Consider the following 46288-nt stretch of genomic DNA (forward strand, 5'->3'; position numbering starts at 1 on the left):
CGCGCGAACTCCTCGTCGGTCAGGTCGGGAATCCAGCGCCGCACGGCAGACTTGGCGGCGGTTTCGTCGAGGGAAAAGTCCAGGCGGATGCGCCGCATGCGTTCTTCCTGGAACGCGATGTCATCGAAACTGACGCCCGGTTCCGCCGCGTCGGCCGCCGACCAGGTATTCAGCTCGCTATGAGCTTCGGAGAACCGTCCCGCGTCGATCATCTGCACGACCCGCGCGAACTGGATGGCCGAGGGTGGCGGCTCCGCGCCCGCCGACCACGCCCACAGCAGCAGCGCGGCCCCCAGGCCGGCAGCAGCAGTCAGACGCGGTTTGCGAACGGCAGGATCCACAGCGACACTTCCCCAGCGCGGGTGGTAACGGCTGTGTAACACGGGCCGGGATGCCGGTCAATAATTTATTCTTGCTTTCGACGCCGAAAGGAATAAATATTCCAACAGGCATTCGAGGAGGGTGTGCAGCGCATGATCCTGGCTTCCCGCGAACGGCACCGGCATTGGCCGCGCCGCTTGACCCTGGGGCTGTGCCTGCTGGCGGCGCCGGCCTTTGCGCAGACCGCCCCAGCTCCCGATCCCGGCGCACCGCTGCCCTATGTGATCGGCCTGCACGAGGCCTTCCTGACCCCGCAGTACTGGGCCGCGCGCCTGGACAACGCCGATGCGCCGATCCTCGACCGCGCGCAGATCGACGCGCAGAACGCACGGATGCGGGCGCAGGACAGCCACATCCAGGACATCGCTGTACTGCCTGCGCGGCTGGATGCGGTGGCGGTACGCGGCAGCATCGGCGCACTCTCGAGCTGGCCCACGCGCGCGCTCTACAACGACAAGGGTCAGCCCATCACACCGGCACTGCGCCGCGCGATCGAAGCCAACCTCGGGCTGGAGTCGATTCCCGCGCAGGTAGCGCCGCAGTATGGGCTGGTGGTGAAGCGTGCAGCGCTGCGCACCTTCCCCACCCGCGAGCGCGTTTTCAGTAGCGTCGGTGACACCGACATCGACCGCTTCCAGGAATCGGCGCTGTTCCCCGGCGACAAGGTCGCCGTGGTGCATCGCAGTGCCGATGGCCGCTGGCTGTTCGTTCACAGCGAGCGCTACAGCGCGTGGATCGAGGCCGACGTGATTGCCAGTGGTGACAAGGCCACGGTACTCGGCTACGGCGCACAGGGGCCCTACCGCATCATCACCGGCGCCACCGCGCAGACCGCCTACACCCCGGAAGAACCGCGCGTGTCGCGCCTGCAGCTGGACATGGGCGTGCGCCTGCCGGTGCTGGCCGACTGGCCCGCTGCTACGCCGGTAAACGGGCAACAAGCGCATGCCTCGTGGGTGGTGCAGCTGCCGGTACGCGAAGCCGATGGTCGATTGAAGCTGGTACCGGCGCTGCTGCCGCGCTCGCAGGACACCGCCGCCGACTACCTGCCGCTGACCCCGCGCCTGCTGCTGCAGCAGTCCTTCAAGTTCCTCGGCGAACGCTACGGCTGGGGCCACGACTACGACACCCGCGACTGCAGTGGGTTCGTCTCGGAGATCTACCGCAGCTTCGGTGTGCTGCTGCCGCGCAATACCAGCGCGCAGGCGGTCAGCCCGGCGCTGGATCGCCTGCCGTTCACCAACAAGGACGGCAAGGCGATGCGCGACCGCGCCGTCACCGGGCTGCAGGTAGGCGACCTGGTCTATATCCCCGGCCACGTGATGATGGCCATCGGCCACGTCGACGGCCGCACCTGGGTCATCCACGATACGGCAGGCGGCAGCTGGTTCGGTGCCGACGGCAAACGTGTGCAGGCCCATCTCAATGGTGTTTCGGTGACGCCGCTGGAGCCGATGATGGCCAGCGACAGCGTCCGCTACATCGACCGCATCACCAACATCCAGCGCCTGCGAGCCAAGACTCCCTGAATGAAGATCACCGCCATCGAACTGGGCATGCTGCGCGTGCCGCTGAAGACGCCGTTCAAGACCGCCCTGCGCACGGTGGAGACCGTGGAGGACGTGGTGGTGCTGATCCGCACCGACACCGGCCACACCGGTTATGGCGAAGCGCCGGCCACGGCAGTGATCACCGGCGATACCCATGGCTCGATCATCGAAGCGATCCGCCACTTCATCGCACCGCGCCTGATCGGCCAGGAGGTTGTCAACCTCAACCGTCTGTGCGGGCTGGTGCAGAGCGCGATGGAGCGCAACACCAGCGCCAAGGCCGCGGTGGAGATTGCGCTGTACGATCTCTGGGCGCAGCTGCACGGTGCGCCGCTGTACCAGATGCTCGGTGGCGGTGATCCGGTGATCACCACCGACATCACCATCAGCGTGGACTACATCGACAAGATGGTGGCCGACTCGCTGTCGGCGATCGAACGCGGCTTCGAGTCGCTGAAGATCAAGGTCGGCAAGGACATCGGCTTGGACATCGAACGGGTCAAAGCGATCCATGCTGCGGTGGAGGGGCGCGCCCTGTTGCGGCTGGATGCCAACCAGGGCTGGACCGCCAAACAAGCCGTACATGCGATGCGTACACTGGAGGAAGCCGGCGTGGTACTGGAACTGCTGGAACAACCGGTGAAGGCCGCTGACATCAGCGGCCTGAAGTACGTCACCGACCGCGTCAACACGCCGGTGATGGCCGACGAAAGTGTGTTCAGCCCGAGCCAGGTGATGGACCTGATCCAGCAGCGCGCAGCGGACATCATCAACATCAAGCTGATGAAGACCGGCGGCCTGTCCAACGCGATCCGCATTGCCGACATCGCCGGCATCTACGGTGTGCCGTGCATGATCGGCTGCATGATCGAGTCGAGCATCAGCGTGGCCGCCGCGGTGCACCTGGCGGTGGCCAAGAGCGATGTGATCACCAAGGTCGACCTGGATGGCCCATCGCTGGGCCAGTTCGACCCGGTCAGTGGCGGCGTGCATTTCAACGAATCGGAGATCAGCATCAGCGACGTACCGGGGTTGGGCATCACCGAAGTGCGGGGGCTGGAGATGCTGGGTTGAACCGTAGATCCACGCCATGCGTGGATGCGCTTGCTTTTGCCCCACCCCGTATCCCCTTCGCGGCTGGCACGCTCGCGATCTGTCTGGGCTCGGGCGGGTGGGGTTCGCAGGGGTGTCCGCGCCATGGATGGCGCGGCCAAGCCTCCATGGACGGATTCACGGCGTCCCCTGCGAACCCCACCCGCCCGAGCCATCCCATGGCCTGCTCTACGCTGCCAACCGCAACGCGTTCCCCTATGCTCCAACGCACGACCATCGGACACCCTGCATGCCGCCCCTGCTGAAGATCCGTTCCGAGCGCGGGCAGATGTCGGCCATCGAACGCCGCATCGCCGACTTCATCCTCGACAACGCCCACCTGCTGCGCGATTACTCGTCCCAGCAGCTGGCCAGCGCACTGGGCATCAGCCAGTCCAGCGTGGTGAAGTTCAGCCAGAAACTCGGCTTCAAGGGCTACCCGGACCTGAAATACTCCATCGGCCAGGACGTCGCGCGCGCCGGGACCGACCCGCAGCAGGCACCGAGCGAGCCGGACAGCGGCGACGACTACCTGCGCCTGGGCGAGGCCCTGCGCCGCAGCAAGGCGCTGGCCGAAGAGGAAACCCGCCAGGCCAACCCGCGCGCGGAGATCGAACGCATCGTGCAGCTGATCGACGACGCCCCGAAGCTGTTCGTATACGGTCTTGGCGATGACGGCCTGTACGCCCGCGAGTTCGCCATGCGGCTGTCGCTGCTCGGGCTGCTGGTGGTGCCGCATACCGACCCGGTCCTGATGCTGGCCAACCTGTCGGCGGCGCGCCCCGGCGATGTGCTGCTGGTGTTCTCCGAATTCGGCAGCCTGCCCCAGCTTTCGCAGCTGTCGCGGCAGTTCCAGGACATGGGTGGCAAGGTGATTTCCATCACCCGCCACACCGCCAATCCGCTGCGCGCGCATGCGGATGCGGCACTGGCGGTCTGCGCGCACGACCGCACGCCGCAGGTGGCGCAGCTGCTGTACCGTAGCGCCATGCACGCCCTGCTGGATTTCCTGTTCGTGCTGCTCTGCCACGCCAATCCGGACCGCCAGCAGCAGCTGGCGGTGAACCTGGAGCGGATCGACCACCTGCTGGATTCCTGACCGGAGCGCATGTTGATGAAATCGCTGGCCCGCCTCGCCGCCTCTGCGCTGCTGCTTGCCACAGCGTGGGCCGTCCACGCCGCGCCGCTGGACGGCGCGCGCCAGTTGATCGTGGTTACCAGCGAAGGCTGGGACAGCACCCAGGGCCAACTGCAGGCCTATGTACGTGACGGCAAGGGTTGGCACCCGCACGGGCAGCCATTCCCGGTAGCACTGGGCCGCACCGGCAGCGCATGGGGGCTGGGCCTGCATCCGGCACAGGCCGACGGCCCGCAGAAACAGGAAGGCGACGGCCGCAGCCCGGCCGGCGTGTTCGCGCTCGGCAGCGCGTTCGGCTATGCGGTCACCCGCCCCGGCACCGCGATGCCGTACCAGCCGATGCTCGACAGCAGCTACTGCATGGACGTGCCGGCCTCGCCGTTCTACAACCGCATCGTCGATGCGAACAAGGTCGGCAGCGCAGCGGTCAAGGGCTCCACCGAGCCGATGCGGCTGGACCTGCACAACAAGGGCGACGTGCGCTACCAGCAGGGCTTTGTGATTGCCCACAACCCGGACAACCAACCCGGCAAGGGCAGCTGCATCTTCGCCCACCTGTGGCGCCAGCCCGGCGAAGCCACGGCCGGCTGCACCGCCATGCCGCTGGCGCGCATGCAGGCGCTGCTGGACTGGCTGCGGCCGCAGGACACGCCGCGCTTCGTGCTGCTGCCGCGCGCCGAGTACCAGCGCCTGCAGGCACAGTGGCAGCTGCCCGCACCGAGCGGAGACGTCCGTTGAGCGCGCAGGACGAACCGCAGCTGCAGCGCGCGGTCAGCCGCTGGCAGATCGTCGGCCTGTCGATCAACGATGTGATCGGCAGCGGCATCTACCTGCTGCCGGCCGCCACCGTCGCCCTGCTCGGGCCCTTCAGCCTGTGGGGCGTGGTCGCCGCCGGCATCGTCGTCGCGCTGCTGGTGCTGTGCTACGCGCAGGCCGCCAGCTACTTCGATGAACCCGGTGGTAGCTACCTGTATGCACGCGAAGCGTTTGGCCGCTTCGCCGGGTTCGAGATCGGCTGGATGATCTGGCTGACCCGCATCAGCTCGGCCGCCGCGCTCAGCAATGCACTGGCCGATGCGGTCGCACGCTTCTGGCCGTGGGCGGGCGCCGGCCTGGGTCGCATCGCGGTGATCGTGGTATCGCTGGGCTTCCTCACCGGGGTCAACATCATCGGCGTGCGCTCGGCCGCACGCACCGGCGTGGTGCTGGTGATCGGCAAGATGCTGCCGCTGCTGCTGTTCGTGGCCATCGGCGCGTTCTACATCGATCCGCAGCTGGCGTTCTCCGGCCAGCGCCCGGACCCGCACGATCTGCAGCGCATGGGCGAGGCCGCATTGCTGCTGCTGTACGCCTACGCCGGCTTCGAGAACATCCCGGCCGCGGCCGGCGAGTACCGCAATCCGCGGCGCGATATTCCGTTCGCGCTGATCACCATGATCATCACCGTCACCGTCATCTACGGTGCGGTGCAGGTGGTGGCGCAGGGCACGCTGGCCGGGCTGTCCAGCTCGGCTACGCCGCTGGCCGACGCCGCCGCCGGATTCGGTGGCGAGGCGCTGGCGCTGATCCTGACCATCGGTGCCACCATCTCCATCCTCGGCACCAACAGCAACACGATGATGATGGGCCCGCGCTTCCTGTTCGCGCTGGCACGCGATGGCTATGGGCCGAAGATCCTGGCGCAGGTGCATCCGCGCTTCCATACCCCGGCCGCGTCGATCCTGTGCCAGGGCCTGATCGCGCTCGGCCTGGCGTTGTCCGGTTCGTTCGTGCAACTGGCGCTGCTGTCGATGACCACGCGCCTGTTCGCCTACATCGGTACCGCCGCTGCGGTACTGGTACTGGCCAAGCGCTACGCCGACCGCCCGGGCGCGTTGAAACTGCCCGGCGGCCCGCTGATTCCGGTGCTGGCGCTGCTGCTGTGCCTGACGCTGTTCGCCAGTGCCAGCTGGCAGAACATCGCCGCCGCGCTGGTGGCATTCGCCATCGGCGCGGTGATCTACAAACTGCCGCGCAAGGATGCCGACGCCGGGTGAACGGTGGCGCGCCCTGACCGGCGGATTGATCTGGCGATCACGCTGCCGGCCCCGGCCGTTAACCCGCTCCCTGGCACGATCAGGCTTCGTCCACAACGGAGCCCCTCCATGACCAAGTACCAGATTCCCGGCCGCGTACCGGACGACAGCACACCGCGCGACGCGGTCAGCAACTTCTGGCGCGAGCGCTACACCGCCGAGCCGTACTACGACGACCAGCTGTTCTTCGAGGACTATGAACCGGCCTACCGCATCGGCCACGCCGCGCGTGCGCAGGACATCATCCGCGCCTACGAGGAAGTGGAAGGCGAGCTGGAATCACGCTGGGCCAGCGAGCGCGGCCGCAGCCGCCTGGAATGGGCGCAGGCGCGCAGCGCGGTGCGCCGGGGTTGGGAGGAGGCGCAGCTGGCGGATCCACGGTTGAAGCGATAGCGCCGGACTTATGTAGAGCCGAGCATGGGCTCGGCTCTGCAGAATCATTACTGTTCCGGAAGCGGCGGCACGACCGCACTGCGCCTGCTCTCGCCACCACCGGCGGCGATCAGGTCGCGGGTATTCTTCTGCACCGCCACCGCCCCGAACAGCGACAGCGCGTACGCCATGCCGTAGAAGCCCTTCTCACTCGATGCCAGGGTGGCATTCCACAGCCCGACCAGCAGCAGCATCAGTGCCGACAGCAGCGCGAACCAGCACAGCGCGTAATACAGGCCACTGACCGGAATGCCCTCGACCCGATCACGCACGCTCTTCTGCAGCGAGACCGCCGCGAACAGGCCGAACAACAGCAGGGTCAGGTAGTAGCCCTTTTCGTTGAGCGCCATCGAGGTGGCGTTGAACAGGCCGATCAGGTAGGCCGCGGCCCCCAGCAGCAGCGCCACCCATGAGGCGGCAATGAAGGCGGTGGACGGCTTGTGGGGCATGGCAGTGTTCATTGCAGGTCCTTGGCAGTCAGACGGGCACGCTTTGCCCGGGCGTGCCCACCCTAGACGATCCCACAGCCGCCGCACAGGGGTCGCAGGACCTTCGGGCCACGACGGTCACGGCTGCGATGGTATACAAGGGACAGCCCGGCCATCCGCATCCCCGCCCTGGAGATACCCATGACCCGCACGCCCCTGCTGCTCGCCCTCGGCCTTGTGCCGATCCTCGCCACCTCCGCCTGCAATGCTGCCGGTCCGGATACGACACCGGCTGCCACCAACGCCAGTCCGGCCACCGCCGCCGACCAACGTCCCTTCACCGCCACCGAAGTCAGCCGTTTCGACCAACCGTGGGCGATGACCTTCCTGCCCGACGGCAGCCTGCTGGTCACCGAGAAGCGCGGAAAGCTGCAGCATCTGGATCTGGCCAGCGGCCAGAAGCATGAGATCACCGGCGTGCCGAAGGTCGCCTATGGCGGCCAGGGCGGTTTCGGCGATGTGATCCTGCATCCGCAGTTCACCCAAAACCACGTGATCTACCTCAGCTACGCCGAGGAAGGCACGCTGGATACCCGCGGTGCCGCCGTCGCCCGCGCCACGCTGGCGCTGGACGCCAACGGCGCTGGCCAGCTGAAGGACCTGAAGGTGATCTGGCGGCAGACCCCCAAGGTCAGCGGTGAGGGCCACTATGGCCACCGCCTCGCCTTCGGCCCGGACGGCAAGCTGTGGATCAGCTCCAGCGAGCGGCAGAAATTCGACCCGGCGCAGGACATGAGCGGCAACCTGGGCAAGATCATCCGCCTCAACGACGATGGTAGCCTGCCCGCCGACAATCCGTTCGCCTCGCAGGGGGGCATCGCCGCACAGGTATGGTCGCTGGGCCACCGCAACATCCTCGGCATGGCCTTCGATGCCAACGGCAAACTGTGGGCGCATGAGATGGGCCCGGCCGGCGGTGACGAACTGAACCTGATCGTGCGCGGCGCCAACTACGGCTACCCGATCGTCTCCAATGGCAACCACTACGATGGCCGCCCGATTCCCGACCACGACACCCGTCCGGAATTCGCCGCGCCGAAGGTGACCTGGACGCCGGTGATCTCCCCGGCCGGCTTCGTGATCTACAGCGGCACCCTGTTCCCGCAGTGGAAGGGCAGCGGCTTCATCGGCGGCCTGTCCTCCACCTCGCTGGTGCGCGTGGCCTTCGACGGCGACAGCGCGCGCGAAACCGAACGCTTCAACATGGGCGAGCGCATCCGCGAAGTGGAACAGGGCCCCGATGGCGCGCTGTGGCTGCTGGAAGACGGCAGCAAGGCACGCCTGCTGAAGCTCACCCCGAAGACCTGACGCCCGGCAGGCCGGCCGCTGGCCGGCATCGCCCCTACCCAACGGCCCCTTATACGGGGCCGTTCGCATTCACTGGATGGTGCCGACCTTCACCTCGGTACGCGCACAGGCCTTGTCCAGGCACTCGCCGGTCAGCCAGACCTGCCCATCACCGATCATCACGCCCTGCTGGTTGACGAACACCTTGCCGAAGTCCTGCCCGGACATCGCCTTGACCACCGCCGGCGTGATGATCTTCTCGTAGTTGCGCTGGAACTCGCCCGGCCCGGTGATCTTCTTGCCACCAGCGATGTTCAACGGGAAGCGTACTTCCTCCACCACGGCCGCGCGGTCACCACCGACCACGGCGATCTTGAACGCGTTGAAAACTTTCTCGTACTGCGCCGCATCGCCCAGCACGTTTTCGATGCGCGCGCGCGCATCGCCTTCTTCGGCGGCGGCGGGGGCGGAGTTTTCGCTGGCGTGTTCTGCCGCTGCCTGCGGTGCAGCGGCCGGGTCCGGCGTGGTGCTGGCCGCCGCTTCGGCCGGGGTGGAACCGGTCATCGGCGGCGGCGCATCGGCAGCAGGCTCGGCCGGCGGTGCCGGCTGCGAACAGGCGGCCAGCAGCAGGGCCGGAATCAGGAAAGCCATCTTGCGCATGCGCGAACTCCATCGGATCAAGGCCCCGATGGTAGCGCCAGGCCACGCCCGGCGTGTTCGTGCAATGTGAGCGCAGCAACGCCGGTTATGGCCCGGCGCTACCGCTTGCAGTAGATCCACGCCATGCGTGGATGTCGGCGCTATCAGCCCTTCAGCAGCTCGAACTGCACCGCTTCGCCAGCGGCCGACGAGGCGCACACCCACACGTCGAACTGGCCCGGCTCGGCACGCAGCACGCCGTCGCGGCCGGTGAAGGCCAGCTGCTCGCGGGTCAGGGTGAACACGACCTCGGCCGACTCGCCCGGCTGCAATGCCACCTTGCGGAAGTCCTTCAGTTCACGCACCGGGCGCACGCGGCTGGCCACGCGGTCGTGGATGTACAACTGCACCACTTCCTCGCCTGCCACTTCACCGCTGTTGGTCAGCGTGGTGGTGAGGGTCAGGGTCTCGTCCCAGCCCAGCTGGGCCGCACTCAGCTGCGGCACGCCGTAGTCGAACGAGGTGTAGCCGATGCCGTGGCCGAACGGGTACAGCGGCTCGTTCGGAATCTCGCGCCAGCGCGCCTTGAACTCCGACATGGTCGGCAGTTCCGGGCGGCCGGTGCGCGGGTGGTTGTAGAAGTACGGCTGCTGGCCGGACACCTGCGGGAAGCTGACCGGCAGGCGGGCGGACGGGCTGTAATCGCCGAACAGCACATCGGCCACGGCATGGCCGGTCTGCGTGCCCAGGTACCAGGTCACCGCGACCGCCTGTGCATTGCGCACCGCGCCCTGCAGCGCCAGCGCGCGACCATTGCGCAGCAGCACCACCAGCGGCTTGCCGGTCATCGCCACGGCCTCGGCCAGCGCCTGCTGTGCCGGCGGCAGGGTGATCTCCACGCGCGACTGCGCTTCACCGCTGTAACGCTGCGGCTCGCCGAGCGCCAGCACCACCACGTCGGCGCGCAGCGCGGCGGCCACGGCCGCTTCGGTGCCACCCGCAATCGCGGTTTCCAGCTCGCAGCCCGGCACGATCTCCAGCAGCGCTTCGTCGCCGATGGCGGCGCGCACGCCGGTTTCCAGGTCCACGTAGCGCTGCTTGTCGCCGAACAGCGTCCAGCAGCCTTCGATGTTCTCGCGGTCCTGCACGAACGGGCCGATCAGCGCGATCTTCTGCCCGTTCTTCTGCAGCGGCAGCACGTTGTCGCGGTTGTTCAGCAGCACGATCGAACGGCGTGCGGCATCGCGCGACAGTTCGTCATGCGCGGCGATGTGCGAGGTATCGGCTTCGCGCGCCGGGTCCAGCGAACGGTACGGATCGTCGAACAGGCCGATGGCTTCCTTCAGCCACAGGATGCGGCGCACGCCTTCATCCAGCACCGCCATCGGCACGTCGCCGCTCTCGACCAGGCCCGGCAGGTGCTCGGCGTAGAAACCGCTCTGCATGCTCAGGTCCAGGCCGGCGGTGAACGCCTTGGCGGTCGCATCGCGATCGTCGGCGGCATAGCCGTGCGCGACCAGCTCCATGTCGGCGGTGTAATCGGAAATCACCACGCCCGGGAACTTCCACTCACCGCGCAGGATGTCGGTCAGCAGTTCGGCGTTGGCGCTGGCCGGCACGCCGTTGATGTCGTTGAACGAGGACATCACGGTGATCGCGCCGGCATCGAAGGCGGCCTTGAACGGCGGCAGGTGCACGTCGCGCAGGGTCTGCGGCGAGATGTCCACCATGTTGTATTCCATGCCGGCCATCACCGCGCCATAGGCGGCGAAATGCTTCGGCGTAGCCAACAGCGAATCGTCGGCGCGCAGGTCGCTGCCCTGGAAGCCACGCACGCGGGCGGCGGCGAAGGCACAGCCCAGCACCACGTCCTCGCCGGCACCTTCGGCGCCGCGGCCCCAGCGCTGGTCGCGAGCGATGTCCACGGCCGGCGCATAGGTCCAGTGCAGGCCGGCGGCGGTCGCCTCGATGGCGGTGGCGCGGGCGGTGCGCTCGGCCAGCTCCGGTTCGAAGCTGGCAGCCTCGCCCAGCGGGATCGGGAACACGGTGCGCATGCCGTGGATGACGTCGGCGGCCAGGATCACCGGGATGCCCAGGCGGCTCTCCTCGGTGGCGACCTGCTGGATGCGGCGGCCCAGCTCGGCGCCGACACCATTGAACAGCGAGCCGACCTTGCCCTCGCGCACCTGCTGCAGCACCTGGTCGGCATTGCGCACGTTGGCTTCCGGGTTCACGTCCGGGGCGAACGGGCGGACCATGTCCGCGAAGACACCCAGCTGGCCGACCTTTTCCTCGACGGTCATCTGGGCAATGAGGGATTCGATGCGATCGGAGGCCACCAGCAGTCCTTGATGAAAACGTTTACAAGCCCGGCATTCTAGCGATCCCGAGCCATTTGGCGAGAGGTTTCGTCATTCAGTTTCAGGCTCCAGCCGGATCCGTACGGTCCGGCCGGAGGCCTCGCAGCTTACTCCGAGCCAGCCAACTGGCGCTGCCCGGCCATCAACATGGCATCGCTGGAGGCCTGGAACACCCGCAGACCGAACGCCGGCAGGATCGCCAGCAGGTGGTCGAAAATGTCCGACTGCACCGCCTCGTACTCGCCCCAGGCGGTGCTGCGGGTGAAGCAGTACAGCTCCAGCGGCAGGCCCTCGGTGGTCGGCTGCAGCTGCCGTACCAGCAGGGTCATGTCGGTATGGATGCCCGGATGGCTGCGCAGGTAGCGCTCCACGTAGGCACGGAACGTACCCAGGTTGGTCACCCGGCGGCTGTTGACCTCGGCCACGCCCTGCTCGCGCAGGCGCCCGTTCCACTGCCCCAGCTCCTGCGCCTTCTCGTGCAGGTAGTCGCGCAGCAGCGCGAATTCGCCGAGGAAGGCCAGGTCGCCCTCGTCCAGGAAGCCGACGCTATGCTGGTCCAGGTACAGCGCGCGCTTGATGCGGCGGCCACCGGCCTCCTGCATGCCGCGCCAGTTCTTGAACGACTCGGTCACCAGCTTCTTGGTCGGGATGGTGGTGATGGTCTTGTCGAAGTTCTGCACGGTCACGGTGTGCAGCGCGATGTCGATGACGTCACCGTCGGCGTTCTGGCTGGGCATCTCGATCCAGTCGCCGATGCGCACGCGGCCATCGCCGCTGATCTGCACGCTGGCCACCAGCGACAGGATGGTGTCCTGGAAGATCAGCATCAGCACCGCGGTGGCCGCGCCGAGACCGGTCACCAGATAGCGCAGGTCAACGCCGGCCAGAGTGGCGACGATCGACAGACCGGCGATCACGAAGATGACGATCTTGGCGACCTGCAGATACCCCTTGATCGGCTTGTTGCGTGCCTCGGGGCGGCGCTCGTAAAGATCGTTGGCCGCATCCAGCGCATGCGAGATCGCCAGTACCACGGTCAGGATCGCCCACGCCTGGCAGGCGCCGATGATGAAGCCGACCAGGCCGGGCGGCAGATCGGGCACGATGCGGATGCCCGAGGCGATCACCTGGCTGGGCACCACGTTCGACAGCCGCGAGATCACCCGCATCAGATGGCTGCCACGGCCGGTGTCAGCACCCGGCAGGCGGCTGAGCAGTCGCCGCAGCCCGCGCACCAGGATGCGCTTGGTCACCCAGTTGGCCAGACCGGCGGCGATCAGCAGCGCCGAGATCATCAACGCCAGGTAGGCGCCGGGATAGGGTTCCAGTGTGTTCTGCAGCTTTTCCAGCCACTGTACCGCCACCACCGCGTCCACCATCGGTTGTCTCCTTCCTTCTTTGCTGTTGAGGTTGCCGGCCAGCGGCCGGCACTACCGGGTTGCCAGCCAGCGGCCAGCGCTACCGGGTCAGTCCCGGGTGCGTTCGATGATCACGCCCACCGCGCGCGCGCCGCGCACCGCGCCCGGCTTGCTCAGCTTCAGGCGCAGCCACTTCACGTCGAACTCGTCCAGCACGATCTGCGCGCAGCGCTCGGCCAGGGTCTCGACCAGGCCGAACTCCGACTCACGCACGAACTGCTCCAGGCGCTTGCTCACCGCCTTGTAGTTCAGGGTGTGGGCAATGTCGTCGGTGGCTGCGGGGCGACGGTTGTCGAAGCCCATTTCCAGGTCGAACACCAGGTCCTGGCGGATCCGTCGTTCCCAATCGTAGATGCCGATCAGGGCGTCGATCGTCAGCCCCTCGATGAAAACCTTGTCCATTGCGCTTACCAGCCCGAATACAGGGGGCCATGGTAACGGCACGGCGGTGAGCCTGCCCGGAACGGGCGGTGGGCGGCCGGCAGGGACGCGGCTCCAGAAAAAGCAAAGGGCCCTGCTAGCGGGGCCCTTTGGTACCACCTTTGTCCCCGGGGGGAGCTTTCTCAAGCCGCGAGTCCCGGTGGCGCAGGTGCCCAGACTAGTAAGTCATCAATCGGTGGGTCAAGGCCAATCCCGACAACGCAGACCCTCGTGTTCGCCCCGGCCGAAACGCGGGAAACAGGCCACGCCCGCAAGGAGGTTTCCTGATGGTGGCCGACTCGATCCCTCGACAAGCTGCGTCTTCCCTTCACCACCGCACATCACGATGGCTGCATACGATGCATTGAGGCGCGCGTTGTCAGCGGAGCGGTTGTCGACCTACGAGAGAATCGCATCAACCTGCGGCCCTGACGTTACTGCCGAATCCCTGTACGTGTGGAACATGCGGATGTGCGGCGCGTTGATGATGCCGGTCCACCTGTGCGAAGTGGTCACGCGCAACGCAGCGGCATCGGCATTGGCCCGACAGCACGGCCAGCAGTGGCCTTGGAACGACGCCTTCCGACGCAGGCTACCTGCCTCTTCATCCACCTCAGCCAGAGCCGCGCTGGAACAGGCCGCCAGCCGCGCAACAGATACACCCGGGATCGTCGCCGACCTGCCGATGGTGTTCTGGCAGCAGCTCTTCACCTGTCGCTTCGACGCCACGCTGTGGATACCGGCGCTCGGGACGGTTCTGCGCCATGCGCCTGCAGCTCATCCAAGCGTGATCAGGAAAGCCATGCATACAGACATTGGGCGCATCCGCCACCTGCACAACCGGATCGCCCATCACGAACCCATCCTGGAACGCGACCTCGGCGCCGACCTGGCGGCGATCGGGCGGCTGATCCATGCGCGCTGCCCGCACACCCTGAGCTGGCTGCAGCGCCATGAGCGGGCCACGACCGTATTGGCAGCGTCGCCGTTGGGCGCGCGTGCGTAGCCTGGATCACGCGCAGTCGAGCATGGCTCGACGCTACAGAGAGCGGCGGTTGGGGTTCACACCGCCGGCAGGGTCGCCATGTCCCAGCGCGGGGTAACGTCCACCTTCGGCGGGCTGTGCTGGCCGGCCTGCAGGCGCAGTGCGCCGGCGAAGGCGATCATCGCGCCGTTGTCGGTGCACAGCGCCGGGCGCGGGAAGCAGGCGCGGCCGCCGAGGCGCTCGGCCATCTGCTTCAGGCGTGCGCGCAGGCGCGTATTGGCGCCGACGCCACCGGCCACCACGATCACGTTGGTCCCGGCCGCTTCCAGCGCGCGCTCGCACTTGATCGACAGGGTCTCGACCACGGCATCTTCAAAGCCACGGGCGATGTCGGCGCGGGTCTGTTCGCTCTGGTCGCTGTCGCGCCAGGCCATCAGGACCTGGGTCTTCAGGCCGGAGAAGCTGAAATCCAGCCCCGGGCGGTCGGTCATCGGCCGTGCGAAGCGGTACGCGCCCGGTGTTCCCTGCTCGGCCAGCTTGGCCAGCTGCGGGCCGCCCGGGTACGGCAGGCCCATCAGCTTGGCGGTCTTGTCGAAGGCCTCGCCGGCCGCATCGTCCAGGGTCTCGCCCAGCAGGCGGTACTGGCCGATCGCGTCCACCGCCACCAGCTGGGTATGGCCACCGGACACCAGCAGGGCCACGAACGGCGCCTGCGGCGGGTCGTCTTCCATCAACGGCGCCAGCAGGTGGCCTTCCATATGGTGGACGCCCACTGCGGGCACCTGCAGCGCCCAGGCCAGCGAGCGCGCCACGCCCGCGCCCACCAGCAAGGCGCCGACCAGGCCAGGCCCGGCGGTGTAGGCCACGCCATCGATATCGTCCACGCCCAGGCCGGCCTCGGCCAGGGTCTGGCGTACCAGTGGCAGCAGCTTGCGGACGTGGTCGCGGCTGGCCAGCTCGGGCACCACACCGCCATATTCGGCGTGCAGGGCGATCTGGCTGTAGACCGCATGGGCGCGCAGGGCCGCGCTGCCGGCCAGGTCGGTGTCATACACCGCCACGCCGGTCTCATCACAGGAAGATTCAATGCCAAGGACTCGCATGCCTGCTATTATGACGCCCCTGCCGCCCCCTCGGGGGATGTGCAGATCTCACTGCTTTCGAACTTCCGGCCCGTATTCAGGGTTGGCCGCTTGCAGTTTGTCTATTCGCCGCTATAATGTGCGGCTCGCCGGGCGTGACCCGGTTCTACTGTGTCCCGGAGATTCCATGCCCAGCGTCAAAGTCCGCGAGAACGAGCCCTTCGAGTTTGCTCTTCGCCGCTTCAAGCGCACTTGCGAAAAGGCCGGTGTGCTGGCCGAAACCCGCAAGCGCGAGTTCTACGAAAAGCCGACCCAGGAGCGCAAGCGCAAGGCCGCCGCTGCTGTGAAGCGTCAGCTGCGCCGCTCGTCGCGCGACGTCACCAAGCGTCAGCGCCTGTACTGATCGGACGCATCTTCATTGCGGCGGGCTTGCCTGTCGCGATGGAGCCGAAGCCGGCACGCGCGAGCGTCGCCGGCTTTTTGCGTTTCCGGGTTCGGGCATCCGCCCCGCCCCACCTATCACCACGAGGTTCCTCATGAGCATGAAGCAGCAGCTCACCGAAGACATGAAGGCCGCCATGAAGGCGGGCGAGAAGCACAAGCTGGGCGTGATCCGCCTGATCAACGCCGCCATCAAGCAGCGCGAAGTGGACGAGCGCATCGAGCTGGATGACACCGCCGTGATCGCCGTGCTCGACAAGATGGTCAAGCAGCGCAAGGACTCGGTCAGCCAGTACGAAGCGGCCAAGCGCGAAGACCTGGCCGAGATCGAGCGCGCCGAGATCGTGGTCATCGAAGCCTACCTGCCGGCCAAGATGGGCGAAGCCGAGATCGTGGCCGCCATCCAGGCCGCCATCGCTGAGACCGGTGCCTCCGGCCCGGCCGACATCGGCAAGCTGATGGGCGCGCTGAAGCCCAAGCTGGCCGGCCAGGCCGACATGGGCCTGGTGTCCAAGCTGGTCAAGCTGGCCCTGGCCGGCTGATCACCGCACCACCCGCTGCACACGACAAGGCCCGCGCTATGCGGGCCTTGTCATTGCTGCAGGCAGGGACGCTGTCGCTTACGCCTGGCGGCAGTTGCGCAGGGTCATCGAACTGCCTTCGATCGAACTGACCTCACCTTCCAGCTTGGCCCAGTCACGCTCACGCAGCACGCTGAAGTTGGCCGCCTGGTCCGGCGCGAACTCGCAGCGGATAGTGTAGTTGTTGTTGTTGAAGGTGTCGTTCTGGCGGATCCGCAGCAGGCCGCGTTCCGGCGTCACCAGGTAGTTGATCGACCCCACCTCGCCCGGGCGGGTGGAGTAGCTGTTCCGGTTGACGGTATAGATCTGCCCGTCGATGCGGTACCGGCGGCCGATGTACTTCGCGTACAGCGGCAGGAAGGTGGCCGAACGATCGCCCAGGTCTTCCTTGTTGGTGGTGGTACCCAGCATCAGGTCCTTGAAGCTGCCGGCGGCATTGTAGGCCGCCATCGTGGAGCGCACTTCCTTGCCCATCTTCTTGGACAGGTCCGGTGCGGCCACGTCTTCCAGCGCAGGCATCGGCTGCTTCGCGCGCGCCGCGGCGGCAAGCGCTTCACCCTGGCTACCGCCCTTCAGCTTGTCCAGCATCGCGCACATCGACTGCCGCGCCTCGTCCTGGCCGATCGTCTGGCCACGCGCCAGCTTGGTCGCCAGGGTCACCCGGCCGGTGTGGTCGGCGGTACCGATCAGCACCAGCGGCGTACGCAGCCCCTTGGTCTGGATCAGGTACTGGTTGCCGGTGTTGCCTTCCACCAGCTGGCCACCGATCTCGAACTGGTCCTCGGCACCGATCTGCCGCAGCTGGTCCAGTGCGCTCTGCACCTTCAGCCCCGGCACCGTCACATCGGCCATGTACATCGCGCCGTTGCGCGGATCCCCTACCGTCTTGAATGCCTTCTCGCAGGCAGCTGAGGCGGCAGCAGCCGAGCCACTCACCGTCGCCAGCAACACCATCGTGGCGTAGACCATCCCTTTCATAACGCGTCCTTTTGCAGAGAAATTGGAATGTCGCGGCCCTGCGCATCGGCAGCCGGCCCCGGATACCGTGGCGGCAGCCCCCCCTGCGCACCCACGGTCAGGCAGAAGGATAGCGCGGACGATGTGCGGGACGACGTACTGAATAGGCACTTCACCCAACCCAACGCCCTGATTTGCTAGAAAAAGCTCATCCACCTGCCTTCTCCTGCTTCGATGCCGCATCCCCACGCCTTTCTGCCTGCCGTCCGATCACGCCTGGGAAAGCTGCAGGACAGCTTCCCGATGGCCGTGGCCAAGCGCTTCGTCGAGATCGACGTGCTGACCCAGGCCGCCTCGGTTTCCTTCTACGCCCTGCTGTCGATGGCGCCGCTGCTGGTGCTGCTGCTGTGGCTGACCGCTTCGCTGTACCCGCCGGCACAGCAGGCACTGATCGGCCAGATCGGCTCGGTCGCCGGCAGCAGCGTGGCCAGCGTTGCCGACACCGTGCTGCACAACGCCAACAGCCAGCCCAGCATGGGTTCGCTGGCCGGGTTGTGGAGCACCCTGCTGCTGTTCGTCGGCGCCACCGCCGTGTTTGCCCAGCTGCAGAACGCGCTGAACCGCATCTTCCACACCAGCGGCCAGCGCCTGGACGGCATCAAGGCCTGGCTGCGCAAGCGCGTGTTCTCGTTCGGCGTGGTGCTGGCGCTGGGCTTCCTGCTGATCCTGTCGATGACCGCCACCACCGCGCTGCAGGTGGTGTTCGCGCAGCTGCCGTCGGTGCTGCCGGCGATCGGCTACCTCACCTCGCTGCTGCTGTACACGCTGGCCTTCGCCTTCCTCTACCACTACCTGCCCGACCGCCGCGTGGCCTGGCGCCAGGCCTTCATCGGCGGCGCCATCACCTCGGCACTGTTCGCGCTGGGCCGCTATGGCATCGGCGTCTACATCGCCACCGTGGCCCCGGGCAGCGCCTACGGCTCGATGGGCGCGCTGGTGATCTCGCTGGTCTGGATCTACTACGCCACCGCGGTGTTCTTCGTCGGCGCGCTGATGACGGCGGTGATCGACGAACGCCTGTACGCCCGGGCGCAGCTGGCCAAGGGCGGGGACACCACCGAAGAAGCGGGCCCGGCCGCCACCAGCGAGTAGACTAGGGAACCTGCCTTCCCTTCTGCGCGGCCTGCCGGCCGCGCTCTGCCCTGTTTGCCCATGGCCCGTATCCCCGACGCTTTCATCGACGACCTGCTGGCCCGCACCGACATCGTCGAGGTGGTGGGCAGCCGCGTGCCGTTGAAGCGCCAGGGCAAGGAGTACGCGGCGCGCTGCCCGTTCCATGACGAACGCTCGGCCTCGTTCACGGTCTCGCCGACCAAGCAGTTCTATCACTGCTTCGGCTGCGGCGCGCACGGCACCGCCATCAGTTTCCTGATGAATTACGACCGCCTCGAGTTCCTCGACGCGGTGGATGAACTGGCCAAGCGCGCCGGCATGGACGTGCCGCGGAACGAGAACCCGCGCAACCCGCAGCAGCAGGACGACAGCCGCGAGCTGTACTCGGCGCTGGATGCGGCCACGAAGTTCTTCCAGAAAAACCTGGAAGGCAGCGAAAAGGCGCGCAGCTACCTCGATGGCCGGGGCGTGGATGAAGAAAACCGCGCGCGCTTCCAGATCGGCTACGCACCCGATGGCTACAGCGGCCTGCGCGATGCACTGGGCAAGGACGAGCGCCGCATGAAGCTGCTCGACCGCGCCGGCCTGTTCTCCAAGAACGACCGCGGCCACGTCTACGACAAGTTCCGCGACCGGGTGATGTTCCCGATCTTCGATCGCCGTGGCCGGGTGATCGCGTTCGGTGGCCGCGTGTTCGAGAAGGACGACGGCCCCAAGTACCTCAATTCGCCCGAGACCGCACTGTTCCACAAGGGCCGCGAACTGTACGGCCTGTGGCAGGTACGCCAGGCCAACCAGAAGATCGAGCGGCTGATCGTGGTCGAGGGCTACATGGACGTGGTCTCGCTGTTCCAGTTCGGGGTCACCCAGGCGGTGGCGACGCTGGGCACCGCGACCACGCCGGACCATGCCGAGCTGCTGTTCCGCAACGCGCCGGACGTGTTCTTCTGCTTCGACGGCGATGCCGCCGGCCGCCGCGCCGGCTGGAAGGCGCTGGAGTCGGTGCTGCCGCGCATGAAGGATGGCCGCCAGGCCTTCTTCCTGTTCCTGCCCGACGGCGAAGACCCGGACACCATCGTGCGCAAGGAAGGCGCCGACGCGTTCAACGAACGCCTGAAGCAGGCCACCCCACTGTCGCAGTTCTTCTTCGATGAACTGACCCGCGAAATCAACCTGGGCACGCTGGACGGCAAGGCACGCCTGGCCGAGCGCGCCAAGCCGATGCTGGCACAGATTCCCGATGGTGCCTTCGGCGACCTGATGAAGCAGCAGCTGGCGCAGCTGACCGGCCTCGGCGGCAATGCCGCGTCCGCGCGCGCACCGATGCCGCAGCGCCAGCCGGCGCGCACGATCCAGCCGGTGGCCAAGCGCAGCCTGGTGCGCGGCGCGATCGCCGTGCTGCTGCAGCAGCCCTCGCTGGCGCTCACGCTGGGCGGCCAGCATCACTTCCAGGGCCTGCGCCTGCCCGGCGTGGAGCTGCTGCTGGAACTGCTGGGGTTGGTCGAGCAGCGCCCGGACATCAGTACCGGCGCCCTGCTGGAACACTTCGACGGCCGTGAAGAGCAGGCCTCGCTGCACACGCTGGCGGCGCAGACGCTGCCTGGCACTGAAGCCAGCTGGACCCAGGAACTGCACGACGCCGTGGCCCAGCTGGAGAAACAGCTGCTGGTGCAACGTCTGGAGGAGTTGTTGGCAAAGCAGCGCCAGCAGGGTCTGGACGATACTGACAAGTACGAACTGCGCGAGCTGCTGAAGGCCCGCGCCGGACTGCGCCTGTAGCGGCAGATCGCTTTCCCGGAGAGGACCATGCTGCTGCGCCTGACCTGCCTGCTGTTGTTGTCGCTCTGCCTGCCGCTGACGGCCCTGGCCGAAAACGCCCCGCTCAATGAAGTCCGCCCTGGCCTGTATGCCGGCGGCCAGCCCAGCGGCACGCAGCTGCGGGCGTTGGCCGCGCAGGGCGTGCGCACGGTGATCGACCTGCGCCAGCCCGATGAGGACCGCGGCTTCGATGAAGCCGGCGTGGCCGAATCGCTGGGCCTGCGCTACGTACGCATACCCGTAGCCGGCGCTGATGGCCTGGATGCGGCCAACCTGCGCGCCGTGCACCAGGCCCTGCAGCAGAGCGCAGGTCCGGTGCTGCTGCACTGCGCGTCCGGCAACCGCGCCGGTGCCGTGCTCGGCCTTGTCACTGCGCACTACGAACACGCCAGCCCGGAACAGGCCCTGCAGCTCGGCCAACGTGCCGGCCTGACATCGCTGGAAGCCACCACCCGCCAGCGCCTGGCCGCACCGGCCGCTTCGCCCTGATTCCTCCGCCCCAAGGACTCTGCCCACCATGACCCGCTGGTGGTCGCGCCTGCGACCTGACAACTTCACCCTCGCCCTGCTGTGCACCGTCGGCCTGGCCTCGCTGCTGCCGATGAAGGGCGCCGCTGCCATCGTCCTCGATGACGTCACCACGGTGGCCATCGCAGCGCTGTTCTTCCTGCATGGCGCGCGCCTGCCACGTGAGTCGATCATCGGCGGCATGCTGCACTGGCGGCTGCACCTGACCATCCTGGCCTGCACCTTCATCCTGTTCCCGCTGCTGGGGCTGATGTTCAAGCCGCTGTCCGGCTGGCTGCTGACCCCGGAGCTGTACCTGGGCGTGCTGTTCCTGTGCACCCTGCCCTCCACCGTGCAGTCGTCCATCGCGTTCACTTCGATGGCGCGCGGCAACGTACCCGCAGCGGTGTGCAGTGCTTCGCTGTCGAGCATCCTCGGTGTGTTCCTGACCCCGCTGTTGCTGACAGCACTGGCGGGCACCTCCGGCGGCATCCACGATCCGCTGCATGCCATCGGCGGCATCATGCTGCAGCTGCTGGTGCCTTTCGTGGCCGGCCACCTGCTGCGGCCGTGGATCGCCGGCTGGGTGGAGAAGCAGCGCGCGCTGCTGCGCTATACCGACCAGGGCACGATCCTGCTGGTGGTGTATTCGGCCTTCGGCGAAGCCGTGACCGAAGGGCTGTGGAGCAAGACGCCGCTGCTCTCGCTGCTGGCCGTGGCCGTGGTCGCCGCGGTGCTGCTGGGCATCGCCATGCCGCTGATCACCTTCATCGCCCGTCGCCTGCGCTTCAACCGCGAGGATGAGATCGCCATCGTGTTCTGCGGCTCGAAGAAGAGCCTGGCCACCGGCGTGCCCATCGCCAAGGTGCTGTTCGCCGGTGGCAGTCTCGGTGCCATCGTGCTGCCGGTGATGATCTACCACCAGATCCAGCTAATCGTCTGCGGCGTGATCGCGCAGCGGTATGCCAAGCGCGCGCCCTGACCGGGCGCGCGGGTTGATACTGGAACACGCATCCACGCATGACGCGGATCTATAGTAGATCCACGCCATGCGTGGATGACTCTCGCGGCCCCGCTAATCCACAATGGCCGCAGCGATGTCGTGCAGCACTCGCGCGTTGCGCTCCACGTCGCTGCCCCGTTCGCCGGTGGCGATCAAGCTGTAGGTCTTGCTGTCTCCTGTCCAGGCAAGCTCGACGCGGGTACGGCCGGCACTGTCCGCGCTCTTCTTCACGTGCGCGGGCGCGCCTTTCACCGTTGTGTTCTGTGCCTCGGCGATGACCTCGATATGCGTGCCCGCAGCGACGAAGTTGTTCTCGCTGAATTCCACGACGCCGACGCCTTTCAACTGGAAGAAGCGGCTCAGTCCCGAGGACCTGCCTCCCTCAAGCGCGCCACTGGGCTCCATCCCTATCAGCTCGGCCGGACCCAGGAGGCTGGCTTCCAGGCTGCTGGGGGGCTGCGGCAGGCGCTGGCGCAGTTCCGACGCCGAACGCTGAGTGCGGGGCACGGCCGCCAGCATTTCAGCCTGTGAGGGGATGTTCCCTGCTGCAGCCTGCACGACACCGTTGGATCGTTCGATGTCAGCGCGAAGCTGCTGCTTCACTTCTTCGGGCGCATCCAGGTCTGCCAGTCGCACGATCTGGTAGCTGCCAACGCCGGCGGACGACCTACTCATGGCCGAGCCCTCCTGCATTGAAGCTTGCATGGCACGTTGGTGCAGCCAACGTCCTAGCGGATCAGGGGCTGGATCGGCCTGAGATGCTTGGGCTGACATCGACATCCCCAGTGAGATTGCAACTATGCAAAGGCTTTTCATGATGCTCACCACTCCGAAAGTTGGCAATCGACCGCGCTCGTGGACTGCGTAAATACGCGCCCACCCAGCACCCATGTGTGATAGCCGTGAACAACCATCCGTTCCGGATCGGTGCCATCGCCTGCGTAGAAGCGCCAGGAGTACAGCCCGTTGTTCGGAGCTCCAAGGACATGCTTCGGCTCGATGTTTCCAAGCGGGATGTGCGTGGTAGCCGCCGATCCCTGGAAATTGCGGAACTGAGGGCGTTCGTAGGTAACGGATTCATTGATGAATCCAATGCAGTTGGCCCGACTCAGTGCCTTCACTTCTGCTGCTGCATTGCCAGCTATGCACGCAAGTGCAGCGCATAGAACGATGGGTAGAGAAACATGACATTGCATTGATGGCTCCACAGAATTGCGATTCATCTCGCAGGTCCTGTGTATCCACATCCGACCATCCCGCCTTGCGGATCAATCCGCATCTGTGACCTATCGCTCGCAGGAACCATGCAACGCGGCAACCCCCTACAACGTGGCAGCCTGGTTACCTAACACATTGGCGGTGCTGGCAAGCAAAAGCCGACACTGAACGCGCGGGCTTCTGTGGAAGACCCTCCACGCATGATGTGGATCTACAATGCCGAGCTCATGCTTCGCGGATGGTCACTGGACCGAACCGCTGTCCAGCAATCGCGCCACGCTGAAGCGCGGCAGCCATACCCATAGGTCGTAGCTGCGGTCAGCACCGGTATCCACCCTAAGCGATGCCCCGGTATGGTCCGGCAGCTGACGCGCTTCGCAACGCCCAGGAGCGACACAGCCCCAGCCCTCCCCGCCACGCGCCTCGATGCGGACGTTGTAGAGGTCCAGGTCCTTCAGCAGTGCCGTCATCGGCGGGTACACAATCATCTGCGGTTGCCTGCGCATGCCATGCACGTTGCCAGTCAGCACCAGCAGGCGCCCATTCTTCGACAGCGCCGTCGCGTGCGACCGCACTTCTTCGGCCATCACCCGATCACGTGCGCCGGTGCCGGCCATATCGGCGGGAAGCACACGGTCGAAGCCAAACACCTGCACATCGCGCCCCTCGCTGCGCAACACGCGTGCCGCCTCGATCAGATCCAGCATGTCCTCACTGCGACGGCCGTCGTGCATCCGGCCGTGGATGTTCCAATACGTGGTGCCACGCAATGCAGCGCGCGCTTCAGCTGTGCCGGCAGACGCCATGTAGGTCGCCAGTGCAGCGTTCTCGTGGGTCGGCAACTCCAATGCCAGCCGCACTGCTGCGCCATCGGCCACGTAGGCCTCCACCAACTGGCGCACCAGCAGCGGTGTCTCGCGGGTGCCGTGGAATTCGCCCAGCACCAGCAGGCGGTGGTCGCCGGCGTGCTGGCGGATCTGTGCGGCGGTGTCGTCGGCATGCGCACTGAGGGCCATGCCCAGCGCCAGCATCAGCGCAGCGGTCCAGCGGAAGATCGAATGCATCCCTGCTCGTTCCTTTCCTTCGGGTCAGGAACAGCAATGGCGGCGCAGCAACCGCCGTTCAAGGTGATCCACGCCATGCGTGGATACTGCCGCCCTCAGATCGGGCCTGAGTCGAGCATGGCTCGACTCTACAAAGGGCAGCCCCTTACAGCCAGGGCAGGATCCAGTGGTCGACCAGCAGGAAGGCGAACAGCGCCATCAGGTAGACGATGGAGTAATGGAACATCTTCATCGAGAACAGCTCGTCCGGCGGATTGAGCATGCGCCAGGCGTACCAGAGGAACACGGCGTTGAGCACGATCGCGCCGCCCAGGTAGAACGCACCGCTCATGCCCACCAGGTACGGCAGCAGGCAGACCAGCGCCAGCACCACCGAATACGCCATGATCTGCTTGCGCGTGTGCACCACGCCGTGGGTCACCGGCAGCATCGGGATCTCGGCCTTGGCGTAGTCCTCCCGGCGGAAGATCGCCAGCGCCCAGAAGTGCGGCGGTGTCCAGATGAAGATGATCAGCACCAGCAGCGATGAGTACGCCCAGTCCGACGAGCCCTGCATGCCGGTCACCGCCGCCCAGCCCAGCATCGGCGGCATCGCGCCGGCCAGGCCACCGATCACGATGTTCTGCGAGGTCGCACGCTTGAGGTACACGGTGTAGATCACCGCGTAGCCGATCAGCGAGGCGAAGGTCAGCACCGCAGTGATCAGGTTCACCCACAGCACCAGGATGGTCATCGACAGCACGATCAGCACACCGGCATACACCAGCACCTGCCACGGCTTGACCTTGCCCACCACCAGAGGACGCCACGAGGTGCGCGCCATCTGCGCATCGATGTGCGCATCCAGCAGCTGGTTGATCGCCGCGGCCGCCGAGGCTGCCAGCCAGATGCCGAGGAAGCCGAGCAGGCCGGCCCGCACCTGCTCCCAGCTGGGCACGCCGGGGATGGCCAGGACCATGCCGACCAGCGCGGTGAAGACGATCAGGGCGACGACCTTGGGCTTGGTCAGGTCCCAGTACTGGCGGTATTTGGAAAACATGGAATCAGTCCGGGGCACGCAGGCGGGCCAGCAGGCTGACCAGCACGAACAACAGGGCAACGGCCACGCCGTTGTGGGCCACCGCCACTTCCAGCGGCAGCGCCAGCTTTACATTGAGGATGCCGAGGGTGACCTGCAGCACCAGCAGCGCGATCAGCGCGCTGGCCCAGCCACGCATGCTCGGCAGCCGGAACAGGCGCACGCCCAGCCACAGCAGATAGACGGCCACCACCACCGCGAACATGCGGTGCGCCATCTGGATGGCGATGCGCGAGGCGCCGTCCAGCACGCCGCCTTCGTAATCCACGCCGATGCCACGCCACAGGGTGAAGCCTTCGACGAAGTTGTGCTGCGGCCACCATTGGTTGGCGCAGCGCGGGAAGTTGTCCAGCGAGGCGCTGCCGCCGCCGCATGCAAGTGCGGCGTAGTTGGCGCTGACCCAGCCACCCAGTGCGATCTGGGTGACCAGCACGGCCACGCCAATGCGCAGCAGCCACTTCAGCTTCGGCGCTTCGGCCAGGGTGATCGGCATGTGCGTGGCGCGCCAGGCCATCCACACCAGCAGGCCGAACATCAGCATGCCGCCCAGCAGGTGGCCCATCACCACGATGGGCTTGAGCAGCAGGGTCACCGTCCACATGCCCAGCAGGGCCTGGAAGATCACCACCGCCAGGGTCAGCAGTGCAGCGCGCGCCAGGTCGATGTTGCTCCAGCGCAGCGCGGCGATCAGCAGGATCGCCTCGCCGATCAGCGCCAGGATGCTGGCGGTGCCATGCCAGCCCATCATGTACAGCGGTATGCCGGCGGCCACCAGTACGCAGGCGGTCACCACCGCCGTGCTTCCAAAGCGCCGCCTGCGCGTGGCCAGCAGGGCCAGGGTCAGGATCTCGATGCCCAGCGCACCGGCCAGGAAGCGATGCACCTGTTCACGCCAGGCCTTGTGGGTCTCCAGCGGGCGGATCTCCGCCGCCGGGTGGCCGATGGTCTCTTCCACGTGCTGCGGCCAAGTGGCCTGCCCGTAGCAGGTCGGCCAGTCCGGGCAGCTCAGGCCGGCATCGGACAGGCGAACGAAGGCGCCGAACATGATCGTGCTCGCGGTCATGATCATGGCGAACCACGCCAGGCGGTGGAAATTGCGGTGCAGCGCCGGACGCGCGGAAAGGCTCATCAAACGGGACTCACTTCAGTTTCAGCAACGTGGCCATGTCCTTGCGCAGGCCACCGAGGTCGGAACCCGGGGCATGGCGCATGATCACGAAGCCGTTCGGATCGATCACGTAGACCGGCAGTCCCGCCGGATCATCGACGCCCGGCAACGCCGCGCGCAGGGCTGGCGACGGAGCCAGCGGCCGCAGCGCGGGCAGCGAGGCGATCGACGCCGGTGGCGTACCCAGCCACAGGATCTCGACATTATCGGCGTTATGGCCGAACAGCTGCCACACCTTGCCCAGTCCCTGCGACAAAGTGACGCACTGTGCATCGCAGGCGCCGGCCGGGGCCACCAGCAGGCGCCAGGTACGAGCCTCGGGATTCCATGGGTAAGGCTGGCCGCTGGCCAGGGTGGGCGCCTGCTGGCGCAGGTCCACCGGCGGCTTCAGCAGCTGGCCGGCGTTGCGGTGCCCGGTTGGCTGCCAGCCCGAGAAGCGCAGCACGGCGGCCAGCGCCACCGCCCCGAAGAACACGGCAAACAGCAGCACCAGGGTCCGGCGGCCGGAGCCGCGCGCCTGCGGGGACGTAGCAGTGTTCATGCGGGGCATTTTCTCACGGTTGGGAAAGGGATGCGGGTGCGGTACCCCGGTAGTTCCGGCCGCTGGCCGGCATCCAGGATTCCGGGGGATGCCGGCCAGCGGCCGGCACTACCGGGCGATGGGGCGTCTCCTGCGCCGCTCCAGCACCAGCGCGACCACCAGCACGGTCAGGGCCAGCCCGAACCACTGCACGGCGTAGCCCAGGTGGCGCTGCGGCGGCAGCGTGTTCGGCAGCAGGTCCAGGTCGCGCTCATCGCCGAATGGCAGCGCCGGGTCCAGACGCAGCACGCGGTCAGGTAGCGCCTGCAGCCCCAGCGCGCGGGCCAGGCCTTCGGCGGGCAGCCGGCTGGCCAGCCAGCGCCCGGCCTCACCCGTCGCGGAGAACGCCGGCCCCAACGCCAACCCCGCCGACGGCGGCGGCGCCAGCAAGCCACGCACGGCTACCGGTGAAGGTGGCGCAGGCAGATCCGGCAAGGTGCGATCCGGTGGCAACGCGCGCCAACCGAGATCCACCAGCAGCACACTGCCGTCGTCACTACGGAACGGGCGATAGATCTTCACTCCGGCGCGGCCATGCCGGGTCTGGTTGTCCAGCAGCACCACGCCGGGCAGGAAGTGGCCGTGGTCGGCCACGCCGTGCAGCGCACCGGGTGCCGCGAGTGCCTGCGCCAGCGGCAACGCCTGTGCCACTGCTGGACCCTGCGCATCCAACATTGCCTGTTTGGCATGCATGCGCTGCAGCTGCCACAGCCCCAGTGCGCTGAAACCGGCCATCGCCAGCACCGCCAGCAGCCATCCGATCACGCGCGTGTGCTGGCGCATCATGACAAGTCCGCGCAAACGCGGTCAGATAGGCGCATCCACCCTGCCCTCGAGCCGCGCATGAGTGATTCGCTGAAGACCCTGCTGGTAATCGCGTTTCTGATCGTCATCGTCTGGAATCTGGGCGCCGGCCTGTATTACCTGCTGGTCGACCGCGGCCAGACCAAGCGCACGGTCAACGCACTGACCCGCCGCATCGCGGTGTCGGTGGCCTTGATCGTACTGGTGATCGTGAGCATCTACATGGGCTGGATCAAACCGCACGGCATCGGCGGCTGAGGCCACCGATCCGCGCGCGGTCAAAGCACGTAGACGAACAGGAACAGCATCAGCCACACCACGTCGACGAAGTGCCAGTACCACGCGGCGGCTTCGAAACCGAAATGGTTGTCGCGGGTGAAGTGGCCCTTGGCCGAACGCAGCCACATCACGATCAGCATGATCGTGCCCAGCAGCACGTGCGCGCCGTGGAAGCCGGTCAGCATGAAGAACGTCGACCCGTAGATGCCCGAGCCGAGCGTCAGGTTCAGTTCCTTGTAGGCGTGGATGTATTCCTCCGCCTGCAGGGTCAGGAAGCCCAGACCGAGCACCACGGTCAGGCCCAGCCAGATCAGCAGCTGGCGGCGGTTGCCGGCCTTCAGTGCATGGTGGGCGATGGTCAGGGTCACGCCGGAGGTGAGCAGGATCAGCGTATTGATCAGCGGCAGGCCCCAGGCCGGGATGGTCTGGAACGCACCACCGATCGCCGCAGGACCATTGGTCGGCCATCCAGCAGAATAGCCCTGCCAAAGCAGCTCGTTGGTCATCACCCCGCGGCCTTCGCCGCTCAGCCAGGACAGGCCCAGGTTGCGGGTGTAGAACAGCGCGCCGAAGAAGGCGCCGAAGAACATCACTTCGGAGAAGATGAACCAGATCATCCCCATCCGGAACGAGCCGTCGACCTGGTGGTTGTAGTTGCCGGCCTGCGATTCACGCACCACGTCGCTGAACCACCAGAACAGGGTCAGCACCAGCATCGCGATGCCGATGTAGAACGTCCAGCGTCCCCAGCTGGCATCGTTGAGCCAGCTGGCCACGCCGACCATGGTCACCATCATCGCGATGGAACCCACGAACGGCCATTTGCTCTGGGCCGGGACGAAGTACACGTTGGCGTCGGTCGGTGTCTGGGCCATGTCGGTATCCGGGTCAGGGTGCGGCGTGCGCGCCTTCCGAGGTGGCGGCCGGGGCCAGCCGATCGGACAACGCGTCGTTGCGGTAGAAGGTGTAGGACAAGGTGATCGTCCTGATCTCCGGCGGCAGGTCCGGATCGACGATGAAGCGCACCGGCATGTCGCGCTTCTCGCCGGCCTGCAGCGTCTGCGCGGTGAAACAGAAGCACTCGGTCTTGCTGAAGAAGCCCGACGCGCGTGCCGGTGCCACCGAAGGCACGGCACTTCCCACCACCGCCTGCGCGCTGTCGTTGCGGGCGAAGTACAGCGCTTCGTTGAGTTCGCCGGGCACCACGTCCATGGTCAGCTGCTCGGGATGGAACGACCATGGCAGGCGCGAATTGACGCCGCCATCGAACTCGACGCGCACGGTACGCTTGCCGGCCACCGCGCCCGCGCTGGCCTCGCTGCCGGGGCCACGCTCCAGGCGCACGCCGAACACCTTCTCGCAGGCGATGCGGTACAGCGGAACCAGCGAGAACGTCAGCAGGAACACCGCTACCGCCACGCCGATCAGGCGCGGCAGGCCGGCGCTGGGTGACGGGGTGCTGGCCGGTGCGTCGCTCATCGGCCGATCACCCCGCTGAGGATGAAGCCGACGTAGACCAGCACGGCGATGGCGCCGACCCAGGCAGCGGTACGCTTGGCACGCTGGCGCTGCTGCTCGACGCTTCCGCTCTGGTAGAGCCGACCGCTGGTCGGCTGCTCTTCGCTGTTGTAGAGCCGACCGTTGGTCGGCTGCTTTTCGCGAGTCGACTGACAGTCGACTCTACCCAAGGCATCAGCCGAGCATGGCTCGGCTCTACAAGTCTGCAGCGGGCTCTCGTTATGCATGCCCCACCTCAATGCGTGATGTCGTCATGCGCCAGGTCGCCCGGGCGGATGGTCGGCGGCGTGGTGAAGGTATGCGCCGGTGCCGGCGACGGCAGCGTCCATTCCAGGCCACGCGCGCCTTCCCAGCTGCGCGCCTCGGCCTTTTCACCATTGCGCAGCGAGGACAGCAGGATCGCGGCCATCATGAACGGGGTGACGAACATGCCGAACGCACCGATCGAGCTGATCAGGTTCCAGTCGGCGAAGGCCACGCTGTAGTCGGGAATGCGGCGCGGCATGCCGGCCAGGCCGAGGAAGTGTTGCGGGAAGAACAGCAGGTTGACGAACACGATCGACCACCAGAAGTGCACCTTGGCCCACTTCTCGCTGTACATGCGACCGGTCCACTTCGGCCACCAGTAGTACACCGCGGCGATCAGCGCGAACACCGCGCCGGTCACCAGCACGTAGTGGAAGTGGGCGACCACGAAGTAGGTGTCGTGGTACTGGAAGTCCGCCGCCACGATCGCCAGCATCAGGCCGGAGAAGCCACCGATGGTGAACAGGATGACGAACGCCACCGACCACAGCATCGGCGCCTCGAATGTCAGCGAGCCGCGCCACATGGTGCTGACCCAGTTGAACACCTTCACGCCGGTCGGGATCGAGATCAGCATGGTGGCGAACATGAAGTAGATCTCGCCGCCCAGCGGCATGCCCACGGTGAACATGTGGTGGGCCCAGACGATGAACGACAGGAACGCGATCGCGGCGGTGGCGTACACCATCGCCTGGTAGCCGAACAGCGGCTTGCGGCTGAAGGTCGGGATGATCTCGCTGACCACGCCGAAGGCGGGCAGGATCATGATGTAGACCTCGGGGTGCCCGAAGAACCAGAAGATGTGCTGGTACATCACCGGGTCACCGCCACCGGCGGCGTTGAAGAAGCTGGTACCGAAGAACTTGTCGGTCAGCAGCATGGTCACCGCGCCGGCCAGCACCGGCATCACCGCGATCAGCAGGAACGCGGTGATCAGCCAGGCCCAGCAGAAGATCGGCATCTTCAGCAGGTCGATGCCCGGCGCGCGCATGTTGAGCACGGTGGCGATGATGTTGATCGCGCCCATGATCGAACTGATGCCAGCCACGTGGATGGCGAACACGCTGAAGGCCACGTTGTAACCACCCTGCAGCGACAGCGGCGGGTACAGCGTCCAGCCACCGGCCGGCGCACCACCGGGCAGGAACAAGGTCAGCAGCAACAGGCTGAAGGCCACCGGCAGCAACCAGAACGACCAGTTGTTCATGCGCGGCAGCGCCATGTCCGGCGCGCCGATCTGCAACGGGATCATCCAGTTGGCCAGGCCGACGAAGGCCGGCATCACGCCGCCGAAGATCATCACCAGCGCATGCACGGTGGTCATCTGGTTGAAGAACTCGGGCTTGACGAACTGCAGGCCCGGCTGCGCCAGCTCGGCGCGGATCACCACGCTCATCGCCGCACCGATGATGAACATGATGAAGCTGAAACCCAGGTACAGCGTGCCGATGTCCTTGTGGTTGGTCGAGAAGAACCAACGCTCGAAGAAACTCTGCTGGTGATGGTGATCGTCGTGCCCAACTGCCGAGTGCGCCATTGCAAAACACCTCTCAGAATCGGTTGTCACCGCGGCCGCAGCAGGCGGCCACGGGCGTTACATCACGCGCCGCTGGCTGCGGTGGCAGGTGCGTTGCCGGCTTCAGCCGCCGCCGGGGCGGCAGGCGCCTCGGCGGCCGGTGCAGCAGGTTCTGCCGGTGCCGCGGGCGCGGCGGGCGGTGCCGGCTTGCGCTGCGCCAGCCACTGCTTGAATTCCTCCTTGGACACCGCCTCGACCACGATCGGCATGAAGCCATGGTCCTTGCCGCACAGTTCGGCGCACTGGCCGCGGTACACGCCGGGCTGTTCGATGCTGGTCCAGGCCTCGTTGATGAAGCCGGGGATGGCGTCCTGCTTCCAGCCCAGTGCCGGCACCCACCACGCGTGGATCACGTCGTCGGAGGTGATGACGAAGCGCACCTTGGTATCGACCGGCAGCACCAGCCGGTTGTCGACGTCCAGCAGGTAGTGCGGATGGCTCTCGCGGGTCGGCACGATGCCACTCTGCCGCACGCGATCGGATTCGCGGTCCAGGCGGCTGGTGAAGGTGACGTTCTCGCCGAGGTATTCGTATTTCCACATCCACTGGTAGCCGGTGACCTTGACCGTCATCTCGGCATCGCGGGTGTCGTACATCTTGATCAGGTTGGCGGTGGCCGGCCACGCCATCACAATCAGGATGATCACCGGGATCACCGTCCAGATGATCTCGGCCTTGGTGTTGTGGCTGAACGTGGCCGCGACCGCGCCCTTGGATTTGCGGAACTTGAAGATGGCGTAGGCCATCGCACCGAACACGATGACGCCGATCACCGTGCAGATGATCAACGAGAGATTGTTCGATTCCCAGGCCAGGCGCGAGGTCTGGGTCACCCCCTTGCCCATGTTCAGCTGCCACGGCTTCGGATCGGCCGCCTGGGCCCAGGCCAATGCCGGCATCAGTCCCCCGGTCGCCAGCATTGCGGCGACCGCGTTCACGCACTTCGTGCCCCACCTGCTGCTTTGCTTCATTGCCTAGACCCTTAGCGTCGTCGGTTGCCGCCATCGCTGGCGGCGAGCAAGCTTTCAAGTGTCTCTGCAAGCGTCTGACGTTCGGCCGGCGCGAGGAAACTCCCCACCTCCACCTGCCGGCCGCTGGATGCCAGCCGGACCCTCTCATCGTCGGTGAGCAGGCGCACCCAGTGGGGGTGGGCCCGGAACACCGGCGATCCACCGGGTACGGGGATGACCTCCACGTACGCCGGCACTACCCGGATCTCCTCCTGCCGTTCTCCGCTGCGCCACAAGGCACGCAGCGCCGCCGCCAGCACCAGGCTGTACAGCAGCGCGAACAGGGGGGCGAATGCATTGCCGGCCAACCACCCGAGGGCGGACACCAGCCACATCGCACCCGACAACACGGTGAACAACAGGACGAACTGCCGGGCATCGAGCGCCCGTGGGGGACGCAGCCGCAGCTGCGTACCTGACCCATCCGGAGCTGGAAGCACCTCGATCATGTCGCAACCGCGTTCCTGCCGCGGGAAACGTCTCGATGGTAGCCCCGCCCTCTCGCCGGTAGCAAGGGTGCATTCACACTTTTTCCCATGCTGCAACACAGCATGAGGTCGGCGGCCCGAATGACGAATTCAGCACAAATATTGCCGAGCATGCTGAACACGCTGAATCCACCGCAGCTAGGGGCTATCAGCACTTCACGAAGGTGGCTGCGGGGCACTTCCGGAACCCGGAAAAATGATTAAAATCGCCAAGTTTTCCACTGGCCGGACCGGCATGAACGCACCCTCCTCCTCCCCTGCCGCCAGCGACGCCCCGCGTCCCGGCGCGCTGCTGTCGCCGGAACTGCCGGCGTCCCCCACCCCGTTCCGCCAGGCCATCACCGATGCCTGGTTGAAGGACGAGGCCAGCCACGTCCGCGATCTTCTGGCGCAGGCCCGCCTGCCCGCCGATGAGCAGGCCAGGGTGCAGGCGCTGGCCGCCGACCTGGTCGGCCGCGTCCGCGTGCGCGCCAAGGACCAGGGCGCGATCGAAGCCTTCATGCGCCAGTACGACCTGGGCAGCGAGGAAGGCGTGCTGCTGATGTGCGTGGCCGAAGCGCTGCTGCGCATTCCGGACCAGGACACCGCCGACAAGCTGATCCGCGACAAGCTGGCCGACGCCGACTGGGAAAAGCACCTGGGCGGCAGCGACTCGGTGCTGGTCAATGCCTCCACCTGGGGCCTGATGCTGACCGGCAAGCTGGTGCAGATGAACGACGCCACCCGCGCCGATGCACCCAGCGCGTTCAAGCGCCTGGTCGGCCGCGTCGGTGAGCCGGTGGTGCGCCTGGCCGTGCGCCAGGCGATGAAGATCATGGGCCACCAGTTCGTCATGGGCCGCACGATCAGCGAAGCGCTGTCGCGTTCGCACAAGGGTGACAACGCGGACTATCGCTACTCCTTCGACATGCTGGGCGAAGGCGCGCTGACCATGAAGGACGCGCTGCGCTACCTGGAAGACTACCGTCGCGCGATCCACGCCATCGGTGGCGATCACAAGGCACGTGGCGGCCGTCCGGACGGCGACGTCAACAACGCCCCGGGCATCTCGATCAAGCTGTCGGCGCTGTACCCGCGCTACGAGCACGCCAAGCGCGAGCGCGTGCTGAAGGACCTGGTGCCGGGCGTGCTGGAACTGGCGCAGCTGGCCAAGAGCTATGGCATCGGCTGCACCGTCGACGCCGAAGAATCCGACCGCCTGGAACTGTCGCTGGACATCATCGAACAGGTGTTCGGCGATGCCTCACTGGCCGGCTGGGATGGCTTCGGCGTGGTCGTGCAGGCCTACCAGAAGCGCACGCCGTACACGATCGACCACCTGGCCGACATGGCACGCCGCGCCGGTCGTCGCCTGCAGGTGCGCCTGGTCAAGGGCGCCTACTGGGATGCCGAGATCAAGCGCGCGCAGATCGAAGGCTACCCGGGCTACCCGGTGTTCACCCGCAAGCAGAACACCGACGTGTCGTATTTGGCATGCGCGAAGCGGCTGTTCACCCATGCCGACGCGATCTACCCGATGTTCGCCACGCACAACGCGCACACCATCGCCGCGGTGCGCAGCATCGCCAACGGTGGCGTGTACGAGCACCAGAAGCTGCACGGCATGGGCGACGACCTGTACGCCGAAGTGGTGCCGGCCGACCGCCTGGGCCTGCCCTGCCGCGTGTATGCGCCGGTCGGTTCGCATGAAGACCTGCTGCCGTACCTGGTGCGCCGCCTGCTGGAAAACGGCGCCAACTCCAGCTTCGTCAACCGCATCACCGACGAACGCGTGCCGATCGCCGACCTGATCCGCGATCCGGTCGAGATGGTCGCCTCGTTCGCCTCGATCCCCCACCCGAAGATCCCGCTGCCGGTTGACCTGCTGCGCAGCCAGAACCACGACAGGAAGAACTCCATGGGCGCCAACCTCGCCAACGACAACGAACTGCGCGCCCTGGCCGAGCAGATCAACGCGGCCGTGAAGCCCTGGCAGGCCGCCCCGCTGGTACCGGGTGCCAACCCGGCCGGCGCCGCGCTGCCGGTGACCAACCCGGCCGACACCCGCGAAGTGGTCGGCCAGTGGCTGGCCGCCGATGCCGCCACCGTGCAGAAGGCCCTCGCAAACGCCGTGGCAGCGCAGCCGGCCTGGAACCGCACCCCGGCCGCCAGCCGCGCCGCCATCCTCGAGCACGCCGCCGACCAGCTGGAAGCGCGCATGCCGGAGTTCATGGCGCTGTGCGTGAAGGAAGCCGGCAAGAGCCTGCCCGACAGCATCGCCGAAGTGCGCGAAGCCGTGGATTTCCTGCGCTACTACGCCAAGCAGGCACGCGAGCAGTTCAGCCACGCCGAGAAGCTGCCGAGCCCGACTGGTGAATCCAACGAGCTGCAGCTGCACGGCCGCGGCGTGTTCGTCTGCATCAGCCCGTGGAACTTCCCGCTGGCGATCTTCCTGGGCCAGGTCGCTGCCGCCCTGGCCGCCGGCAACAGCGTCATCGCCAAGCCGGCCGAACAGACCAACCTGATCGGCTACTACGCGGTGAAGCTGCTGCACGACGCCGGCGTGCCGGCCGAGGTGGTGCAGTTCCTGCCGGGCGACGGTGCCACCGTCGGTGCCGCGCTGACCGCCGACCCGCGCGTGGCCGGCGTGGCCTTCACCGGCTCCACCGACACCGCGCGTGCGATCAACCGCGCGATGGCCGCACGTGATGCCGCCATCGGCGTGCTGATTGCCGAGACCGGTGGCCAGAACGCCTTCATCGCCGACTCCTCGGCGTTGCCGGAACAGCTGGTCAAGGATGCGATCGGTTCGGCCTTCACCTCCGCCGGCCAGCGTTGCTCGGCCGCGCGCGTGCTGTTCGTGCAGGACGACATCGCCGACAAGGTGATGACCATGCTGGCCGGTGCGATGAAGGAACTGAAGGTCGGTGACCCCGGCCTGCTGTCCACCGACGTCGGCCCGGTGATCGACGCCGATGCACTGAAGATCCTGCAGGACCACGCTGTACGCATGGATCGCGAAGCGCGCCTGATCGCCGCCGCTGAGGTGTCCGCCGAAGCCGCCAACGGCACCTTCTTCGCACCGCGTGCGTATGAACTGAAGGACCTGGGCCAGCTGCACAAGGAAATCTTCGGGCCAGTCCTGCACGTGATCCGCTGGAAGGGCGACCAGCTCGACGCGGTGATCGAGCAGATCAACGCCACCGGTTACGGCCTGACCCTGGGCGTGCACTCGCGCATCGACGAGACCGTCGACCGCATCAGCAACGGCGTCCACGTCGGCAACGTCTACGTCAACCGCAACCAGATCGGTGCAGTGGTCGGCGTGCAGCCGTTCGGCGGCCAGGGCCTGTCCGGCACCGGCCCGAAGGCCGGCGGCCCGCACTACCTGCTGCGTTTCGCCACCGAAAAGACGGTGACGGTGAACACCACGGCCGCCGGCGGCAACGCCTCGCTGCTGACCCTGGGCGACTGATCGCCCGGTTGATGCGGCAAACGAAAAACCCCGCGAAAGCGGGGTTTTTCTTTGCTCAACGTGCTTCGACGCGCATCAGGTTGCGCCAATGGCGCAGCGCCACCAGCGCGTTGATCCAGAAGCCGACATACAGGATCGAGGTCAGGTGCAGGCCACGGCTGTAGTACAGCGGCACCGCCACGGTGTTCACCAGCAGCCACACCCACCACGATTCCAGCTTGCGCCGCATCATCAGGATCTGCGCGATCACGCTCAGCACCAGCACCGCCGAATCGATATACGGCGCGTAGGCGTTGGTCAGCCGGGTCAACATCCAGCCATAGCCGAAGGTGGCCACCACCGCCAACGGCGCCAGCCAGGCCCACGCACGCGGGCGCAATGCGGTGATCGGCAGCGGCGCGCCGTGGTCGCCACGCAGCCACTGCCACCAGCCCAGCACGCTGATGGCGATGAAGAAGAACTGCAGCACCATGTCCGCGTACAGATGCGAGCGTTCGAACACCGCAGCGAACAGTGCACAGCCGACAATGCCCAGCCACCAGGTGTGCACGTTGTTGCGACCGGCCAGCAGGATCGAGCCGGCGACGGCGATGTTGGCAGCCAGCTCCAGCTGGAAGTTCGGGTCGGACAGGTTCATCGTCCTATTGTCATGGATCCGCGCCCTGCTGGGAGGGCACGCCATGAAAAAGGAAAGGCCCCGCTTGCGCGGGGCCCTCCATGTCCTGCTTCAGGCAATCGCCCGAATCAGAACTTGTACTGCATCGAAGCAGCCAGCACGTCGCCGCTGACCTTGTACTTGCCGGTCACGGTGTTGGCGGTGGCCGAGGTCGAGTTGACGTTCGGATCCTTGGTGAACAGGTGGGTGTAGCCCACGCTGTATTCCATCTTGTCCGAGGCTGCGTAGGTCAGACCCAGCGACAGCCACTTGCGGGTGGTGTCCGGCACGCGCACGTCACGATGGGCGTCGGTGGTCGGGGTCTGGTCGTAGGCGAGACCACCGCGCAGGGTCAGCTTCTCGTTCATGCGGTACTCGGTACCGATCGACGCGAAGGTGGTGTCGCGGTAGTGGAACGGCAGCACGCTGTCCGGCTGGTTGGAGTCATAGTCGACGGTGACCTGGTCGAACTTGCTCCACGCGGTGCGCGAGACATCGGCCATGATCTTCCACTGGTCGTTCACGCGGTGGGTGAAGCTGACGGTGGCGCTGGCCGGCAGGGTGATCGAAGCACGGCCCTTGCTGTCGATGAAGGTGCCCGGAGCGGCAGCGGCCAGGAAGGTCGCGGCGTTGCCCGGAATGGTGAAGTCGGCCTTGCCGTCGTTGATCTTGTGCTTGACCTGCGAGCGGTAGCTGAAGGCGATGTTGGTGCCTTCCACCGGGCTGACGGTCATGCCCAGGGTGTAGCCCATGGACACTTCGTCACCCTTGATGCGCAGGTAGCCATCGGCGGTGCCCGGAGCGAAGCCCTGCTGGGCCATGGCCACGGCGGCCTGACGCGAGGCGGCAGCGGCCTGGGCCGGGGTGCCACCGGCGGCCAGAACGGCAGCAGCAGCCTTCTGCTGGGCGCTGGCGTTGATCGCGGTGCCGGTGTCGACTGCGCTGGTCAGGTCGACGTTCAGGCGTTCGGCGAACACCGAAGCACCAAACGACAGGTACGGATTGACGTCATAGGAGAACGCGACGCCCAGGTCGATCGCCTGCAGCTCGGTCTTGACGCCGTTGTAGCGGCCGACCCAATCACGGTCGTATTCGGTCTTGAAGCCGAACGGCACAGTCAGCGAGGCGCCGAAGTGCATGTTCTCCTTCTCGCCGAACGGCAGGTGGAAGTAGGCCGCCGGAACCGGGGCGATCATGCCGGCGTCGCCGCCGTTGCCGCCGGAAATCGGAGCGCCGTTGCCGTACTTGCCCTGGCCACGGAACTTGGCGCCGAAGCTGATGGCGCTGACGTCGCCCTGGATCTGGGTGCCTTCCAGCAGACGCATGGAGGCCGGGTTGGTGGCGACCACCGAAGCATCGCCTTCAGCGGAGGTGGAGCCGGCGAATGCACGGCCGAGGCCCTTGGCGCTGTTTTCCTTCAGCTGGAAGGCAGCGGCGTTGGCATCGGCGGCGGCCAGCGCACCGGCAACGCCGACGGCCAGCAGGGTCAAACGGGCAATGGTGGAAGCGGTTTGCATCGTAGTTCTCTCTCCGGTAAGCGGTGATGGTGCTCTGAGTGCGCCTGCGCCCGGCAGGCCCTGGGGCCCTTCGGAGCGCGCCGGATTCCCCTCCCGACATACGACGCCGTATGCGAGTATTACCCAGAGCTGTTAATGAAACAATAACAGCGCCGGCGGTTTTTTCGTCTCAAAAGCTGAACAGGACCATCCCCGTCACCAGCGCCCGCACGCTAGGCTAATGCCATGTTCGTCTCCCTCCCGTCGCGCAAGAAGGCGGCCCTGCGCTGGGCCACGCCCGTGCTGTTTGCGGCATTGTGGCTGGCGTTCCTGTGGTCGATCTCGCGCCCGGACGATGCCCGCGGCAGTCTCTGGCTGGACTGGGGCGCCCTGTCCACCGGGCTGACCCACCCGCTGGACTGGTGGGCGACCCTGCAGGACGGCAGCGTGCTGCGCCTGTTCACCGCCCTGTTCCTGCACGCGGACTGGTCACACCTGCTGGGCAACCTGGTGTTCCTGTTGATCTTCGGCCTGCCTGCCGAGCGCGTGCTGGGGCCATGGCGGTTGCTGCTGCTGTTCCTGGTCGGCGGCGCGGTGTCCAACCTGGTCGCGATCTACACCATGGGCAGCCCGGACCAGATCATCATCGGTGCCAGCGGCGCGGTTTCGGCGCTGATCGGCGCCTATCTGGCCCTGTTCCCCGGCGCCCGGCTGGGCGTGGTGATCCCGCTCGGCCTGTTCCTGGAGTTCGTGCGCGCCCCGGCCTATCTGCTGATTGGCGTCTGGGCCGCACTGCAGGTGGTGTTCGCGCATATCGGCCCCAGCTTCGGCATGGTGGCCTGGTGGGCGCACATCGGCGGCTTCGTGTTCGGCCTGCTGTATGGCGTGTACGTGCGCGCGGCCATCGCGCGCCGGCTGCGCAAGCGCCACGGCTTCTGACCCTTGGTAGTGCCGGCCGCTGGCCGGCACGCTTCCGCTAGCCGCCGGGCGTGGCCCGGCGCTATCGTCAGGGCTTGGCCGGGGCCGGTGCGGGCTTGGCTTCCGGCGTGCTGTCCGCCTTCGGTTCGACCTTCGGTTCCGGCTTCGCTTCGGGCTTCGCCGCAGCGGCCTTCGCGGCCTTGGCCGCATCCGCTTTTGCCGCTTCGGCCTTCAAGCGTGCCGCCACCGAACCCGGGTTCTTGAGTTCGGCCAGCGCATCATTGATCGGGCCGTCGCCCGGCAGCACGGCACCGGCGTGGTAGCCCTCGGTGCCTTCATCGTCGCCGCGCAGGTGGCCCGGCAGGGTCGCTTCGCTGTAGTCGCTGAGGCTGGCCGGCAGTGCATCCTCGGCCGGCGTGGCGGCAGGTTTCAATTCAACGTCCGGCACGATGCCGGTGGCCTGGATCGACTTGCCGCTGGGCGTGTAATAGCGCGCGGTGGTCAGCTTCACCGAATCCCCGTTGTCCAGCGGCAGCACGGTCTGCACCGAACCCTTGCCGAAGGTGCGGCTGCCGACCACGCGGGCGCGCTTGTTGTCGCGCAGCGCGCCGGCCAGCACTTCCGAGGCACTGGCCGAACCGGCGTCAGCCAGCACCACCACCGGTGCGCCCTTCAGCAGGTCGCCGGGGGTCGCGTCGAACCGTGCGTCGCTGATGCTGATGCGGCCACGGGTGCTGACGATGTTGCCCTTGTCGAGCAGATCATCGGCCACCTGCACCGCGGCGGTCAGCAGGCCACCCGGGTTGCTGCGCAGGTCCAGCACCAGGCCCTTGAGCTGGCCGCCGGACTGCTTCTGCAGCTGCTGCACGTGCTTCTGGAAGTCCGAACCGGTATCGGCCTGGAAGGTGCTCAGGCGGATGTAACCGTAGCCCGGTTCCAGCAGTCGGCTGCGTACGCTGGTCACGCGGATGGTCTGCCGGGTGAGGCTGACGTCGAACGGCTTCGGCTTGCCTTCGCGCACGATGGTCAGCACCACCTTGCTGCCGGCCGGGCCGCGCAGCGGCTCGCTGGCATCGATCGCGCTGATCGGCTTGCCGTCGATGGCGATGATCAGGTCACCGGCGAGGATGCCGGCCTTGGCTGCCGGCGTGTCATCGATCGGCGAGATCACCTTCATGCTGGCGTTGTCCGGCTGCTGCTGCAGCTCCACGCCGATACCCTCGTAGGCGCCGTTGGCCTGTTCGTCGAAGGCCTGCGCGTCTTCCTTGTTGAAATAAGTGCTGTGCGGATCGAGGTCGAGCAGCAGGCCACGCACCGCTGACTGCATCAGCTTCTTGTCGTCCACCGGATCGACGTAGGCGGCGCGCACCGCGTTGTACACCGCCACGAAACGGCGGATCTCCTCCAGCGGCACTTTCGAAGTCACCGCCTCCTCGCTGTTCGCTGCCTGCCCGCCGGTTTCCTGATTCGGGGCGGGCGCGGTCTGCTGCGCCCAGGACAGCGCTGGCAACAGGGCCAGCAAGAGGGTGGCGGTACGGGCTGCGCGCATGGATCACTCCTGTCGACGGTGGCATCGTGCCCAAGGCACATGCACCGATTATGCGCGAAGCACAGCTAAATTCCCGTTGAATCCACCAGGCTCGCGGAGGTGCCGGATTCAGCGCCGCTGCAGCCAGCTGTCTGGATTGACCGGCTGCCCGCCACGACGCAGCTCGAAGTACAGCGCGGTGACGCCCTGGCCGCCGGAATTGCCGACCTTGGCCACCGCATCGCCGCGGCTGACCCGTGCGCCGGCATCCTTCAGCAGGGTGTCGTTGTGTGCGTACAGGCTCATGTAGCCGTTGCCGTGGTCGACGATCAGGATCATGCCGTAGCCGGTCATCCAGTCGGAGAACACCACGGTGCCATCGGCCACCGCGGTGACGGTGCTGCCGGCCGGCGCGCCGATCAGCACGCCGCTGCTGGTGCGCCCGTCGGGCAGCTTGCCGCCGTAGCGGGCCAGCAGATTGCCGGATAACGGCCAGCCCAGTCCGCCCACTTTCGGTGCCGGCGCCGAGGCCACCGCGGGCGGCACCTTGGTCGGCGGTGGCGGGCGGCCTTCCGCCTTGGCCTGGCGTGCGGCCTTCTCGGCGGCGGCTTTCTCGGCAGCGGCCCGGCGCGCGGCGGCGCGACGCTCGGCTTCGGCGCGGGCTGCGGCGGCGCGCAGATTGGCCAGCAGCGTTTCCAGCGCCTTGGCATCCTGGCCCAGCGCTTGTTCCTTTTCGCGCTGGTCCTTGAAGCGTTCGTCCAGCGAGGCCACGGTCTGCGCCCGATCACGACGATCGGCCGCCAGGGTGGCCGCCTGCTGCTTCTGGTCACGCTGCGCGCCCTGCAGCTTCTGCTGGCGTTCGGCGATCTGCGTTTGCAGGGCTTCCAGTTCCTTCAGGTCGGCGGTCAGGGTGGTGATGCGCTGCGCACGCTCGCGCTGCAGATAGCGGTGATAGGCCAGGGCACGATTGGCATCGGCCACGGTGTCCTGCGACAGCAGCAGCTTCAGCGGTGCGTGGTTGCCCAGCTGATAGGCCGCGCGCAGCAGGCCGGCCAGTTCGCGGTGCTGCTGGGCCAGGTTGGTCTGCAGGCTGCTGCGGCGCTGCTCGGCTTCGGCCAGGGCACGGCTCTGCTCACGCAGCGCGGTCTCGGTCTGTGCAAGCGCGCGTCCGCTGCGGGCCACCTTCTCGTCGGCCTCGCGCAGCTGCTGCGACGCCTGGCCGCGCTGGCCTTCGATCTGCCGACGCTCCTGCGCCACGCCTTTCAGTTCGGTGCGCAGCTTCTGCAGCTTGCGCTCGGTCTCGCGGGTGGTCTGCGCGGCGGCCGGCAGCGGCAGTGCCAGCGCGATCGCCAGCACCAGCAGCAGGCAGCGCCCGCCGCGGGTGGCGGCGATGTGATGTCGGCGTGATGGGAAGGCGTTGTCGCGCAAGGGCTTTCCAGTGACTTCAGGCAGTTGCGGGGGCTACCCGGGAATGGTGACATCTCCGCACGCGGCCTGCCAGCCGCACATCCATCGAGGTCCCCATGAAAACTCTCACCATTCCGCTGCTGTTGGGCGTCCTGCTCGCCGCCGGGCCGGTCGGCGCCCAGGACAACATCAGCAAGGTCAACGGCAGCATCAGCGCCGAACCGGGCCAGCGCTACGGCAAGCTGGACACGGTCAACGGCGGCATCCGCGTTGGCGAAGAAGCGGAAACCAGCAGCATCGACACCGTCAATGGCGGAGTGAAGGTGGCCGACCGCGCACGCACCGGCAAGATCGAGACGGTCAACGGCGGTGTGCGCCTCGGCCGCGAGGTCATTGCGCGTGGCAGCGTCAGCACGGTCAACGGCAGCATCTTCAGCGACCGTGGCAGCCAGATCGAAGGCGGCGTTGAAACCGTGAATGGTGGCATCGGCCTGGTCGAAAGCCGCGTCGGCAAGGATGTGGAGACCGTCAACGGTGACATCACTGTGGGAATCGGCTCGCAGGTCAACGGCGGTGTGCACGTCCGCAAGCCCAATTTCAGCGTCTCGCTGACCGCCAGCCGCAAGCCGCGCGTGATCATCGGCCCCAATGCCGTGGTCAATGGCCCCCTGCAGTTCGAACGCGAGGTGGTGCTGTACGTGCACCGCAGCGCCCGCATCGGGCCGGTCACCGGCGCCGAGCCGATCCCGTTCGACACCGAAACCGCCCCGGCGGACTGAGCCACCGCGCCGTTCGGTCCGGTGATCCTCGCCCAACCGGTCGTGCAGAACGCACGGCCACCCTTTGTTACCCAGGAATCGACGATGCCCCGCAAACTCCTCCTGTGCCTGGCCGCCGCGGCCGCGCTCAGTGCCTGCAAAGGCGAAGACACGCCGGCCGCCGCGCCAGCCACCGATACTGCGGCCGCCAAGCCCGCCGCCCATCAGTTCTCGCCGGACATCAATGCCGGCGACTTCGCCGAGATGGTCAAGACCCTGGCCTCGGATGAGTTCGAAGGCCGCGCCCCGGGCAGCAAGGGCGAAGAGCTGACGGTCAACTACATCCGCGATCAGATGCAGCGCATCGGCCTGCAGCCCGGCAACGGCGACAGCTGGTTCCAGGACGTGCCGATGACCGAGACCACGGCCGACGAATCGACCGTGCTGAAGATCACCCAGGGCGGCAAGACCACCGAGCTGAAGTTCGGCACCGACATGGTGGTCGGCACGCGTACCGGCCAGGCGGAGGTGAAGGTCGATGCCAGCGACCTGGTATTCGTCGGCTACGGCGTCGATGCACCGGAGCAGAAGTGGAACGACTACGCCGGCCAGGACTGGAAGGGCAAGACGGTTGTCATGTTCGTCAACGATCCCGGCTTCCACGTCGATGACGAGAAGCTGTTCGACGGCAAGCGCATGACCTACTACGGCCGCTGGACCTACAAGTTCGAAGAGGCTGCGCGCAAGGGCGCCGCCGCCGCGCTGATCGTGCACGACACCGCCGGCGCCTCCTATGGCTGGGATGTGGTGAAGAACTCGTGGGCCGGCCCGCAGTACGACCTGCCGGCCAAGGATGATCCGGAAGCCCGCATCCCGGTGCAGGGCTGGCTGAGCGCGGAGGCCGCCAAGGCGTTGTTCGCCGGTGCCGGCCTGGATCTGGCGCAGGCCTACAAGGACGCCAGCAAGCGCGGTTTCAAGCCGGTGCCGCTGAAGGCCACCGCGGCGGTTGATCTGAAGAGCCGGATCGCGCAGAAGCAGTCGCGCAACGTGGTGGGCGTGCTGCCGGGCAGCAAGCGTGCCGACGAGGCCGTGCTGTACATGGCGCACTGGGACCACCTGGGCAAGCACGAGGGTGAGGCCGGCGACAACATCTACAACGGTGCTGTCGACAACGCGACCGGCGTGGCCGGCATCCTTGAGGTGGCCGAAGCGATGGCCCACCAGCAGCCGAAGCCGGAGCGTTCGGTGGTGTTCCTGGCCGTGACCCTGGAAGAGTCGGGCCTGCTCGGTTCGAAGTACTACGTCGCGCACCCGACCTTCCCGCTGGACAAGATTGCCGGCGTGATCAACATCGATGCGATGTCGGTGGCGGGCCGCGCCAAGGACGTGACCGTGACCGGTTTCGGCAGCTCGGAACTGGAAGACATCCTCAAGCCGCTGGCCGCCGCCCAGGACCGTACCCTGCACGGTGAGACCTCGGTGCAGAGTGGCTTCTACTTCCGTTCGGACCACTTCAACTTCGCCAAGGCCGGCGTGCCGGCCCTGTATGCCGATGGCGGCGAGGACCTGCGCGAGGGCGGCGTGGAGGCCGGCCGCAAGGCCGCCGCCGACTACGGTGCCAACCGATACCATGGCCCGAAGGACGAGTTCGACGCGGCCACCTGGAAGCTGGACGGCACCGTCGAAGACCTGCAGCTGATGTACGGCGTCGGCAAGGAGCTGGCCGGCGGTGATCGTTGGCCGAACTGGTACGAGGGCAACCCGTTCAAGGCGGCTCGCGACGCGATGATGAAGGACAAGGCCGCAGCCAAGTAGAGTCGAGCTTGCTCGACTGAGTATCGTTGAGATCAAAGCGGCGCCCCACGGGGCGCCGCTTTTTTTTGGGCGCTCCGCCATGGGTGGGTGCCAACCTTGGCTGGCACTCTGCCATCGGTAGTCGCCAACCTTGGTTGGCGCCGCCGTTCGCGGCGGTTTCATCAACGCGCCTGCCGGCCAGCGGCCGGCACTACCGATATTTCCTGAGCCCAAAGAAAAACCCCGCTGCGCAAGCAGCGGGGTTTTGGGTGTAAACCCTGGCGATGACCTACTCTCGCATGGCTTGAGCCACACTACCATCGGCGCAGCTGCGTTTCACTTCCGAGTTCGGGATGGGATCGGGTGGTTCCACAGCGCTAATTTCACCAGGGAGACGGTTGCAGCAGCGCTTGCAGCGCCAGCATCGCGATCTTGCCCTTGGGGCGGAAGGCGCCCAGAAAAGCAGTGCCTTCACTTAATAAGAAAAAACCCCGCTGCGTGAGCAGCGGGGTTTTGGGTATAAACCCTGGCGATGACCTACTCTCGCATGGCTTGAGCCACACTACCATCGGCGCAGCTGCGTTTCACTTCCGAGTTCGGGATGGGATCGGGTGGTTCCACAGCGCTAATTTCACCAGGGAGGCTTTTGGAGAGTCGCACTCGTCCCGATGGGACAAGGCGCCAGCCTCGCATAGTTCTTGTGACGTAGCGTGCACTTGGATGCTCTTACGACGTTGTCGTAAAGCCAAGGCAACTTGAGGTTATATGGTCAAGCCGCACGGATCATTAGTATCAGTTAGCTCAATACATTGCTGTACTTACACACCTGACCTATCAACCACGTAGTCTACATGGTTCCTTCAGGGGGCTTGTGCCCCGGGAGATCTCATCTTGAGGCGCGCTTCCCGCTTAGATGCTTTCAGCGGTTATCGCTTCCGAACATAGCTACCCGGCAATGCCACTGGCGTGACAACCGGAACACCAGAGGTTCGTCCACTCCGGTCCTCTCGTACTAGGAGCAGCCCCTCTCAAATCTCCAACGCCCATGGCAGATAGGGACCGAACTGTCTCACGACGTTCTGAACCCAGCTCGCGTACCACTTTAAATGGCGAACAGCCATACCCTTGGGACCGACTACAGCCCCAGGATGTGATGAGCCGACATCGAGGTGCCAAACACCGCCGTCGATATGAACTCTTGGGCGGTATCAGCCTGTTATCCCCGGAGTACCTTTTATCCGTTGAGCGATGGCCCTTCCATACAGAACCACCGGATCACTAAGTCCTAGTTTCCTACCTGCTTGATCCGTCGATCTTGCAGTCAAGCACGCTTATGCCTTTGCACACAGTGCGCGATGTCCG

44 protein-coding genes and 2 rRNA genes (1 of these 46 only partly in view) are annotated in these 46288 nt (G+C 66.6%); 19 read left to right on the forward strand and 27 right to left on the reverse strand.

All coding sequences use genetic code 11. The annotated features are described in order from the left end of the window. Positions 1 to 341, reverse strand: partial view of a transglutaminase domain-containing protein gene (locus SSKA14_RS22610; protein ID WP_008268028.1) — the 5' end (the start) only. It extends 1150 nt beyond the left edge of the window; the window shows 341 of its 1491 coding nt (coding positions 1-341); the start codon lies at positions 339 to 341; its stop codon lies beyond the left edge, outside the window. 132 nt (positions 342 to 473) lie between these two features. On the opposite strand from SSKA14_RS22610, the gene SSKA14_RS22615 reads away from it, so the two are divergent. The 6 genes from SSKA14_RS22615 (at position 474) to SSKA14_RS22640 (ending at position 6629) form a co-directional block, all read left to right on the forward strand. Then, the gene (locus tag SSKA14_RS22615) at positions 474 to 1910 is read left to right on the forward strand and encodes an SH3 domain-containing protein (protein ID WP_040009957.1); all 1437 of its coding nucleotides are present in this window, start codon (positions 474 to 476) and stop codon (positions 1908 to 1910) included. Further along, positions 1911 to 3005 (forward strand): dipeptide epimerase, encoded by a 1095-nt coding sequence (locus SSKA14_RS22620; RefSeq protein ID WP_040009090.1) that lies wholly within the window; start codon positions 1911 to 1913, stop codon positions 3003 to 3005. Positions 3006 to 3273: 268 nt separating this feature from the next. Next, on the forward strand, positions 3274 to 4122 hold the full coding sequence (locus SSKA14_RS22625) for a MurR/RpiR family transcriptional regulator (protein ID WP_008265670.1): 849 nt from the start codon (positions 3274 to 3276) through the stop codon (positions 4120 to 4122). 15 nt (positions 4123 to 4137) lie between these two features. Continuing rightward, positions 4138 to 4899 carry a L,D-transpeptidase family protein gene (locus SSKA14_RS22630; RefSeq protein WP_040009960.1) on the forward strand — a complete coding sequence of 254 codons (762 nt, stop codon included), beginning with the start codon at positions 4138 to 4140 and terminating at the stop codon, positions 4897 to 4899. After that, the gene (locus SSKA14_RS22635) at positions 4896 to 6197 is read left to right on the forward strand and encodes an amino acid permease (RefSeq protein WP_008266505.1); all 1302 of its coding nucleotides are present in this window, start codon (positions 4896 to 4898) and stop codon (positions 6195 to 6197) included. Before SSKA14_RS22630 ends, SSKA14_RS22635 begins: the two co-directional genes overlap by 4 nt. A 108-nt stretch (positions 6198 to 6305) precedes the next feature. Beyond that, positions 6306 to 6629, forward strand: coding sequence for a hypothetical protein (locus tag SSKA14_RS22640; RefSeq protein ID WP_008268099.1), 324 nt, complete (start codon positions 6306 to 6308; stop codon positions 6627 to 6629). Positions 6630 to 6676: 47 nt separating this feature from the next. Here the strand turns inward: SSKA14_RS22640 and yiaA are convergent, their stop codons facing one another. Continuing rightward, positions 6677 to 7129 (reverse strand): inner membrane protein YiaA, encoded by a 453-nt coding sequence (gene yiaA, locus SSKA14_RS22645; protein ID WP_040009093.1) that lies wholly within the window; start codon positions 7127 to 7129, stop codon positions 6677 to 6679. 168 nt (positions 7130 to 7297) lie between these two features. Between yiaA and SSKA14_RS22650 the strand changes: the two genes are divergently transcribed. Further along, the gene (locus tag SSKA14_RS22650; protein WP_008267626.1) at positions 7298 to 8464 is read left to right on the forward strand and encodes a PQQ-dependent sugar dehydrogenase; all 1167 of its coding nucleotides are present in this window, start codon (positions 7298 to 7300) and stop codon (positions 8462 to 8464) included. A gap of 69 nt (positions 8465 to 8533) precedes the next feature. Here SSKA14_RS22650 and SSKA14_RS22655 read toward each other — a convergent pair whose 3' ends face one another. From SSKA14_RS22655 to folB, 4 genes are all read right to left on the reverse strand, one after another. Next, complete coding sequence (locus SSKA14_RS22655) at positions 8534 to 9103, reverse strand: hypothetical protein (RefSeq protein WP_008265832.1); 570 nt, start codon at positions 9101 to 9103, stop codon at positions 8534 to 8536. A gap of 143 nt (positions 9104 to 9246) precedes the next feature. After that, positions 9247 to 11421: a glycoside hydrolase family 3 N-terminal domain-containing protein gene (locus SSKA14_RS22660; protein WP_008267094.1), complete on the reverse strand. Its 2175-nt coding sequence runs from the start codon at positions 11419 to 11421 to the stop codon at positions 9247 to 9249. Positions 11422 to 11549: 128 nt separating this feature from the next. Beyond that, the gene (locus tag SSKA14_RS22665; protein ID WP_008265437.1) at positions 11550 to 12821 is read right to left on the reverse strand and encodes a mechanosensitive ion channel domain-containing protein; all 1272 of its coding nucleotides are present in this window, start codon (positions 12819 to 12821) and stop codon (positions 11550 to 11552) included. Between the two features lie 87 nt (positions 12822 to 12908). After that, positions 12909 to 13262, reverse strand: coding sequence for a dihydroneopterin aldolase (gene folB, locus SSKA14_RS22670; RefSeq protein WP_005407807.1), 354 nt, complete (start codon positions 13260 to 13262; stop codon positions 12909 to 12911). Between the two features lie 358 nt (positions 13263 to 13620). Between folB and SSKA14_RS22675 the strand changes: the two genes are divergently transcribed. After that, entirely contained in the window at positions 13621 to 14286 is a 666-nt protein-coding gene (locus SSKA14_RS22675) for a hypothetical protein (protein ID WP_157636053.1), read from the forward strand. A 56-nt stretch (positions 14287 to 14342) separates the two neighbouring features. On the opposite strand, the gene tsaD is transcribed toward SSKA14_RS22675, so the two are convergent. Further along, positions 14343 to 15368 carry a tRNA (adenosine(37)-N6)-threonylcarbamoyltransferase complex transferase subunit TsaD gene (gene tsaD / locus SSKA14_RS22680; RefSeq protein ID WP_008267736.1) on the reverse strand — a complete coding sequence of 342 codons (1026 nt, stop codon included), beginning with the start codon at positions 15366 to 15368 and terminating at the stop codon, positions 14343 to 14345. A gap of 166 nt (positions 15369 to 15534) precedes the next feature. Between tsaD and rpsU the strand changes: the two genes are divergently transcribed. Next, on the forward strand, positions 15535 to 15750 hold the full coding sequence (gene rpsU, locus SSKA14_RS22685; RefSeq protein WP_002808376.1) for a 30S ribosomal protein S21: 216 nt from the start codon (positions 15535 to 15537) through the stop codon (positions 15748 to 15750). A gap of 133 nt (positions 15751 to 15883) precedes the next feature. Continuing rightward, complete coding sequence (locus SSKA14_RS22690) at positions 15884 to 16330, forward strand: GatB/YqeY domain-containing protein (protein ID WP_008266600.1); 447 nt, start codon at positions 15884 to 15886, stop codon at positions 16328 to 16330. A gap of 78 nt (positions 16331 to 16408) precedes the next feature. On the opposite strand, the gene SSKA14_RS22695 is transcribed toward SSKA14_RS22690, so the two are convergent. Continuing rightward, the gene (locus SSKA14_RS22695) at positions 16409 to 17347 is read right to left on the reverse strand and encodes a hypothetical protein (RefSeq protein WP_232281423.1); all 939 of its coding nucleotides are present in this window, start codon (positions 17345 to 17347) and stop codon (positions 16409 to 16411) included. A 213-nt stretch (positions 17348 to 17560) separates the two neighbouring features. On the opposite strand from SSKA14_RS22695, the gene SSKA14_RS22700 reads away from it, so the two are divergent. From SSKA14_RS22700 to SSKA14_RS22715, 4 genes are read left to right on the forward strand one after another with little or no spacing between them, the layout of a single operon-like run. After that, entirely contained in the window at positions 17561 to 18478 is a 918-nt protein-coding gene (locus SSKA14_RS22700; RefSeq protein WP_008265392.1) for a YihY/virulence factor BrkB family protein, read from the forward strand. 60 nt (positions 18479 to 18538) lie between these two features. After that, positions 18539 to 20278, forward strand: coding sequence for a DNA primase (gene dnaG / locus SSKA14_RS22705; protein ID WP_008266815.1), 1740 nt, complete (start codon positions 18539 to 18541; stop codon positions 20276 to 20278). 27 nt (positions 20279 to 20305) lie between these two features. Then, complete coding sequence (locus tag SSKA14_RS22710) at positions 20306 to 20806, forward strand: protein tyrosine phosphatase family protein (RefSeq protein ID WP_008265062.1); 501 nt, start codon at positions 20306 to 20308, stop codon at positions 20804 to 20806. A 28-nt stretch (positions 20807 to 20834) separates the two neighbouring features. Beyond that, positions 20835 to 21806 (forward strand): bile acid:sodium symporter family protein, encoded by a 972-nt coding sequence (locus SSKA14_RS22715; protein WP_008265129.1) that lies wholly within the window; start codon positions 20835 to 20837, stop codon positions 21804 to 21806. A 93-nt stretch (positions 21807 to 21899) separates the two neighbouring features. Here the strand turns inward: SSKA14_RS22715 and SSKA14_RS22720 are convergent, their stop codons facing one another. The 7 genes from SSKA14_RS22720 to SSKA14_RS22745 all read right to left on the reverse strand — a co-directional run bounded on the left by SSKA14_RS22720 (position 21900) and on the right by SSKA14_RS22745 (position 27721). After that, complete coding sequence (locus SSKA14_RS22720) at positions 21900 to 22520, reverse strand: hypothetical protein (RefSeq protein ID WP_008265149.1); 621 nt, start codon at positions 22518 to 22520, stop codon at positions 21900 to 21902. A gap of 128 nt (positions 22521 to 22648) precedes the next feature. After that, positions 22649 to 23050 (reverse strand): hypothetical protein, encoded by a 402-nt coding sequence (locus SSKA14_RS23905; RefSeq protein ID WP_157636011.1) that lies wholly within the window; start codon positions 23048 to 23050, stop codon positions 22649 to 22651. Between the two features lie 237 nt (positions 23051 to 23287). After that, the gene (locus tag SSKA14_RS22725) at positions 23288 to 24109 is read right to left on the reverse strand and encodes a hypothetical protein (RefSeq protein ID WP_008267888.1); all 822 of its coding nucleotides are present in this window, start codon (positions 24107 to 24109) and stop codon (positions 23288 to 23290) included. A gap of 145 nt (positions 24110 to 24254) precedes the next feature. Further along, positions 24255 to 25148: a heme o synthase gene (gene cyoE / locus SSKA14_RS22730; protein ID WP_008268598.1), complete on the reverse strand. Its 894-nt coding sequence runs from the start codon at positions 25146 to 25148 to the stop codon at positions 24255 to 24257. Between the two features lie 4 nt (positions 25149 to 25152). Beyond that, positions 25153 to 26316 (reverse strand): COX15/CtaA family protein, encoded by a 1164-nt coding sequence (locus SSKA14_RS22735; RefSeq protein WP_008265790.1) that lies wholly within the window; start codon positions 26314 to 26316, stop codon positions 25153 to 25155. 10 nt (positions 26317 to 26326) lie between these two features. Then, positions 26327 to 26896: a hypothetical protein gene (locus SSKA14_RS22740; protein WP_040009144.1), complete on the reverse strand. Its 570-nt coding sequence runs from the start codon at positions 26894 to 26896 to the stop codon at positions 26327 to 26329. Positions 26897 to 27004: 108 nt separating this feature from the next. Continuing rightward, positions 27005 to 27721, reverse strand: a complete 717-nt coding sequence (locus SSKA14_RS22745; protein ID WP_008266904.1) for an SURF1 family protein — start codon at positions 27719 to 27721, stop codon at positions 27005 to 27007. A 57-nt stretch (positions 27722 to 27778) separates the two neighbouring features. Here SSKA14_RS22745 and SSKA14_RS22750 point away from each other — a divergent pair, with 57 nt between their 5' ends. Then, positions 27779 to 27997, forward strand: coding sequence for a twin transmembrane helix small protein (locus tag SSKA14_RS22750; RefSeq protein ID WP_008264755.1), 219 nt, complete (start codon positions 27779 to 27781; stop codon positions 27995 to 27997). Between the two features lie 20 nt (positions 27998 to 28017). Here SSKA14_RS22750 and SSKA14_RS22755 read toward each other — a convergent pair whose 3' ends face one another. The 6 genes from SSKA14_RS22755 to SSKA14_RS22780 form a co-directional block, all read right to left on the reverse strand. Beyond that, complete coding sequence (locus SSKA14_RS22755) at positions 28018 to 28893, reverse strand: cytochrome c oxidase subunit 3 (protein ID WP_005407793.1); 876 nt, start codon at positions 28891 to 28893, stop codon at positions 28018 to 28020. Between the two features lie 13 nt (positions 28894 to 28906). Continuing rightward, positions 28907 to 29497 carry a cytochrome c oxidase assembly protein gene (locus SSKA14_RS22760; RefSeq protein ID WP_008265885.1) on the reverse strand — a complete coding sequence of 197 codons (591 nt, stop codon included), beginning with the start codon at positions 29495 to 29497 and terminating at the stop codon, positions 28907 to 28909. After that, entirely contained in the window at positions 29494 to 29763 is a 270-nt protein-coding gene (locus SSKA14_RS22765) for a hypothetical protein (RefSeq protein ID WP_040009148.1), read from the reverse strand. Before SSKA14_RS22765 ends, SSKA14_RS22760 begins: the two co-directional genes overlap by 4 nt. 8 nt (positions 29764 to 29771) lie before the next feature. Continuing rightward, the gene (gene ctaD, locus SSKA14_RS22770; protein ID WP_004153896.1) at positions 29772 to 31379 is read right to left on the reverse strand and encodes a cytochrome c oxidase subunit I; all 1608 of its coding nucleotides are present in this window, start codon (positions 31377 to 31379) and stop codon (positions 29772 to 29774) included. A gap of 62 nt (positions 31380 to 31441) precedes the next feature. Then, on the reverse strand, positions 31442 to 32389 hold the full coding sequence (gene coxB / locus SSKA14_RS22775; RefSeq protein ID WP_040009150.1) for a cytochrome c oxidase subunit II: 948 nt from the start codon (positions 32387 to 32389) through the stop codon (positions 31442 to 31444). An 11-nt stretch (positions 32390 to 32400) separates the two neighbouring features. After that, a complete protein-coding gene (locus SSKA14_RS22780; RefSeq protein ID WP_004153894.1) occupies positions 32401 to 32877 on the reverse strand; it encodes a DUF2244 domain-containing protein in 477 nt (158 codons plus the stop codon). A gap of 274 nt (positions 32878 to 33151) precedes the next feature. Between SSKA14_RS22780 and putA the strand changes: the two genes are divergently transcribed. Then, complete coding sequence (putA, locus tag SSKA14_RS22785) at positions 33152 to 36370, forward strand: bifunctional proline dehydrogenase/L-glutamate gamma-semialdehyde dehydrogenase PutA (RefSeq protein WP_040009152.1); 3219 nt, start codon at positions 33152 to 33154, stop codon at positions 36368 to 36370. 55 nt (positions 36371 to 36425) lie between these two features. Here putA and pnuC read toward each other — a convergent pair whose 3' ends face one another. Together pnuC and SSKA14_RS22795 are read right to left on the reverse strand one after the other, a co-directional pair. Next, the gene (gene pnuC / locus SSKA14_RS22790; protein WP_008265866.1) at positions 36426 to 37007 is read right to left on the reverse strand and encodes a nicotinamide riboside transporter PnuC; all 582 of its coding nucleotides are present in this window, start codon (positions 37005 to 37007) and stop codon (positions 36426 to 36428) included. Positions 37008 to 37114: 107 nt separating this feature from the next. After that, entirely contained in the window at positions 37115 to 38542 is a 1428-nt protein-coding gene (locus tag SSKA14_RS22795; protein ID WP_008268025.1) for an outer membrane protein transport protein, read from the reverse strand. Between the two features lie 225 nt (positions 38543 to 38767). Here SSKA14_RS22795 and SSKA14_RS22800 point away from each other — a divergent pair, with 225 nt between their 5' ends. Then, positions 38768 to 39460, forward strand: coding sequence for a rhomboid family intramembrane serine protease (locus SSKA14_RS22800; protein ID WP_004153881.1), 693 nt, complete (start codon positions 38768 to 38770; stop codon positions 39458 to 39460). Positions 39461 to 39527: 67 nt separating this feature from the next. Here SSKA14_RS22800 and SSKA14_RS22805 read toward each other — a convergent pair whose 3' ends face one another. Both SSKA14_RS22805 and SSKA14_RS22810 read right to left on the reverse strand, forming a co-directional pair. Then, complete coding sequence (locus SSKA14_RS22805) at positions 39528 to 40988, reverse strand: S41 family peptidase (RefSeq protein WP_008266203.1); 1461 nt, start codon at positions 40986 to 40988, stop codon at positions 39528 to 39530. A 108-nt stretch (positions 40989 to 41096) separates the two neighbouring features. Next, positions 41097 to 42332: a peptidoglycan DD-metalloendopeptidase family protein gene (locus tag SSKA14_RS22810; protein ID WP_269724188.1), complete on the reverse strand. Its 1236-nt coding sequence runs from the start codon at positions 42330 to 42332 to the stop codon at positions 41097 to 41099. Positions 42333 to 42490: 158 nt separating this feature from the next. Between SSKA14_RS22810 and SSKA14_RS22815 the strand changes: the two genes are divergently transcribed. Together SSKA14_RS22815 and SSKA14_RS22820 are read left to right on the forward strand one after the other, a co-directional pair. Continuing rightward, positions 42491 to 43153 carry a hypothetical protein gene (locus SSKA14_RS22815; protein ID WP_008266811.1) on the forward strand — a complete coding sequence of 221 codons (663 nt, stop codon included), beginning with the start codon at positions 42491 to 42493 and terminating at the stop codon, positions 43151 to 43153. 84 nt (positions 43154 to 43237) lie between these two features. Beyond that, the gene (locus tag SSKA14_RS22820) at positions 43238 to 44947 is read left to right on the forward strand and encodes a M28 family metallopeptidase (RefSeq protein WP_040009156.1); all 1710 of its coding nucleotides are present in this window, start codon (positions 43238 to 43240) and stop codon (positions 44945 to 44947) included. Between the two features lie 255 nt (positions 44948 to 45202). Here the strand turns inward: SSKA14_RS22820 and rrf (SSKA14_RS22825) are convergent. Both rrf (SSKA14_RS22825) and rrf (SSKA14_RS22830) read right to left on the reverse strand, forming a co-directional pair. Next, positions 45203 to 45317: ribosomal RNA gene (gene rrf / locus SSKA14_RS22825) — 5S ribosomal RNA — on the reverse strand. 133 nt (positions 45318 to 45450) lie between these two features. Then, positions 45451 to 45565, reverse strand: a 5S ribosomal RNA gene (gene rrf / locus SSKA14_RS22830). Positions 45566 to 46288: the final 723 nt, after the last annotated feature.

The sequence above is a fragment of the Stenotrophomonas sp. SKA14 genome, assembly GCF_000158575.1.
GTDB classification, from domain to species: Bacteria; Pseudomonadota; Gammaproteobacteria; order Xanthomonadales; family Xanthomonadaceae; genus Stenotrophomonas; species Stenotrophomonas forensis.

Excerpts from the sequence above, each read along its gene's own strand:
- SSKA14_RS22615 (WP_040009957.1), top strand. The coding sequence starts at position 474 with ATGATCCTGGCTTCCCGCGAACGGCACCGGCATTGGCCGCGCCGCTTG.
- SSKA14_RS22620 (WP_040009090.1), top strand. The coding sequence starts at position 1,911 with ATGAAGATCACCGCCATCGAACTGGGCATGCTGCGCGTGCCGCTGAAG.
- SSKA14_RS22625 (WP_008265670.1), top strand. The coding sequence starts at position 3,274 with ATGCCGCCCCTGCTGAAGATCCGTTCCGAGCGCGGGCAGATGTCGGCC.
- SSKA14_RS22630 (WP_040009960.1), top strand. The coding sequence starts at position 4,138 with ATGAAATCGCTGGCCCGCCTCGCCGCCTCTGCGCTGCTGCTTGCCACA.
- SSKA14_RS22640 (WP_008268099.1), top strand. The coding sequence starts at position 6,306 with ATGACCAAGTACCAGATTCCCGGCCGCGTACCGGACGACAGCACACCG.
- yiaA (WP_040009093.1), bottom strand. The coding sequence starts at position 7,129 with ATGAACACTGCCATGCCCCACAAGCCGTCCACCGCCTTCATTGCCGCC.
- SSKA14_RS22650 (WP_008267626.1), top strand. The coding sequence starts at position 7,298 with ATGACCCGCACGCCCCTGCTGCTCGCCCTCGGCCTTGTGCCGATCCTC.
- SSKA14_RS22655 (WP_008265832.1), bottom strand. The coding sequence starts at position 9,103 with ATGCGCAAGATGGCTTTCCTGATTCCGGCCCTGCTGCTGGCCGCCTGT.
- SSKA14_RS22665 (WP_008265437.1), bottom strand. The coding sequence starts at position 12,821 with ATGGTGGACGCGGTGGTGGCGGTACAGTGGCTGGAAAAGCTGCAGAAC.
- folB (WP_005407807.1), bottom strand. The coding sequence starts at position 13,262 with ATGGACAAGGTTTTCATCGAGGGGCTGACGATCGACGCCCTGATCGGC.
- tsaD (WP_008267736.1), bottom strand. The coding sequence starts at position 15,368 with ATGCGAGTCCTTGGCATTGAATCTTCCTGTGATGAGACCGGCGTGGCG.
- rpsU (WP_002808376.1), top strand. The coding sequence starts at position 15,535 with ATGCCCAGCGTCAAAGTCCGCGAGAACGAGCCCTTCGAGTTTGCTCTT.
- SSKA14_RS22690 (WP_008266600.1), top strand. The coding sequence starts at position 15,884 with ATGAGCATGAAGCAGCAGCTCACCGAAGACATGAAGGCCGCCATGAAG.
- SSKA14_RS22695 (WP_232281423.1), bottom strand. The coding sequence starts at position 17,347 with ATGAAAGGGATGGTCTACGCCACGATGGTGTTGCTGGCGACGGTGAGT.
- SSKA14_RS22700 (WP_008265392.1), top strand. The coding sequence starts at position 17,561 with ATGCCGCATCCCCACGCCTTTCTGCCTGCCGTCCGATCACGCCTGGGA.
- dnaG (WP_008266815.1), top strand. The coding sequence starts at position 18,539 with ATGGCCCGTATCCCCGACGCTTTCATCGACGACCTGCTGGCCCGCACC.
- SSKA14_RS22710 (WP_008265062.1), top strand. The coding sequence starts at position 20,306 with ATGCTGCTGCGCCTGACCTGCCTGCTGTTGTTGTCGCTCTGCCTGCCG.
- SSKA14_RS22715 (WP_008265129.1), top strand. The coding sequence starts at position 20,835 with ATGACCCGCTGGTGGTCGCGCCTGCGACCTGACAACTTCACCCTCGCC.
- SSKA14_RS22720 (WP_008265149.1), bottom strand. The coding sequence starts at position 22,520 with ATGCAGGAGGGCTCGGCCATGAGTAGGTCGTCCGCCGGCGTTGGCAGC.
- SSKA14_RS23905 (WP_157636011.1), bottom strand. The coding sequence starts at position 23,050 with ATGAATCGCAATTCTGTGGAGCCATCAATGCAATGTCATGTTTCTCTA.
- SSKA14_RS22725 (WP_008267888.1), bottom strand. The coding sequence starts at position 24,109 with ATGCATTCGATCTTCCGCTGGACCGCTGCGCTGATGCTGGCGCTGGGC.
- cyoE (WP_008268598.1), bottom strand. The coding sequence starts at position 25,148 with ATGTTTTCCAAATACCGCCAGTACTGGGACCTGACCAAGCCCAAGGTC.
- SSKA14_RS22735 (WP_008265790.1), bottom strand. The coding sequence starts at position 26,316 with ATGAGCCTTTCCGCGCGTCCGGCGCTGCACCGCAATTTCCACCGCCTG.
- SSKA14_RS22740 (WP_040009144.1), bottom strand. The coding sequence starts at position 26,896 with ATGAACACTGCTACGTCCCCGCAGGCGCGCGGCTCCGGCCGCCGGACC.
- SSKA14_RS22745 (WP_008266904.1), bottom strand. The coding sequence starts at position 27,721 with ATGATGCGCCAGCACACGCGCGTGATCGGATGGCTGCTGGCGGTGCTG.
- SSKA14_RS22750 (WP_008264755.1), top strand. The coding sequence starts at position 27,779 with ATGAGTGATTCGCTGAAGACCCTGCTGGTAATCGCGTTTCTGATCGTC.
- SSKA14_RS22755 (WP_005407793.1), bottom strand. The coding sequence starts at position 28,893 with ATGGCCCAGACACCGACCGACGCCAACGTGTACTTCGTCCCGGCCCAG.
- SSKA14_RS22760 (WP_008265885.1), bottom strand. The coding sequence starts at position 29,497 with ATGAGCGACGCACCGGCCAGCACCCCGTCACCCAGCGCCGGCCTGCCG.
- SSKA14_RS22765 (WP_040009148.1), bottom strand. The coding sequence starts at position 29,763 with ATGCATAACGAGAGCCCGCTGCAGACTTGTAGAGCCGAGCCATGCTCG.
- ctaD (WP_004153896.1), bottom strand. The coding sequence starts at position 31,379 with ATGGCGCACTCGGCAGTTGGGCACGACGATCACCATCACCAGCAGAGT.
- coxB (WP_040009150.1), bottom strand. The coding sequence starts at position 32,389 with ATGAAGCAAAGCAGCAGGTGGGGCACGAAGTGCGTGAACGCGGTCGCC.
- SSKA14_RS22780 (WP_004153894.1), bottom strand. The coding sequence starts at position 32,877 with ATGATCGAGGTGCTTCCAGCTCCGGATGGGTCAGGTACGCAGCTGCGG.
- putA (WP_040009152.1), top strand. The coding sequence starts at position 33,152 with ATGAACGCACCCTCCTCCTCCCCTGCCGCCAGCGACGCCCCGCGTCCC.
- pnuC (WP_008265866.1), bottom strand. The coding sequence starts at position 37,007 with ATGAACCTGTCCGACCCGAACTTCCAGCTGGAGCTGGCTGCCAACATC.
- SSKA14_RS22795 (WP_008268025.1), bottom strand. The coding sequence starts at position 38,542 with ATGCAAACCGCTTCCACCATTGCCCGTTTGACCCTGCTGGCCGTCGGC.
- SSKA14_RS22800 (WP_004153881.1), top strand. The coding sequence starts at position 38,768 with ATGTTCGTCTCCCTCCCGTCGCGCAAGAAGGCGGCCCTGCGCTGGGCC.
- SSKA14_RS22805 (WP_008266203.1), bottom strand. The coding sequence starts at position 40,988 with ATGCGCGCAGCCCGTACCGCCACCCTCTTGCTGGCCCTGTTGCCAGCG.
- SSKA14_RS22815 (WP_008266811.1), top strand. The coding sequence starts at position 42,491 with ATGAAAACTCTCACCATTCCGCTGCTGTTGGGCGTCCTGCTCGCCGCC.
- SSKA14_RS22820 (WP_040009156.1), top strand. The coding sequence starts at position 43,238 with ATGCCCCGCAAACTCCTCCTGTGCCTGGCCGCCGCGGCCGCGCTCAGT.